Genomic DNA, 57,671 nt, shown 5'->3' with positions numbered 1-57,671 from the left:
CGAGCAGGAGGTGCTTGCCTGCATTCTTCTCGAAGATGACCCTATTGAACAGGTCATCCAGATATTCGGTGATAATGGTGAAGAGGTTTTTTATGAAAAACGTCACCAGATCATCTTCAGGGCGATGATGCAGCTCTACCATAAACGGCAGGCAATTGACATTATCACCGTCAGTGAAGAGCTGCTGAAAATGAACGAACTGGAGCCGGTCGGAGGACGGCACTATCTGGCGGAACTCTCCGGCAAAGTTATCAGCGCCGCCAATATCGAGTACTATGCCCGCCTGGCAAAGGAGAAGTACCTCTACCGGAGGATGATCTCCATATCAGCCAAGATATCCGGGGCAGCCTACAGCTCATCAATGGATATTTTTGATCTGGTTGAACATGCCTCCCAGCAGTTTTTCAATATCTCCCAGGCGGGTATAAAAAAGAAGGCCTCACTGATAAAAGAGCTGGTGAAAAACGGCATTCGGATGCTTGAAACCCTCAGAGCATCACAATCCTCCGTCACCGGCATCGGATCGGGATTCTCTGAACTGGATCAGATGACGGCCGGATTCCAGGGCTCCGACATGATTATCATTGCGGCAAGGCCTTCGGCCGGTAAAACCGCGTTTGCGCTCGCCCTTGCCCGGAATGCAGCGGTCGATTTTGATACACCGGTTCTTTTTTTCAGCCTTGAAATGGCTGAGGTTCAGCTTGCCGTAAGGCTCATGTGCGCCGAAGCCTATGTTGAGTCCCAGCTTGTCAGAACCGGGCGTATAACGCCGGAAATGATGGGCAGGATCATCAACAGCATGGACAAGCTCAATGAAGCGAAACTCTTTATTGACGATACACCGGGGATCTCGATTATGGAGCTTGCCGCCAAAACCCGCCGCATGAAGCAGGAGCACAATATCGGTATGGTTGTAGTCGATTACCTTCAGCTGGTCACTCCTGTACGTGACGGGAAAACAAATCGTGAACAGGAGATTGCGCAGATTTCAAGGTCGCTGAAAGCACTGGCAAAGGAGCTGAACATTCCCGTCATCGCGCTTGCCCAGCTTAACCGCTCGGTTGAACAGCGCTCGGGCGACCGTCGGCCCCAGCTCAGCGATCTCAGGGAGTCGGGCTCTATCGAACAGGATGCAGACGTCGTCATGTTCCTCTCCCGGCCGGAAATGTACGGTAAAACAACCTTCGAGGACGGCTCATCAACCAAGGATGTTGTAGAAATTGTTATAGGCAAGCAGAGAAACGGCCCTATTGGCGACATCCGTCTGCTCTTCCTGAAAAACTACGGGCGGTTTCAGTCAACGGCAAATACCTATATCACCGCCGGCGACGCTGCTGATACATCCCATGAGCCTGAACGCTACGCGCCCTCACTGCCGGAATCCGGTAAATCCAATGCCGGAGTATTCATAAATCAGGATGAAGCACCCTTTTAACCCTCACCTATGTCAGATAATACTCACTCTCCGGTCTCCGGAAAAACAGATGGAGCACCGGAACCGGCGATCAAAAACAGCGACACAGCGGGACAGGAAATGGAGCTGTCCTATGCAGGGATCGGTGCATCCAAAGGGATAGCAATCGGAACATGCTATAGTTTTGTCAAGGAGACCGATCATCATGAGATCCAGGAACTGAAACACGGGGATATCAATGACGAGATTGAACGTTTTCTTGCCGCACTGAACCGTTCCGAGAAAGAACTGAAAAAAATCGAGCGGGTAACAACAAGAAAACTCGGTAAAGGATACTCCAATCTGTTTCAGGCCCAGATCATGATCCTGCATGATCCGGTACTTATTGATACCATCTCATCGAGAATTCTCTCCGAGAGAAAACCGGCACATATGGTCATAGAGGAGGAGTTCAACCTCTATCTTGAAAAATTCAAAACTTCTGAAGAACAGATATTCCGTGAACGGGCTGACGATCTCCTCGATATAAAGGACCGGATCATCAGAAACCTTCATGTACGAAAACTGCACTCATGGATTCCTGAAGGTGTCATTGTCGCATCCTATCATCTCTCTCCTGCCGATGTGATCCTGCTCAGCCGAAGCAATGTAAAGGGATTTATAACCGATTCAGGTGGAACAACCTCCCATATCTCCCTGATATGCAAGTCACTCAATATTCCGATGGTCGTAGGACTCGGAAACCTCTCTCACAAGGTGACAACCGGCATGCCTGTGATCCTTGATGGAACAACGGGAGTCGTAATCACCAATCCCGGTCAGGAGCGAATTGATTGGTATGAAAGGAAAAAAGAGGAGGAGAAAGAGCATGAAGAGAGTGCATCACTGACCGCTACGCTGCCGGCAACAACAAAATGCGGTGTCAGAATCACCTTTTTCGCCAATATCGATTTCAAGGAGGAGCTCCAGAACCTGACGGCTTCGGGTGCGGAAGGTGTAGGGCTTTTCAGAAGCGAGAACCTCTTTACTGACGGAACCAAAGTGCCAAAGGAGTCCGAACAGTACTCCTCTTACCTCGATATGGCTGAAACGATAGCTCCCATGCCACTTGATATTCGACTCTTTGACATCGGAGGCGACAAACTGATCTACTCTCCCGTAAGGGAACCAAATCCTAACCTTGGATGGAGGGGGATCAGAATACTGATTGATATGCCTGAAATACTTGATGACCAGATACGGGCAGTAATCAGGGCTAATGTTCACGGCAACATCGATATTTTGATCCCCATGATCATCTCTCTTGAAGAGATTCACCATGTCCGGAAGGTGATCGACCGACACATCGAGGAGCTATCCAGAGAGATGGAACAACCGATTGACAGGCCGGGAATCGGGGCAATGATTGAGGTCCCGGCAGCGGTGGAGATCATTGATGAAATCACCAGACGTGTAGATTTCATCAGCATCGGGACCAATGACCTTACCCAGTACACCCTCGCTGTGGACAGGAACAACGTTGTTGTGCAGGACCTCTTTGAAAAATTCCATCCGGCAATTATACGCCAGCTGCACCGGGTTATTGCTGCCGCCAACAGAAACCACTGCAGGGCAATGATATGCGGTGACATGGGTTCAGACCCGCTTGCCCTGCCTTTCCTGATTGGATGCGGGCTCAGACGATTCAGTGTTGTAGCCTCGGATATACCGAACCTTAAATCACTGGTATCACACTACACCATTGCCGAAACCGAAGAACTTGCCGGGGAGTGTCTGACACTCGACAGCGCCCAAGCCATCAAAGCCCGCCTGGAAACCTTCCAGGCGGCTCATTGATCCAAATGCGGGGGGTGATCAGGGTCGCAAATCCTCAACTTTTGCGTTTTTGCGAACCGCAGCAAAAAATTCAGCAAACAGTTGCTCCTGTTTTGCCCGAAGCAGCTGTGGTGTTACCGTGACTTTTTCCACTTTGGGATCCAGCCCCTCGGGAAGCGCTCTCTTCGTGAGAAGCACAATCGCATATCCATCGGTAGTTTTCACCGGAGAGGAGAGTTTTCCAACCACCATTCCTGACATGGCTTCAACAAGAGGGCGGTCAACGCCATAACCCGGAATAAGCCCGTCACTCCACTGGATATTCTCCGCTGACACGATAGCCAATCCCTGATTTGCCGCAGCGATCTTTTCAATAGACATTCCGGCTCCCTTCGCCATCGCAGAGAGCTTTTTCTCAAGAGCGGCACCTTTCTTCTCCCTTACCAGCTCTGCCGTAATCCTGCTTTTCATATCCTGATCCAGCAGCCGGTATCCGGTATCATTCTTCTCCGTAAGACGCATAACATAAAACCCTTTTTCAGTCTCAAGCAGATCTGAAAGGTCTCCTTCGGATGCCTTAAAGGCAAAAGCCGTTACCTTATCACTGTATCCGATCTGCGCAACCGCCATATGTTTACCAAACTCTCCGGTCTTGTCAATACGCAATTTCGCGGCAGCCGCAGTCTGGTCGAAACCCTTCTCCTTGGCCGAGGCCTGAAAGGCAAGTGCCTGACGCCTAACACTCTCGACACTCTCCGTGGAGGGGCGGATGTTGCGAACTATCTCCGAGCAGACCACCGCACTCTGGTCAAAACCGGTAACCTTGATAATATGCAGTCCGAACTGTGTCTGAACAGGACCGATAACCGCACCGGGACGGGCATTGAACACTGCTGCAGCAAATTCAGGAACCATACGTTCCCTGCTGAACCATCCGATATCACCGCCATTCAGCGCACTACCGGGATCAGCAGAATATTTACGTGCAAGAGACTCAAAAGGAACACCAGCCTGAAGCTGTTGTGAAATCAGCAGTGAAAGCTCCCTGACTTTCTGCACTTCAGCACGGCTGGCCGGATTAAACCTCAGAAGAATATGTGAGGCCCTTGCCACTGGCTGCCGGGAGGTAGTAACCTGCTTGATTTTTATCATGCGGTACTCACCCCGATCAGCTAAAGGACCGACAATCGTTCCCGGCTTGAGATTTGAAGGATTAAAGAGCGTTGCTCCGGCTGCAGGTGAAAAATCGCTCCGGTTATAGGCTACATTAATCCCTGTTGGACGGTCACTCTGTACCTTCACATAGTCGCTGTCATTAACCGTTGGAGCAGAAAACTCGGCCCTGATCGATTCAAGCTCGGTTCGAACGGCAAGACTGTCTTTTGCTGAGGGAGTAAGAGGGAAAAACACAAAATCGGCTTTTCTTGAAGGTGCCTGCCGGAAAAGCTCCTTGTGATCATCATAATACTTTTTGATCTCCTCTTCCTTTACCGGAAAGTTACTGTCAGCACCGGCAAAGCTTAAGGGAACAGGTATAAAAGAGGCAGAAAACCTTGAGAACTGCCTGTTTATAATATCGTCAACCTCCCTGCCGGTTACATGGTCAAGAGTTTGCAATGCCCTGATCAGCTTGTTGACCTTCAGCTCCTGACGGACAATCTTCTCTATCTGCAGCCACAACTCCTTGTTGCGGGGATCACGACGTGCACTGTCGAGCTTTTTTCGATCAAGTGCTCCGGTAGCCGGATCACTGAAATTCTGACGGATCACCTGGGGCGGAGCAGAACTATCCAGAGCTTCAACCACCTCCTGATCCTGCAGGGAGATGGAGAACTTTTCAAACTGCTGTTCAAGAAGAGTCTGATCTACAACCGTATTCCAGGCCTGCTCACGAAGCGCGAGTTCGGCTTCCGGAGTCAGTTCCGCTCCGGGATTGGCTCTTCGATAATTTGCAGTAAAATTTTTGTACACCTCATCATACTCTGCCATGGAAACCGTCTTTCCATTAATTTTACCCGCCTGATTTGCCTTGGTGGTAAATCCGGTAAAATTCATCCCCCACTCAAACACAATCAGCGCAAGAAATGCCGCCATGAGCGTATAGAGTATAATATGAGTCTTGTCACGCAAGCTGGACATGAGAGCCATAGATCATCCCTTCAATTATGATGTTATTAAATATAAAAATCGTCTGTTACAGGTCATCGCTCCAGCCCTCCCTGCCAATCAGCGGCACAAAGACAAACTGCTGAAACACCTCTTTTCTAAGTTCGTCACCAACTCGCTGCACAACGGTCATCTGCTGTGACACCGTCTCTCCAACGGGTATAACCATGCAACCGTTTTCCGCCAGCTGTCTCAACAATGGCGCAGGTTCTTCCGGAGCACCTGCAGTTACTATGATCCCGTCAAACGGAGCCTCTTCCTTCCAACCCAGAGTGCCGTCATCATAACGACATGCAATAGGTAAACCAAGCCTCGAAAAAAGCCGTTCAGCACGCTGAAACAGCTCATTGATCCTTTCAACCGTATAAACCGAATAACCAAGAGCATCAAGAATTGCCGCCTGATAACCTGATCCGGTTCCAATTTCAAGCACTTTTCCTGATGGACATCGATCAACGAGCAGAGTTGTCATATAAGCAACCGTAAAAGGCTGCGAAATGGTCTGACCGAACCCGATGGGATAAGCTCCATCGTCATAGGCCAACTCCAGGGCATCCTCAGGAAAAAAAAGGTGCCGCTTGACCTCCAGAAAAGCATCAAGCACCCTGCTGTTTGTTATCCCGTAACGTTTCAGCGCCTCAACCATCTCCCAGCGCCTCTGCTCCATATGTTTTTCCGAAACGTTCATCGAAAAAAACATTGCCCCGTTAGCTTCGAAAACCCTTACTTTTCTAACTGCGTTGAAAGCATCCTGATTCACTACCGTATAATAATAATAACGATCACGCTGTAGTGAGTCGCTGCTAATATTGCATCAAAAACAACAAAAAACAATGTCCGTTCGCCAGTTTACCATTTTCGGCAATAAATACCGCATGGGTTCCTATATCCTCCTGATACGGCTATCCTGTTCGGTTAAGCTTGCATTCGGACGGTTTCAGTTTGGCCGCCTGATCACTTTCACCGGGGGAGAGTACCTCTACATCGGCTCAGCTTTGGGAAAAGAGGAGAGCACAGGAAGCCCGCTCGCCCGGAGAGTGATCCGCCATGCATCAAGAAGCGAAGAGAAAAAGCCCCACAAAATCCGTCCCGCCCTGTTGCAGCTCTTTTCCGGAGATGACTTTGCCAGTAACAGCAACCGTGCTCCTTCCACGAAAAAACTCCGGTGGCATATCGATTATCTCCTTGATCTACCCGAGGCGGAAATCACCCATATCGTCATCATGCGAAGCCCGCTGAAACTTGAAGACAAACTTTCGGAACTTCTTGAATCCAGCAATGCGACATCAATAGTAGCTCCTCACCTTGGTGCCGGAGATACCCGAAACAGCACGCATCTTCTAAAGATCACCGATCACAACCAGATTCTTGACCTTCTTCACCACACCATTCCGGAAATGATAACTGTCCGGGACTAATGGCTGGTGCGACCCAGGAGCGCTCCGACAAACTCCGCACGATCAAACAACTGTAAATCATCAATCTTCTCACCCACGCCGATATATTTGACAGGCAGACCAAGTTCACGGGAAATGGTGAGCACTATTCCGCCTTTTGAAGTCCCGTCAAGTTTGGTAACAACAAGTCCGGTTACCTTGACAAACTTTGTAAACTCCCGGGCCTGCTGCACCGCATTCTGACCGGTTGTACCGTCAAGCACCAGCAGCACTTCATGCGGCGCTTCAGGAATTTTCTTTTTGGCCACCCTCATGATCTTGGCCAGCTCCTCCATGAGATGGCTTTTGTTGTGCAGCCGCCCTGCGGTATCGACCAGTACAACATCAGCATTTCGCGCAACCGCAGCGCTGACTGCATCATAGACCACCGAGGCAGGATCGGAACCCTGTCCCTGACCGATCATTGGAACACCTGCCCGGTCCGCCCATATCTGGAGCTGTTCATACGCTGCGGCGCGAAAGGTATCGGCTGCCGCTATAATGACTTTTTTGCCTGCTTTATCATAATTGTGGGCCAGCTTTGCAACACTGGTGGTCTTGCCGGCACCATTCACTCCCACGATTAAAATCACATAGGGTTTTGCCGGCAGAGGTGCATCAAAATCAACCGGGTGATCCACTCCGCTCTCCTGCAGCAACTGCTGAATCTCTTCCATCAGCATGTTGTTGAGCTCCGTTTCCGAGCGGTAGGTCTCCTGTTTTGCACGTTCCGTAATAGCATCAACGATCCCGAGTGTTGTTTCTACACCGACATCAGCCGCGACAAGAATTATTTCAAGCTCTTCGAGAAACTCCTCATCTATCTCCGTTTTCCCCTGTGTGATAACCGAAAGCTTGTCCCGAAGGGTATCGCGGGTTTTTCCGAGCCCTTCCGTCAGTTTTGATAATTTGAACTTGTCAAAAAAACCCATAAAAAGAAGATATTGTCTCTGTTATTGAAAGAGTAGGGAACCGGCCGGGCTGTTGACAACGCGACGATCCCCGGAATGGTTCAGAGTGAACTTTAATTTACGCAAAAATATGCCATATAAAGCCATCCGGGATATCGGGGAGTTCGGTCTGATCGACAAAATTGCCGCCCTCGCAGAACCAACCCTTCAAGCGGTACCTGAACTGCTGAAAGGCATCGGTGATGACTGTGCAATCTATCAACCCTCCGGAAAACTCCTTCAGGTCGCAACAACCGATCTGCTTGTCGAACAGGTACACTTCGATCTTTTGACAACACCGCTTAAACATCTTGGAAGCAAAGCCATAAGCGTCAATGTCTCCGATGTCTGCGCCATGAATGCCTTTCCCCGCTTCGCGCTTGTCTCCATTGCCATCCCTCCCTCATTTTCAACAGAGATGGTTGAGGAGCTTTACAAGGGAATGAGCCATGCGGCAAAAGAGTACGGCCTTGCCATCGCCGGTGGAGACACCTCTTCATCCCGATCTGGGCTGATCATCTCCGTCACGATAATGGGGGAGGTAGAACCGGAAAAGCTCACAAAGAGAAACGGAGCCAAACCCGGAGAGCTGATCTGCGTTACCGGCTCACTCGGGGGTGCCGCTGCCGGTCTCAAGCTCCTCATGCGTGAAAAAGCCATCATGCTTGAACATTTTGAAAACAATGAACCGTATAACAAAAGCGTTATGGCCGACCTGAAGGAGTACAGTGAAGCCATACAGTGCCAGCTGCTCCCCACGGCCCGTCTCGATATCGTAAGATTCCTGCACTCAAGAAACATCCGGCCAACATCGATGATCGATATTTCCGACGGACTCTCCGGGGAACTGCACCACATCTGCAGCCAGTCAAACACCGGAGCGCTGATTCATGAAAGCCGTATACCAATCACACCCTCAACGCGAAGGATTGCCGATGAGCTCCAGGATGATGCCATCACATGGGCACTGACAGGAGGAGAGGAGTATCAGCTGCTCTTTACCATCCCGAAAGAGGAGTACGAACTCATTGATGACTACAAGGAGATATCGGTAATCGGTGAAATGACCGATATAGATACCGGTCTGTTTCTATCGGATATTTACGGCATGAGGATTGATCTTGCCTCGATCAGGGGCTTTGATCATTTCGAAGCCTGAACGGCTGCGTTTCCGCTGCAATAAGTGGCGTGAACGGGGCGATTTATTTTTTTGGGAAACCCTGTGAAGATAGTAAATTACCGGCCTGTCTGGTATCGTTGTACCGAGCAGCCGAAGTGGCGGAACTGGTAGACGCCCGGGACTTAAAATCCCGTGTTCAGCAATGGACGTGCGGGTTCGATTCCCGCCTTCGGCACTCTTGCAGCAGTTCAACTGCCATGTAATACATTCAGGAAACCGTTTCCCGGTTTTATGGTATGACCCTCGCTATCCGTTACACTCACCCTTGCAGTACTACTTCACCCTAAATTCAGAGTAATCATGAGTTCTGAACCCACGAAGATCCTGCTGACTGAAGATGAAATGCCTCGACAGTGGTACAATATTCAGGCAGATCTCCCTTCACCGCTCCCTCCGCCACTTGGTCCTGACGGCACCCCGATAGGACCGGATGCTTTGGCAAAAGTTTTCCCCATGAACCTGATTGAGCAGGAGGTAAGCACTGAACGCTGGATTGACATCCCCGATGAGGTGCAGTCCATTTTGAAACTCTGGCGCCCTTCTCCGCTCTACCGGGCAAAACGGCTTGAAGCGGCACTCGGGACTCCGGCAAAGATCTACTATAAAAACGAAGGGGTCTCTCCGGCGGGAAGCCACAAGCCGAACACGGCTGTAGCCCAGGCATGGTACAACAAACAGTTCGGCATCAAACATCTTATCACGGAAACCGGAGCCGGCCAGTGGGGAAGCGCGCTTGCCATGAGCTGCAAGCTCATCGGTATCGACTGCAAGGTCTTCATGGTCAGAATAAGCTTCGACCAGAAGCCCTTCCGCAAAATCATGATGCGAACCTGGGGCGCCGACTGCATAGCCAGCCCAAGCAACCAGACTGCGATTGGGCGAAAGATACTCTCTGAAATGCCTGATACCCCCGGCAGTCTTGCCATTGCCATCAGCGAGGCAATCGAACAGGCTGTGGAGCGTGACGATACCCGCTATGCTCTCGGCAGTGTGCTGAACCATGTCATGCTGCACCAGACCATTATCGGCCTTGAAGCACGCAAACAGCTTGAGAAGGTGCACCTCTACCCGGATATCGTCATCGGATGTGCCGGTGGTGGATCAAATTTTGCCGGTATCAGCTTCCCCTTTATCTGCGACAAGATCCACGGAAAAGAGGTTCAGATCATTGCTACAGAGCCGGAAGCATGCCCAACACTCACCAGAGGACCCTATATCTATGACTCGGGTGATGTCGCAAAAATGACCCCGTTACTCCCCATGCACAGCCTTGGCCACGGGTTTATTCCTCCTGCCATTCATGCCGGCGGATTGCGATACCACGGCATGGCCCCGCTGGTCAGCCATGTCAAACAGCTCGGACTGATCGATGCCACATCAATCGGCCAGACGGAGTGTTATGAGGCCGCACTGCTCTTCGCCCATACCGAGGGGTTCATCCCTGCACCGGAAACATCACATGCCATCGCGCAGACAATACGCGAAGCCAAAAAGGCAAAAGAGGAGGGAAAAGAGAAGGTGATTCTTATGAACTGGTCAGGCCACGGTCTGATGGACCTCCAGGGATATGAGGCTTTCCTCTCGGGCAAACTCAGCGACTATCCTCTGCCTGAAGAGCTTCTTCAACGCTCTCTTGCCTCGGTCAAAAACCATCCTGCAGCACCGCAGATGTAGCCATAAAAAAACCCCCGGGCTCCGGGGGTTTTTTTATGCATGACAATCAAGCTGTTTATGCTTCTCAGGCCTCTTTTTCACGCTTGGCTTTTTTAGCAGGTGCCGCGCCATCAAGAAACCGCAGTTCATTCTCCTTCTCGTCAAACGAGATCCTGATGGTACTGCCCTCAGTAAACCGCCCTTTAAGCATCTCCTCGGCAAGCGGGTCTTCCACATATTTCTGCAGCGCCCGTTTGAGCGGCCGGGCACCATACTTCTGGTCATAACCCTTGTCAACAAGAAACTCCTTGGCTTTCTCATCAATCTCCACCTCAATACCCATCTCACGAATCCGCTTGAAGAGCTTGCCTGCAGTGATATCGATGATCTTGAAGATATGCTGCTTTTCGAGCGGGTGAAAAACGACAATATCATCAATACGGTTCAGAAACTCGGGATTGAAAACCCGTTTGAGGGCATCCTCAATGGTGGACTTCATCGCCTTGTAACTTCCTGTTGAATCATCAGGCGCAGTAAAGCCCATACCTGCACCGGCGCCAAAACTCTTGATATCCTTGGCTCCGATATTGGAGGTCATGATAATGATGGTGTTGCGGAAATCAACTTTCCGCCCAAGTCCGTCGGTCAGAACACCCTCATCAAGCACCTGAAGCAGGATGTTGAACACATCGGGATGCGCTTTCTCGATTTCATCAATGAGCACCACAGAGTAGGGCTTGCGGCGAACCTTTTCAGTAAGCTGCCCCCCCTCTTCATAACCGACATATCCGGGAGGTGCACCGACAAGCCGGCTGACCGAGAACTTCTCCATGTACTCGCTCATATCAGCCCTGATCATAGCATCCTCGGTATCGAAGATATAGCGGGTCAGTGCCTTGGCAAGCTCGGTCTTGCCGACACCGGTAGGGCCGAGAAAAATAAAGGAGCCGATCGGACGGGAAGGATCTTTCAGTCCGGCACGGGTACGCTGGATAGCCTTGGTGATCTTTTTGATCGCCTCATCCTGCCCTATCACCTCTTTGGTAAGATCTGCCTCCATGGAGAGCAGTTTCTTGGACTCGGATTGAGCTACCCGATCCACAGGAATACCGGTCATCATGGCAATAACGGAGGTGATATCAGCTTCTGTGACATCGTACACGCTTTCTGAAGCCCTCTCCTCCCACTCCTGTTTGGCCCGGTCAAGCGACTCAAGCAGGTTCTTCTCCTTGTCGCGAAGCCGTGCGGCCTCCTCGAAGTTCTGCATCTTCACAACCTGATTTTTTTCGGTCTTGATCTCCTCAATGGATTTCTCAAGCTCAAGAATCTCAACAGGAACGTGAATATTGCTTAAATGAACACGGGCTCCGGCCTCATCCATCACATCAATTGCCTTGTCAGGCAGAAAACGATCGGTGATATAGCGCTCGGAAAGCTTGACCGCCTTCTCAATCGCATCCCCCGAATAGTTTACATGGTGGTGTGACTCATATTTCGACTTGATGTTGTTGAGAATCTGGATGGTCTCATCAACAGAGGTCGGCTCAACCATGATCTTCTGAAACCTCCGGTCAAGCGCGCCGTCTTTTTCGATATACTGACGGTACTCGTCAAGCGTAGTGGCTCCTATACACTGCAATTCACCGCGGGCAAGAGCCGGCTTGAAAATATTGCTTGCATCAAGCGAACCCGATGCACCGCCTGCACCGATAATGGTATGCAGCTCATCAATAAAGAGAATCACATCCCGTGATCGCTCAAGCTCGTTCATAAGTGCCTTCATTCTCTCTTCAAACTGCCCCCTGTATTTCGTGCCGGCAACAAGCGCTGCAAGATCAAGCGCAACAACACGCTTGTCATAGAGAACCCTTGATACCTTGCGCTGCACAATCTTGAGGGCAAGGCCTTCGGCAATTGCCGTCTTGCCGACACCGGGCTCGCCGATCAGCACAGGGTTGTTCTTTTTGCGGCGGCTCAGAACCTGGGCAACACGCTCTATCTCCTTTTCACGGCCGATAATGGGATCCAGCTTGTCATCAAGCGCGAGCCGGGTGATATCACGACCGAAATTGTCGAGAACCGGGGTCTTCGTTCGCTCCCCTTTGCGCTGTTCCGGCTTTTTTTGCTGACGTTCACCGCTTCCTGAAGAGAAGGCGCCCTCCATCGGCGGCTCATCCGAATCGCCCGAGCTGCTTGAGATATTCATAAGCTCATCCTTGACAAGATCATAGGTCACGCCGAACTGTTCAAGAATCTGGGCGGCAATGTTATCATCACCTTTAAGAATGGAGAGAAGCAGATGCTCCGTGCCGATAATATTCGACTTGAATATTTTGGCTTCAAGGTAGGTAATTTTAAGCACCTTCTCTGCCTGCTTGGTCAAAGGCACGTTCCCCATAAGGGTAGCCGGAACTTTCGGATGCGTACTCTCCTCAATTTTCTGCTTGAGGCTGAAAAGATCTATCTTGAGGTTCTTCAGTATTCTGGCCCCTATACCTTCTCCTTCGCGTATGAGACCAAGAAGAAGATGTTCGGTACCGATATAATCATGTCCTAACCGGAGGGCTTCCTCCCGGCTGAGACGGATAACATCCTGAACTCTATTTGAAAAATTTCCTTCCATTATGTATGTATCGGTAAAATTATTATGGGTACCCTCTCTCATCATCTCCCGGCATGGAGAGGGTAAAAATCTGTGTATTAAATAATTATATAAAGATCGCGAGTTAAAACCAATTCCATAAAGAGAGAAAACTCTGACGGCCGGTAAAAGGTTCGCTCAATCCCTGACAAGCCATGAATGTTCAATACATCCTTCTTGACGATAGCAATCCGCAACACCGTGAACTCTCCATCTACCGGACCGGTACCATAAACCGGGTCAGGCTTGAGGATAAAGCCTACAAAGCCTACAGCTCATTGGAGATCGGAGCCCACGACTATGCAGCTTTTTTTCACTACACTGTTGCCGAAGCGCTGAACGCTCTTCCCTTCTTTTCGGAAAGCGGAAACGGGCTTGACAGCTGGGATGAATCCTTTCTGCACAACAGCAGCCTGAACGAAATGAAGCGGATAATCGGGGAGTGCAGAGCAGAAATCAACCCGAAAAAAAATGAAACGATCCTGCTCGGATGGCAGGATCAGCCCATAGGGGTGGCCTATATGAGGAACATTGACGCTGCGAAATTTATTGCCTTTCTCGACACCCTCATGCAGTTTGTCGAAGAGACAGACGCGGAAGGGTGCGATCTTGAATTCATCCTTTGAATTCAGGTACTTAAAGGACTATAGGAACAGCAGGGACAAAAAGTCTGATTAGCAAGCGTTCTTTAGAAAGCAACCAGAAAAAACTCGATACTATTTTACTCATAACTGGAATTCACCGATTCATCTGAATGGGAGATAAATTCTTTAAACACTACCAACTTAAACAGAATCAATCAGAGGAACAACCACTTAGCTGCGGCATCAGAGCAAAGAACTGTTCACATTTTGACTCAACTGCATCAAGAGATTGTGACCGGAAAATTTCGGTATGTAAACGTTCGCAACCTTCCGTAACACATTCAATTGCTGTCTTCTCCCAAAGCCTACGGCAAGGCCATGTTTTGACTATTTGTGTGAAAGGAGCCGAACATCGATGTTGGCGCAAACGGTCAGGGAGGTTACTTGCAAATCCAACCATGAAACGGCATGGATCATGCTCTGGCTCTAAGCACAATAGATAGAAAACACCGACATCATATAAGACGGCATCTGAAAAAAGTCTCTCCCTTCTTTTCCATCTTGGGTGCGACGACTTGATGCAAGCGCTTCAAGTAACCGTTGAGCATCCTCTTCGGTGATATAAGAGATGGTTTGTCCTCTATTTTGTTTACCACCCCGCAACTTTGCAGGTTCAATTTCCAGGCGCTTTATAACCTTAAAAACGGTCTGGCGATATAGGCCTTGTTGATCCGCAAAATCCTTTATAGAAATCAGGTGCTCAGTCATATTACTCGTAACTCAGCCAAATTAATGAGATCGACTAGACTGCATAAAAAAGAGGTGTGTTTATTTGCACGTATAAACTCTTTAAATTACAGCCTCTAAAATCAGGAACAACACTGCACACTATATCATCTGAGACATCAATCAGCCGAGCAACCGGTCATAATCAGCGTGACTCCCGATCCAAAACCATTGAACACCTTCTTGAACCGGAATGCCTAATGCTCTGTATTGCTTACCGATACGTACGCTTCGATAGTGACCGTTTTTTACTTTTTTGAAATGTAAAGAGGGATGAGAGGAATCATGCCGAAGGAGCTTGTAGCTCTCTTTTGCCAACTCCTGTAATGGTTTCGGGAGAGAGTGGTAACAAACCCAAAACCGGCTTGATGCATAGTGTTTCAAATCTCCGTTGACTTCCCCGCATTGTACTCTGCAAGGGCTTCGGCAGCAAAAGCGTCAAGCTTTCCCGCTTGAGCGTCCCGCTCAATCTGGCGATCCCAATCGTTGGCATCCCATTCGAGAAACCACTCGCGAAACTCTTGACGTTCAGTCGGCGTAAGTTGTTTGATTTGCTTTTCAAGATATTGGATTGATGTCATAAGAACACCTGCCTTTACTCTCTGTTGGACACCTGTTTTTACTATCACAAAAGATAAAATAATCAATAACAGAATTATTTTCCGCAATTTTTCACTGCACGCTCACAACATGCATTGAGCTTGTCAACAGGGCTTTTATCCTGTTTATACTGGCAGATCCGGATGAATAAAGTTGTAATTCAGTGCGCTCACGAGCTTGTCACTGTTTACAAGCTTGAATGCTGCGGGCTCATCTGAAGCTCCAAGCGGGGGCTGCGCAACTCCCGCAGCTTCAGCCGCTTTGCTGTAGTACTTATTTCTCGATGGATGAGCCGGACTGCAGGCATTGAACACCTCTCCCCACTGCTGCAGGCGGATGATTTCCGAGATGATCTTCACACAATCGTCCCGATGGATAAGGTTCATCGGCTGATCGGGGTTCGCGATCTCTTTCATGCTGCCGAGATATTTTTCCGGATTGCGGTCATAACCGACAAGTCCGCCAAAACGAACCACCGTGGTCTGAAACCCCCGCTCCTGCATCAGCATCTCCTCAACAAGAAGCAACGCCTCTCCGGCAAGGCTCTCCGGAGTTCCTGCATCCTCTTCGGTAACCTCCCGGTTGAGCGACGCATAGACGGAGGTGGAACTGACAAACAGCACCGAGCGAACCTGCGACTGGCCGAGCGCGTCTATCAGTGAGGAAAACTGCGCTATATGGTACTCAACAATATCATCCCGACGCTCCGGCGGAATATTGATTACGAGAATATCACTCTGCAGAAAATCGGCAATCTCTTCACCATTCACCTCCTGGTCAATCTCCACGAGATAGGGTTCAATACCTGCATCGCGAAGCTGTTCAAGGTTCTCCTCTCTTCTGGTTGACCCCTTGACGGCATAGCCCTCCTTGATGAGCGCTTTGGCAAGCGGCAGACCGAGCCAGCCGCACCCGAGTATGGTAATGGTTTCCTTTTGCATGGCACTGTTTTGCGGTTACTGTTTCAATGACCTAATGTACAGGATCAGGGAGTGCATAGCAACTGAATTCACATCAAGTTTTGTACCCTGCAGCGGACCGGCAATACAGGTGTTGATCTGCCCGGAAAGATTGGGATGTTTCCAGCCTTTTTCGAGCCCCGAACCTTTCGGATGGCAGGAGTTACAGCTTTTACCGGAAGTTGCACCCGCAAGCGTAACGGAATTGAACAACTGCCGTCCTTTTTCAACAGAAGGCCTTTCGGCGGCAAGAACTCCACAGGAAAACGCGGAAACACTCAACATGCCGGCCAGTGTACATGCTATAACTCGCTTCATCACTCTCCTCCCTGGGTTAAACACCATTGCATTGTTTTGTTATAAAATGAAACCTCACGCTACACCAAGCAGAAAAAGGTGCTGAAAGTTTGCATGAATGCACAAAAAGTGCATTAAAGCTTTTCACCCGCTTTCGCTTTCTCTGTCAGCCGGTCAAGACAGTTGCTGCAGACACATGTCTCGTATCGTTCAGCAAGATACTCCCGCACTTCAGACGGAACCTTCCTTGTACTGCACCAGCAGGTAGCGGCACGTGCACAGGTAAAAGAGGTACCGCACATCGGGCAGGTTTCAACTGCCGGGGTACCGCTCTCATGTTCAATTGCATGGGACATATGTAGTCGACGTTAAAGTTTATATCGCCAATATTCCTGAACCTTTACAGAGTCAGAGTCTGTCGCACTGCTCTCTGCCACCCGTTGAGCAGCTGCCATCTCTCCTGAAGTGCCATATCCGGCACATAGGTACGTTCAGCCTTATGCAGCTTCACCAGCTCATCGCCTGAACGCCAAACTCCGCTCTGCAAGCCTGCCAGGTATGCCGCCCCGAGCGACGTTGATTCAGCATTGGAGGGAATCAGAATCGGCACATCAAGCAGATCAGCCTGAAACTGCATCAGAAAACCATTGCTCACCGCCCCGCCATCAACCATTAGCGCTTCCGGAGAAAACCCGCTATCGGCTACCATGGCCCTGAAAACATCATATGATTGATAGGCAATCGACTCAAGAGCCGCACGGACAATATGGTTCCGGTTGGAACCTCTCGTCAGCCCCGCAATTGTTCCCCGCGCCTCCATCTGCCAGTGCGGTGCGCCAAGACCGACAAAGGCAGGGACGATATAGACTCCGCCATTATCCCCGGCATCCCTTGCCATGGCTTCAGACTCCACTGCATCCCGAAGCAGTTTCAACTCATCCCTCAGCCACTGAATCACTGCACCGCCAATAAAAACCGATCCTTCGAGGGCATAACAGGGCTTTCCATCAGCTCCAAGTGCGAGGGTTGTCAAAAGACCGTGCTCTGACCTGATAAAGATATCACCCGTATTCATCACCATAAAACAGCCGGTACCATAGGTGTTTTTAATGGAACCGGGCTGAAAGCAGCACTGACCGAAAAGGGCTGCCTGCTGGTCACCGGCTACTGCGGCAATCGCAATATCATTGAGTTCCTCAAGTGCGGTCACCCTGCCGAAATCATCCATGGAGCTCTTTACCTCCGGCAGAAGTGAGTGAGGAATACCAAAGAGATCGAGCAGCTTCGAGTCCCACTGCTTCTCCGCTATATTGTAGAGCAGTGTTCTGGATGCGTTCGTAAAATCGGTAGCATGCACCCTGCCGCCGGTAAGCTTCCACACCAGCCAGGTATCAACGGTACCGAACAGAAGATCAGCAGGATCAAGGTTCGGGCAGTGATCAAGAATCCAGCGGATTTTGGTTGCACTGAAATAGGCATCAAGCGGCAGGCCGGTTTTGGCGGTAATCATCTCCCGCTCAGCCTCATAATTCCGGCACAGCTCGCTTGTCCTGCGGCACTGCCAGACAATGGCGTTATAGACCGGCCTTCCGGTTACCCTGTCCCATACAATGGTTGTTTCACGCTGGTTGGTTATACCGATGGCCGTAATGGAAACATGAGTACCGGCTTTCAGCTCCCGTACTCCGCTGACCACACTCTGCCAGATCGCCTCCGGATCATGTTCCACCCACCCTTCATGGGGGTAGATCTGAGTGACCTCCCTGTAGGCTCTGGCAACCGGATCACCTTCCTGGTTATAGAGGATACAGGTGGTTCCTGTGGTTCCCTGGTCAATTGCGAGAATGGCCATGGGCTTCTACTGATACGTTATAGGTATTTCAGGTCAATGTTGAGTATTACCTCCCGGCTGTCAAGCGTAAACTTCGCATCGTTGAACGAAGGGGGGCCAAAGCTGCTTTTCGGATTATTCGAGCACCCGACACCCTCTTTGGGTATTCTGATCAGAAAGACCGAATCCACTTTACCGTTGCTGTTTTCATCGTGAAAAACGCTGAGGGCATAGCTACCGTAAGGAACATTCTCGAAAACCACCTCATCTTTAGGATCGTTTGCCGGAATGGTCTTTTTGGCAAACGCCTTGGCGGATTTCACAGGAAACCCCTCTTTTTTATTGAAGAGAGAGACAATCAGATCGCCTTTGGTATTGCGAAGTTTGCTAAAGTGAGCCTTTATGGTTCCGGCAGGCTGAGCAGCATCAACCGGACCCTCTCCGGCAAATGCCGACATGGAAAGGGTTGTCAAAAGGAAAAAGAGCATGAAAAATTTTGTCATCGGGCTGCTTTATATGGTTGCTGAAATAATGGGTCTGCCTTCGGGAGCATTTTCCTGATAAAATACCGATTCATCTCCAATATCGTACTCCCCGAAAAACCGTTTTCTGCCAATAACTTTTCAGGATCATTTTTTTACCTTGAAAAAGTACTTATCAAGGTAAAAAACTATCGATGGCCAACTTTTCTGACATTGCATCCAAATACCGCCAGACATCCCTTGTACAGGCCTCGGCAGGCGGGCGGTTGATGGAACTGCTCGAAATTCCCGGCAATGCCGATATCCTCGATGTCGGCTGCGGTACCGGCAACCTGACCGCAGAACTCTCAAAACAAACTACGGGCAGTGTGACCGGAATCGACCCCTCCGAAGGGATGATCCGCGAAGCCTCGCGTGGATATTCGGATCCACGGATCAGGTTTCTGGTAATGGACAACAGGGAAATGAGTTTCCGGGAAGAGTTTGATAGCATCTTCTGCAACTCCGCATTCCAGTGGTTCAGAACACCTGACCGTTTCCTTGAAAAAGCTTATGCGGCGTTACGTCCGAATGGCAGAATCGGCATACAGGCTCCGGCAAAAAAGAACTACTGTCCGCTCTTCCTGAAGGCAATCGGAGAGTGCTGTACAAACCCTGAAATCGCAAAGGTGTTTTCAGCTTTTCGCCCACCCTGGTTCATGCTTGAATCAGGAGAGGAGTACTCGGCCCTCTTCCGTAAAGCAGGTTTCAGGGTGACACAGTGCTCACTTGAAGAGAGCCGCAACCGCTATACGCCCGAAAAGGTCTTTGATGTATTCAGCTCCGGCGCAAAGGCAGGCTACCTCAACCCTGCATACTATAACACTCCGCTGCCTGAATGGTTTGAAGAAGCCTTTCTGAATGGTCTCAGGGGCTCCTTTGAGCGGCAGGTTGAGCCTGACGGTCTGATCGACCTGCTTTTTTACCGGATATTTCTCATCGCCGAAAAATAAAACCGGCGCTCACGCCAAAGTCTCACCGCTCCCTGCGTTCACCCTGTAATCATGAATATCGAGGTGAATGAGTACCGGTCCGCCGAGAGGCTTCCCGTTCGGCCCCGTCGGGGTTACCCGTCTGACTGAAGGATAGAGAATACCTGCACTGTTTATTGCATGATTGAGCACAACATTGGATGCAGCGGCAAGCGGGCTGATGATCTGGGCGGTATAGTCGTGCTGAATCAGAAGGCCGGTCTTGCGATCAAACCTGAAGCGCTGCACCCGGCTGTGGGTGGGAATCTCATCAGGAAAGCGAGCCTCCAGCAAGCCCGGCTCAACCTCCCGCCAGTTGATATCTTCCCGCATCAGCAGCGCCGGCAGGGTGAAGTAATTCCATGAGGCATAGTTGGCAAAGTAGCTCATATCAAGGTCATCCCAATAAAAGAGCCTCCGGCCGACTTTGAAATAGTCCCGCGCTTTTCTCCGCTCTACAATGACCTCACCCTCTTCATTTTCAAGACGTACATCCGGACCGTCAAGAACACCCGTGACCGCGGGGTCAAGACCAATCGGGATCAAGGTGGCGTAAGGACGATGAACATCGAGCACCATTTTTGCATGGCTGAAAAACGGCCTTCGTTTCAGGGTAAAAGCCAGTCCCCGTGCACTGATCTCAACCTCAAGCTTTCCGGCACTCTGCCAGAGCTCGCGCCCGCCATACGCGGCAATTGCCTTTTCAGCTGTGTCGGAAAGGGTCATATGGGAAAGTGTTGGGTTTCTGAAAACGTTTGTATACGGAAATGAGCTTTGCAACTACTGTTTGCTTCGACGATTTTGCGAACGAATGCGATACAACCGTTCTGTAAAACCACCTTCTGTTTCAAATGAAGTAGCAAGTTCCTTGATCTGGCGATCCAGCAAACTGCAGGCAACAACTATAAGTGTTAAAACTGCATTCGCTGCAAGTTCCGCCATATTGGACGACATGGACGGTGTGGACGAAATCAGAGCATGTTGTCCATGAAGTCCATGTTGTCCACGCTTGTACTCTTCAAGCACCCAAAAAGCCACCTCATCAGCCGAAATACACCTGCGTTCAATCAGTCGTTTCCGGCGAATGTCATCACGCGCCCAGATATGCCACCCTCTCTGGCGCAGATAGTCCTCGTAATCAAGTCGCAGCTCTTCGATACTGGCCCGGGCGACATTGGTAAGTTTGAGTTCGGTTTTTTTTGAAGTTCCTGATGCCTGGCTCCCTTCTGCAATGTTCTGTACTCCGGATCGGGCAGCCTGCACCATTTGATCATGAGTTCTGCTGCGTTTTTCAATATAGCGGTTACAAAAACGAACGGTCACATCGTAAATGAGTTGGGCAATCTGAAAGCTTTTCAGATTACGATAGCCTCCGTGTAGTGGAAGGAGAGGTTCGCTGTTCATGAGCATGTGGCGAACTGTTTGAAATAAAGACTCCTTTTAACATTACTCACTAAACATCAAAAGCAAATTAGCAGTAAATTCAAAGTTTTCCGAACAACTAACACCGTTCACTCCCCCTGCTTCTCGGTGAGATACTTCCAGTACTTCATCGGCATGTTGGATTTCTGGAGACGGGGGTTTTTGCGGTCGGGGATGGCTATGGTTTTAAAGAAGGCCTGCCACATCGCCTGTATCTTTTTTTCATCGTCCGAGAGTGCCGGAGCGGTGAACTGCTCGATGGTACCGAAGCGGAGCGATCCCTGGTTCCAGCTTGCGGCGGTGCGGCGTTTCCGGTCGTAGAGAAACCAGTGCTGAGCCCTGAGCCTGCGGCTGAAGTGGTAGGCGAGAGGCTGGATAATGTTGTGATCAGGCTCCATCTGGGCGAGATAGGCGCCGTCGCGGAGCTTCTCAAAACGAAGCAGCCCCTTCATGCGGTGCAGCTCCCTTGCCGCTTTGCGGGAGACCGTCACGATATCGCGCACCGCCGGATGGGTAAGGTAGCCGTTTACCTTGTCGCCATGCATGAAGGCCTGCTCAATGTAGTGCAGAAGGCTGTTCTCCATCCCCTCCTTTTCGGCAAGCATGAAGAAATAGAGGGTATGCGCAGCATCGGGAGCTCGCTCCTTCAGGCGGGAGAAGAGCGCTTCAGCCCGCACCGGATCGGTTGCAATAAACAACCCCTCTTCAAAGAGAGTATCCTCACGCGCCGAGAGCGTAACCTCTTCAGGTTTCGGCTCCTCCTCAAGAATCGAGGCAACGGCGGAGAGGAGTCCGTCTGAGGTGCCGTCACAGATATATCGTTTCATGACATTAAACATAGAGGCCCGGAAGTACCAGTTGACGAGGAGCTTCACTGCTCTCTCCAAGCAGCAACTGCTGGCGGAGAAGCGCCGGTTGACGCTCTATCTTTTCAAAATGCCGGTCTGAACAGGTGATAAAATATTTGGCCCGCTTCATCACAACCCCGATCTTTTTCATCCCTTCAGGGGTAATGCAGGAAAAGCGTCGGGCGGCAACAATCCGTTTGGCCGACGTAACCCCTATGCCCGGCACGCGAAGCAGGGTGGCGTAGTCGGCACGGTTGATCTCAACCGGAAAAAACTCTGGGTGACGCAGTGCCCATGCGGTCTTTGGATCGAAAGCCTCATCGAGATGGGGCACATCGTCCGAGAGGATCTCTTCGGCGGAAAAGCCGTAGAAACGCAGAAGCCAGTCAGCCTGGTAGAGCCGGTGCTCGCGAAGCAGCGGAGGTGCAGCAACAACGGGAAGGCGGTTGTCGTCGCTGACCGGCACATAGGCCGAGTAGTAGACCCGCTTGAGGTTCATTTTTTTGTAGAGCCCCTGTGAGAGGCGCAGAATCTGGAAATCGGTTTCGGGACTTGCACCGATAATCATCTGGGTACTCTGTCCCGCAGGCGCGAATCGGGGAGCACTCCGGATTTTTTTACGCTCCACAAGGCTCTCCTGAATCTCCCTGCCGATGAGCGACATGGGGGCCAGAATCGCAGCTTTCTCTTTCTGGGGTGCAAGCCGCTGCAAAGAAGCCTGTGAGGGGAGCTCAATGTTCACGCTGATACGGTCGGCATAGAGTCCTGCTTTGCGTACCAGTTCACTGCTGCTTCCTGGAATGATTTTCAGGTGGATATAACCGCCGAACCGCTCTTCAACACGCAGGGTTTCGGCAACCCTGACCATGCGCTCCATCGTCTGGTCGGGGCTCTGCATCACCGCAGAGCTTAAAAAGAGCCCTTCAATATAGTTGCGCCGGTAGAACTCAAGCGTCAGATCCACCACCTCCCTCGCCGTGAAGGAGGCCCGCGGAACCTGATTGGAAACGCGGTTCACGCAGTAGGCGCAGTCGTAGCGGCAATCGTTGGAGAGCAGCAGCTTCAGCAGCGAAATGCAGCGGCCGTCGTCCGACCAGGAGTGGCAGATGCCGCTCTGGGAGGTATTTCCGGTACCGCCTGGCGGCGCTCCCTCGCGCCTGCTCCCGCTTGAAGCGCACGAAGCATCATAACGTGCCGCGCCTGAAAGAATCTGTAGTTTCGCAAGGGTATCCATAATGGAAATATAGTCCATTATGTCCCGTCTTCAACCTCACATCCTGATTTTAGCCGCCTGCCGGGAAACAAGTTCCACGGCCCTGCGTGCTCCGGTGACCACCCCTGGAAGCGACTGGCCGGGAAAAATGGAATCACCGACAAGAAAGAGGTTATCAAACCGGGTTCGTGGTCCTCGCACCCTGAAAAGCGAGGTCTGGGGATATCCCCCTACGCACCCCATTACCCTTCCGGTATAGCGCTCCCAGCTGACCGGTGTTGCCGCACTCATACTCCGGACCGCTTCACGGGCAGCAGGAAACTGTTCCGAAAAGAGATCAAGCACGCGCCGGGTATAGAGACTCTTCATCTCCGTGTAAGCAGCTTCACCGCTCTTTCTGGCCTCAAACCACTGCTCCGGACGGGTGTGGGTGGAGAGTGTTACCGCACAAAGCCCTTCAGGTGCCCGGCCGGGCTCATCCCGTGGCGAGGCTGAAACAAAAATGGAGTCGCCTTCAGCAAGCTCTTCTCCCTCTCCGATGATCTGGATATGATTGGTCGGCAGCGTAGTGAAAAGCTCAGGATCCATACCGAGATAGAGCACGAAGGCACTCCACTCCCGGCTTTCGCTGTTGAGCACCGGCAGATCAATCGCCTCTTCTGAAAGCTTCGAAAGAGATGCCGGAGTGAGGTTTGCCAGCACAACATCCGCAGCAAGGGCACTCCCGTCCGAAGTTTCAAGACCGAACACCTGCCTGCGCACCGAATCGATCCGGTCAACCTTTTTTCCATAGAGCACCGCACCGCCGTTCTTCACAAGAGAAGCGACAAGAAGTTCGGCAACCGTGCCGATACCTCCTTTGAGAGCATAGGCACCGGAAACCGGAAGATCAAGCGCTATGGCGGCGTTGATGGCATTGGCATGCCTTGAGGTAGTCTGCACGGAGATCAGAAGCTGGGAGTCGATGAATCGGACAAAATCAGGATCGGTGTCGAGGCTGTGCGATTTAAGCCAGTCGAAAGCCGTACGTGAAGCATATTTCAGAAGATGCAGTGTCCCCGGAAGTCCGCCGACAGCTTTGGAGGCAAGACGTGCAAAATCACGGGGACCTTTCGGCGGCCAGGAGAGCCCCCCTTTTGCGAGAGTCCAGAGGAGTTTTGAAAGCCCTGCCTGTTCAGCCCAGAAAGCTGCGGAGCGGGGAAAGTGCTCCATTATTTCAAGTCGCTCTCGCCTCAGATCAAGGTGAAGCGCCTTATGGCGGTACTGCCAGGCCACCGGTTCCGGCGATGCAGGCCAGACAATTCCAAGCTCTCTGCCGAGCAGCTCCATCGGTCCGCCTGGATGAAAGCCGCAACCTATTGTAGCACCGGCATCGAACCGGTAGCCGTTGCGGGAAAAGGTTGCAGCGCACCCTCCGGGATACTCCTCTGCTTCAAGCACAGTCACCATGGCACCTTTATCGGCCAGCAGGGCTCCTGCGGCAAGTCCTCCGATTCCGGCGCCAATGACAACAACATTCAGATCGTTCAATTCCATAGCTCTCCCTCCGGTTTATCACTCCTGTCGTAAAGGATAAACCGGAGAACGCCTTATGAAGTTCTAACCTTCTATGTCTATGTATTGTCGGGAGCACCCCTCCTAATCAGCCAGCAGAAGCGATATCTCTGTCTTCAGCAGCTCCTCGGGGGTAACCGCAGGATCGTTGAGATAAACCTCACAGGCGGTACCACCGGGAGTGAGCATGTTGTCGGTACACCATTTCATAAGCGAGTCATAGGCCGGTTCAACCTCGTTATAGGGACCGATATAGAGCGTAGTGACCGCTTTGCCCGAAGGGGTGGATGAAGCGATAATACGGCCTGATCCCTCAAGTGGTGTTTCAACGGGAAATCCGAACTCCACCTCGAGATCATCCATATCCATATTGAAGTAGAGTGCGAAGGGTGGGCCAGCCGGATGCGTGCCGCGTTCTTTGAGGAATCGGGCAATTTCACCATATCCCTCTTTGAAAAGGGGGGCTATGCCGCTCACTTTTGTTCGGGTTTTGATGGTCAGTGCCGGGCGGGAAACGAGATCTTTGATCTCAGGAGAAAACGAGCATTCGAAATCCATAATCATCTCCGGTTATTCGCTGAAAAGAAAAAGGGAGAAATCAAAAATGAATGCGGGTAAGAGAGTCGGCGTAGCGGGATTTGAACCCACGACCCCTTCCACCCCAAGGAAGTGCGCTACCAGGCTGCGCTATACGCCGATGAAGGATAAGGCTGTAATTATAAAAAAATCTGCGGATTAATATAATCTTTTTTTCCGCTTTCTGCCCCTGCTTCAAGTGCCGCAGGGCTCCCGGCAGCACCGGCACCGGATATTGTCCACATTCCTGTAGATAAAAAACAGAAAACCCGGAGTCAGGGCTGTCAGTAAGGAGACATCCCTGTCGATATGGAAAAAAGATATAACTGTAATTCCCGTTTAGATTTAACAGCTCATCATCTCACCGGAACAGCTCTCCTGACCGTCGTGCTCCATGAGACACCGGGCAACCGGCCCACAAGTTATCAACATTCCGTTAACATCCGCGAACCGCTCTTTATTGTCGAGCGTCCATTAATCGCGACTCTTCCGTTTGGCAAACCGGTGCTTCAGATATTCAATAACCGGCGGCAGAATGGAGAGTGCAATGATGGCAAGAATCAGGAGTTTGAAATTCTCCTGAACAAAGGGAAGCTGGCCGAAAAAATAGCCGCTGTAACTGAAGAGACTCACCCAGAGCAGCGCACCTGCAATGTTAAAAAGAATAAACCGGCTGTAGGTCATGGTGCCGATACCGGCAACAAAAGGAGCAAACGTTCTGATAATGGGAATAAAACGGGCAATGATAATCGTCTTGCCTCCGTACCTGTCAAAAAAGTCATTGGTACGGATAAGATGTTCGGGGTTGAAAAAACGGGACCTCTTATAGTTGAACACTTTCGGCCCGAGTTTGTGGCCGATAGCGTAATTCAGCGTATCGCCGAGCACGGCAGCAACAAAAAAGACCAGAAAAAGAAGATGAGGATCAAGCGATGAGCCGGGAATTGCCGCAAGGGACCCGGCAGCAAAGAGCAGCGAGTCACCAGGAAGAAAAGGGGTAACAACAAGTCCTGTTTCACAGAAAATAATGACAAAGAGAATGGCATAGAGCCAGATGCCGTATTGAGCGGCAAGAAGCTTGAGATGCAGATCGATATGCAGGATAAAATCGATGAGGAAAGCAACCGAGCCGCCGAGGGAGTTATCCATATTGATGATGATCTTTGAAAAAAACAGAGCCCGGGTTTCAGGCGGTGTAATGTACTCATTGAGCCTGAAAGTAGCAACCGGGCCGCATGCCGCCATAGAGAGGGAAGAGTGAAGAAAAGGTATTATTGTTATATTAGAGTTTGTTTCGATTAAAAAGCACAATGCGATCCCATGAGTTATTTAGCGTCAGAACGCTGCCGACTTTACTATGAAGACACAGCAGAGTCCGATCCATCAAAACTGGCATATCCTGCCGTGATTTTTGTAAACGGCTGGGCAATCTCCTCCCGCTACTGGAAGCCGCTGGTTGAGCAACTCTCGCCACACTACCGCTGCATCACCTATGACCAAAGCGGCACAGGCAAAACCGTCATCAAAGGCTATCAGCCAACCTTTACCATCGAGGGCTTTACCGATGAGGCTGCCGGACTCATTGAGCATCTCGGGCTGGATAAATCAAGAAACCTTCATATTGTAGGCCACTCAATGGGGGGTATGGTCGCCACAGAACTCTGTATCCGATTCCGTAATGCACTGCTTTCAGCCACCATTATCGCATGCGGTATTTTCGAAGAGACCGCATTTACCTCTCTCGGCCTTTTCTTCCTTGGCGGGCTCATTGATTTCTCCATGAATTTCCGCAACATCTTCCTTGTTGACCCTCTCAGAAGCCTCTTTATCAAACGGGCGGCAACCAAAGCGATAAGCGAGGAGTACCAGAACATCATTATTGAGGATTTCACTCAGTCCGACAAGGAGGCGACCAATGCTGTCGGAAAGTTCTCCATCGACCCCGAAGCACTCAGAGCCTATACCCGCCATGTCCTTGAGATCTCATCACCGGTGCTCTGCTGTGTCGGCATGGCCGACCACACCATTCCTCCGGAAGGCACCCTTACACTCTATGAAAAGCGCAAGGTAGAGTCAGCTGCACCAACCAGACTCTCAAAATTCAGTGACCTCGGTCATCTCCTGATGCTCGAAGAGACCGCTGAATTTGCCACCGAGCTCAAAAAGCATTTTGAATTTGCAGAACAATTTTATAAAAAGAGACCGCAGGAGATGGTTGACTGAAAAAAACAGACTATCCTGCACTGATTGGTATATCAAGAGCACATGATAAACTTAAACGATTAATTGATACTGTGAGTAAAATATTTTCCAAACTCCTTTTTCTCCTCTTTGCCTCCATCATTGCCGTCACCGTGACAACGTCGGAAGTGTCGGCAGCGAGCAAATTTCTCGGCCTGCCAAGCCTTGAAGAGCTTGAAAATCCAAATCCCGAGCTGGCCTCCCTTGTCTATTCTGAAGATGGCGTGCTCCTTCACAAGTTTTTCCTGAAAAACCGCACCTTCATCCCGCTGAAATCCATACCGCGTTCAACACGCTATGCCCTTATTGCCACTGAAGATGTGGAGTTCTACAACCACTGGGGCGTCGATCTGAGGCGACTGGCTCTGGTGATGGGTGAAAACATCATCAAGGGGAGAACCCGCTGGCACGGAGCCAGTACCATTACCCAGCAGCTGGCCAAAAACCTCTATCTGACCCAGGAGCGCACGGTCAGCCGAAAGGTGAAGGAACTGATTACCGCCATCGAACTGGAAAAAACCTATACAAAAGACGAAATTCTTGCGCTCTACCTCAATACGGTCTATTTCGGCTCGGGAGCCTACGGCATCGAGGCGGCGGCCCATACCTATTTCGGCAAACCGGCCTGGCAGCTCACTCTGCCGGAAAGCGCATCACTTATTGCCACCCTGAAAAACCCAACCGCCTATAATCCGGCAAAGGATCCGGTCAGCGCTGTCGGAAGAAGAAATCTCATTCTCTCGCTTATGGAGAAAGAGAAATTCATCACACCCCAGCAGGCTTCCGTTGCCAGAAGGACCCCGCTTGTACTGCACTATACACCGGTAAGTCATTCAGGTCTTGCGCCATACTTTACCGAGTATATCCGTCAGACCATCAAACCGGCCTCGATGCTCGGCAACATCGACCTCTATCGCGACGGGCTCTCCATTCAGACCACCCTCGACAGCCGTATGCAGAACTATGCCCAGCTGGCTGCAGCAGAACACCTTGCTGATCTGCAGGCCTCATTTGACCGTGCATGGAGATGGCCTGAAGCGCTGAAGAACCAGATGATCATGGAGAGCGAGCGCTTCAAAGGCTACAAGGAGGAGGGACTTACCGACCAGCAGGCAATGGCCAGACTCAAAGCCGACACGGTATGGCTCAACGAACTGCTGAGATCCAAAACAAGAATACAGGTGGCCCTGGTGGCTATCGACCCGACCAACGGCCATGTCAAGGCGTGGGTTGGCGGCAACAGGTTCTCTCCCGATGACTACAAATATCAGTTCGACCATGTCTGGCAGGCAAAACGGCAGCCCGGTTCAACCTTCAAGCCTTTTGTTTATACCGCCGCTATCGACAAGGGGCTGCCATCAAACTTCCTGGTGCTCGACCAGCCGCTTGCGCTCAACAGCGGTAACGGCATCTGGTCGCCAAGAAACTCCGACGGATCATCAGGCGGCATGACCTCACTCAGAAGTGCATTGAGCCGCTCACTGAACCAGGTAACCGTCAGACTTGCCTATGAGCATCTGACAACCGCCGAAATCATAAGCTATGCAAGAAGGATGGGCATCACCTCACCAATGCCATCCAACCTCTCCATCGCACTCGGTACTGCCGAGGTCACCCCGCTTGAACTTGCAGGCGCATTCTCGACCTTTGCCAATAACGGCATCTGGAACGAACCGGTTTCAATCCTGAAGGTTGAGGACAAGCATCGCCGTCTCATATCGGAATACGCCCCGAATCACCGGTTTGCCATTGACTCGACAACCAACTTCGTCATGGTCTCGATGCTGAAGGATGTCATCAACAAGGGTACCGGTGTTGCGGTACGCGCCCGTTACGGATTTGAAGCTGAAGCTGCCGGAAAAACCGGTACGACCCAGAGCATGCGGGATGCCTGGTTTGCCGGATTTACACCCCAGCTTGTCGCTGTTGTGTGGACAGGTTTTGACGACGAGCGCATCAAGTTTACCTCCATGGAGTATGGCCAGGGCGCAAGAGCTGCGCTGCCGGTCTGGGCAGGATTTATGAAGCGCTGCTACAGCGACCCGTCACTCAAACTCGAAAACAGGTACTTCCATATTCCTGAAACGGTCATTGCCGTACCGATCTCAAACCAGACCAATACACCGTCCGAGCTTCTCGGCAGCGATGTCTACATTGAATACTACACACCGAAAGGCTTCAAATACTATCAGTCACATCCTGTTCAGCACTCCAGCCCTCCGGTCGTAGCCCCGGCAGAGTCCACCGGCGCACTGGAAGGAGCGGGAAATGCCCTGCCACCCCCGGCTCCAAAAAATCCCGGCCCTGCGCAGGCAGTAAACCCGGCCCCGAAACCGAAACCAAAACCGGCGGGAGCCTTCTGATCTCCCCGTTCACCTAAAACACAACCGTTTTTTTATGCAATCGGTATTAGTACTTGATTTCGGGTCGCAATACACCCAGTTGATCGCCCGTCGCACACGTGAACTGGGTATCTATTCTGAAATTCTCCCCTATAACACAACCCCTGAAACCATCAGGGAGCACAACCCCTCGGCAATCATTCTTTCGGGCGGGCCGACCAGCGTCTATGATGAAAACGCCATACTGCCTCATGACGGCATCTTTTCACTCGGCATCCCCATACTCGGCATCTGCTACGGCTTGCAGGCCATTGCTAAACATTTCGGCGGAAAGGTTGCCAGCTCACTGAAGCAGGAGTTCGGACGGGCCAAAATCCTGGTCAGGCGCGACGATAATCACGAAAGTATGCTCTTTCGCAACATTCCCGATTCCGATGTCTGGATGAGCCATGGCGACAAGGTTGTCAACCTGCCGGAAGGGTTCAGGGTAACAGCAAGCAGCGAAAACTCCGAGATGTGCGCGTTTGAAAGCTCCGGAAGCAAGGGTGCGCTTAAAATCTATGCGTTGCAGTTTCATCCGGAGGTGCAGCACAGCCTCTACGGCAAGCTGCTGCTCTCCAATTTCCTGATTGATATTGCCGGCATCAAGCCGGACTGGTCATCAAAAAGCTTTATCGAACATCAGATTGAGGATATCCGCCAGAAAGCGGGCAAGGAGACCGTCATCTGCGGCATCAGCGGCGGTGTCGATTCAACGGTAGCAGCAGTGCTTGTAAGCCGGGCCATCGGCAAACAGCTCCACTGCGTCTTTGTCGATAACGGCCTGTTGAGAAAAAATGAAGCGGAAAAGGTGATGAGCTTCCTCAAGCCGCTCGGGCTCAGGGTCACCCTGGCCGATGCTTCTGATCTCTTCCTCAATCGCCTGAAAAGTGTCGCCTCTCCGGAAAAGAAGCGCAAAATCATCGGAAGAACCTTTATCCAGGTCTTCGAAGAGCATATGAATCAGGAGAAGTTCCTGGTGCAGGGAACCCTCTATCCTGACGTCATTGAGAGTGTAAGCGTCAAAGGTCCGTCGGAAACCATCAAGTCGCACCACAATGTCGGCGGTCTGCCGAAACGGATGAAACTGAAGCTTATCGAACCGTTGCGCGAGCTCTTCAAGGATGAGGTTCGTGCCGTTGGACGTGAACTCGGCATCGCCGAGGATATCCTGATGCGCCACCCCTTTCCCGGCCCCGGCCTTGCCGTAAGGGTGCTCGGCTCGCTCACCCGTGAGCGGCTCGACATCCTCCGTGAAGCTGACGAGGTATATATCGAGGAGCTGAAATCCAGCGGCCTCTACCAGCAGGTATGGCAGGCATTCTCCGTGCTGCTTCCGGTGCAGTCGGTCGGCGTCATGGGCGACAAGCGCACCTACGAAAATGTTCTGGCACTCCGGGCTGTCGAATCAACGGATGGCATGACTGCCGACTGGGCGCAACTGCCGCATGATTTCCTTGCCCGTGTTTCCAACCGAATCATCAATGAAGTGCGCGGTATCAACCGGGTGGCATACGACATCTCCTCTAAACCCCCTGCAACGATTGAGTGGGAGTGATGGTTATAGAAGTGTTCGGCTCGGGAGTACGTATTTTTTCCCCAACGAAAACAGAAAAACCATGAAAAAGAGAGTTCTCATTGTATCACTTTTGGGTGCTGGTATGCTTTCGGCTACTCCTACAGCATCAGCAGTGACTCCTTACGTCCGGGCTTCCGGTGGCGTTGGACTGATGAACAATGTCGAGTATAGATTTACGGCGCAGGATAAGGTTGAGACCGATAAAATGCATACCGGTGCCGCAGTTGAAGGGGCATTCGGCATCAAAACAGGAAGAATCCGTGTTGAAGCCGCAGCTGGATATCAGTCAAACCAGGTTGACCAGTTCACCCTGAAGGGCACGGGTTACGGCGTAAATAACGGCCTAACCAGCACACCGGAATCCGGCGATGAAAAATGGACCTACTCCATTCAATCATATATGGTTAATGGATTCGCGGATTTCAATGCTGAGAGCAAAATCTCTCCTTTCGTGATGGCGGGTATCGGCATGGCAAATATTCAGAATAAAGAGAAGTATCCTGCTGATGCTACCGGGGTAACGGTAACCGGCACATCCAATGGCGTTTTTGCATGGCAGGTCGGCGCAGGTGTCGGCGTTAAAGCAACTGATAACGTCACGATAGACCTTGAGTACCGCTATTTTGCAGCGTCAAACGCAGAAGGATTTGCGGCTGACCGGGTAGTCGATATTTCAACAAGTAATATCCTGCTCGGGGTACGCTACGGGTTCTAAACGCATGAATGGAATTACCCCGGCCCTGCGAGGGTTGGGGTATCGTAACCGTGGTGACGCCCTGACGGTCAAACAAAAATAACCATGCCGTTCAGCACTATGCCTGGAAAACTATTACAGGGAACGCTTGTCGCTTCGATTCTTTTGCTTTCAATCGTATCGCCTGCCCTGTCGCCTCTTCATGCAGCAGCACCGTCAGCGCTTGCGAAAGAAGAGAGCGGCGAACTCACTCTCGCAGCCACGAAAGCCATTTTTGACACGCATTCGGCATGCTTTGTTGATGCTCGTTCCGAGTATGCATATTACAAATTGCATATAAAAGGAGCCACTTCTCTTTCTTCCAGCAGATTTGACGAGCAGTACCCTGATTTCAGAAAAAAACAGGCCCTTGAAACCCCTATTGTGGTCTATTGCGCTGAGGTCAATTGCGGCAAAGCCCGGCATGTTGCCAAAAAGCTCAGGAAAAACGGTTACAGGAATGTCAGGGTTTTTTCAGGCGGTCTCATCGAATGGTCTCAAGCCCGCTTCCCCGTTGAAGGATAAGCTTCTTTGAAGCAGAACCTTACTGAGGGTAAACAAGGAAACACAAAAACACCTATGGCCAGTATTGGCTTTCCATCCGTATTGATTACAGCCCTGAGGTTGATACTCGGTGCGTTATTCATCCTTTCGGGTGGAGAAAAACTCCTGGACCTGAACTATTTCGCGCTTGTCATAGCGGAATACCAGATTCTCCCTTCACTCCTCATCCCCGCCGCGGCACTCCTCCTCTCACTTTGTGAACTGCTCTGCGGCACCATGCTTCTCCTCGACCTCTTTTCGCGGTTCAGCTCCTCGGTCATGCTCTGCATGATGGCGATCTTCATCGCTGCCATGACTTACAATGTAATGAGGGGACTCGATCATGATTGCGGCTGCTTCGAGTTTCTTTCGCAATGGTACGGACTGAAAGAGGAGATCGGTATTGGTCCGATTGTACGCGACATCTTCTTTTTCATCCTCTTACTGCCAATCGCGCTGCGTGGAAGCAACAGGATTCCATGGAAAATACAGCAGGGATGAAAAGCGTTTAACCATTCCCCCTTCTTCACCCAAACTTGCACGGAAACCAGATAGCGCTGGACCTGCTGGTGCATCTTGAGATAGTTGTCAACCGCCCACATCCTCCCCGCCACAAACATTTGAATTTAAATCATTCACTCACAACTCCATTTATAACTTATTTATTGGAAGGCCTTTCAATAATCACTTTCGGTTTGGTAACATCAACAACCAAAACATTTAAATCAGTTACATTTAAATCCGGTGATAATGTAAATGTATACAGCAAAACAACAGCAGGTTCAGGCCAGTACTTAGTATCAAATGTTGCGCCAACATTTTTTAGTTTCCATTTACGCCTGACTTTACATCGCAACTTATTAACTTGTCTTCTAACATCGGAACACTCACCTCCATTTAGCTGAAATATTTCAATTATTTCATTTTTTGTTTTTCCTAAAAAATAAACACGCGATAAACCAGCTATCTTATCCGTATCAATCATGGATACGCCGACTGATCTCCCAAGAGTTGCATCTCCCCGTTCATACCGACCATACCGTATAAAGTCAGAAAATATATCTTTGCCTAATACAGAAAAGTCGTCCCGCTCAACTGGCAACAACTTCAATTTACAAGAGGATAATAAAGAAACACTAACGAATGCCATCACAACGCACAATATCATCTTAAAAAAAGAAATATGGGTTTTATCTTTCCCTATATCTATAAAACTCAGCAGCATCACTTTATATCCCTTTTCATTAGCCCTATACATCGCCACCAACTCCCTAAAGCAATCAAATTAGCTGCAACAGAACAAACAGCACTGGCAACCCACAACCAGTAGCCGGGACCATAACCAGTAATTTGATATTTTATCGAAGTTTCAATTGATGGCATTGTATTAATCATTAGAACACTGAACACAAACACAACAGATCCTATAGACGCCATGGAGCCTATTGGGAAATTATTAAACAAAAACGAAAGCCAGCTAACCAGCAACAATGGATTGGCAATCCAAGCATAATACCCAATCAATAATCCAATCCAACCAAATAATAACAAGAAAAGTCCTGATGTATTTTGCTGACCACCCTCCAAATAAATGGAATCTTGTGACAATGAAACCGAATACAGAAAAATACTACATACAAAACAAATAAATGGAATTGAAGAGTAAATATATTTTTGTGAATAATATTTTCTCATAATGAAGTTGAAACACCATTATTAATTCCTAACCTGTCATATTCATGAACATAAATACTAACATTTATGATAATCAACTGACTATTTTTACCATCAAGTTTATCAGTAGTACCATCACACAAAACAACCTTAATTAAGATTGGTTATTAAATCAATTATTTTGACGATTTTCATAAATATATAAAAGAATTCAACGCAAAAACTCATTCAAGTAACGTTCAAATCTTAATTCAAGCCTCGCATCACTCTACATAAATTGGCTATAATTGAAAAACCAGCGCTAACAATCCATAACCAGTACCCAAGTCCATATCCAAATATCTTTGAATACGTTGGTGCCTCATTTATCACAATTGATTTATGGAAAAGAAAACTTAACATAATCAACATAGATCCTGTTGCAACGATTAAGCCAATGCGAAATTGTCTCGTTACCGCAAAAATCCAACTTATCAATATAACCGGATTTGCAAGCCATGTGAAATAGCCATAAAAAATACCAAGCCAGCCAATCAATAATAATTCCCAACCATCAAGACCTGACTGAAAGTACTTATTAGTGTAATAACAATCTTGTGTGAGTGAAAACACGAATAAACCGATAGCTAACAACACAAATATTTTCGGAAATCTCATCAAGATACTACCTCTATAATTTCCTAAATCACTTTTATTATCATTGTGCATAATCTCATGTATATCGGTCATTCCTGATTCTCCTTTTTACTTATTGAGCTGAATTCATTCTAAATTATATCACCAGAACTTATGCTTTGAACTACCAGAAAACACTGATATCCGGAATGATCAGGAACTTGCATAGCTGGATAAAGTACAGCTGATACTGCTGATCAACAAAGCCTGCGACAGGATCGATACAAATCAGAATTCAAGGTATTGATGGAGGGAGGGATGATGGCATCATGTGCTTTAAGTTGAAAGGTTACATTCAATCAAACACAGAATAATTTGATGTAATAATTAAGTATAGCAATTATCCATATAATTTTCAATCAAAAAATATGGCTGACATTTTCCAATCCTCTTTCCTGATTTATTTGTTTACTTCATGAGTGAGAAGCGTTAAAATATCAAGTAAAAAAGCTTGCTTAAATTTCAATATGATAAGGCTTTATCTGTTTTTCTGGCTCAGTCGGTGTGTTATTATTTTTTCTTCACCGGCTTACTTGGGTACCGGATAACGATGGAATACTAAACTGCTGTCGCAAGTTTAAATAGTTCTCAATTCTCGTCGGCAGGTGCCGGGTTTAAAGCTCTCCGGATGATCTGGATGCCATAGGGAGCAAATGCGATTGTCAGCAGGAGTGCAGCTGCGAGGTTGACGACTTCAACGCCGTCAGGAGTTCCGATCAGGAGAACTCCGACCAGAAAGAGAAGGCTCTGCCAGCGCGAAAGGGATCTGCTTCGGAGCAGGGCTATGGCCTGAATACCAAACCCGATGGGCAGCAGCATTATTCCCCAGAGCAGGACGAGCCAACCACTTTTGGAAAACATGAGCAGCAGACCCGGCATCATGCTGGCGAACTCGGCATCTGGGAGCTTGTCAAGAGCGCTCATGGTGAGACATAGAGCCCCTTTGTCGGCGGCCAGCGCCACTGAGCCCAATACCGCCAGTACGCCCCCAATAAACCCCGCCCACGCTACGGAGCTGTGATCGAGAAGCTTTATAAAGTGCAGCGCGGCAACTATGAGAAGAGATGTATTGATTGTTACCAGGGCATGAGCAAACTGAAGCAAGCCATCCCCGCGCGCTCTCAGGATAAGTTCCGATGGACCAAGCAGGTGAGGGTGCAGCAAACCCGGATGAACTGAAAAGGCAAAGACGAACACGATCGGAAAAATGATAAAGGAGAGGCCGGTCCCGATTCGCTTGACCACATTCAAACTGTTATTTGCATGCATCATGTTCCTCTGTGGCTTTTATGGGCGCGAAACGAACATTTTCAACTGCGGGCGTAAACCGTCGGCGGCATGCCCTGTGGTTCGTTGGCCAAGATCGCACAATCACGTCTCCGACCGGTGTTTATCCATGGTATTGGCAGGTCCCGTCCTTTCCGAGCAAGACCATGCATGGGCTACCCTCATTTCCATGCCCGACACGGGGTGCCCCACAACGTTTACCACTGCCTGAACCGCCGTTGCCCTGGGCCTGGGAGTTCACCCATGCGCGATACTCGGGGGTACGTTTGCACTCGATAAACGCAGCTTTGTCCTGAGAGGCTGCCTCTCTGGCTTCATCCAAAGCTTTACGAGCGTTGTAGACTGCCTTCGCATATCGTTCGAAGGTCGTCTTTTCCGGACTGGAAAGATTGCCGAGTATGTCCTCGGGCCATTGGCCTATGGTAAGCCTGTTCCTGATCGCGGAGAAATCCCTCGCAGAAACCATCTGTCGCACTGGCTCGCTATTCAGCTGTTGCCATGCAGCAACAAGAGCCTCATCCGCTCTACGTTCCCGCTCCAAACTGTCTGTAGTTGTGCGCTCTTCTGTGGCGCAAGGATTCTGTGTGTTGCGCGTGCCCATAACTGCCTCCTTTCTTAATGAAACGTCAATTCAATCAACGGTAAGGATCAACTATAATTCGCTTTCAACCGCTTAGCTGAAATAAATCACTGTAAAATTATCGATATTTCAGGCAAAAACAAAAGGATGGAAAGAAGGTGGGTCGGGGGTGAAGTCGGTCGGCGGATCAGGGGTGTTCGGGGGGCTGGGATTTGCCGATTTCAATCGGCGCTTTCTCATCGCCCCCGAACCGTTATTTATGGGGTCATCTGTTTCTACCGTCACTAAAGTTGAATACATACTCTTTTGACGACACCTCGTTACCAGAATCTTTCTCTGTCATAGCAACGCGAATCCGCCACGTACCAAACGAAGGATGCGCGCGGTCAGCACTCCGTTCGTAAAAAAGAATCGGCAGGCTGAACACCTGATCCGAATAGCCCTCTTCATTGAAGCCATACTTGGTATTCCACACCTCCGATCCATCTGGCCGGAGCACCTGAACTTTGAAATAGTAATCGAACGTGCCAAATCGGCTAAGATTGCCCTGTCTCTGAACCCGCATCCAGAATTTCACCTCCGGGTTCTGCTGCGGCGGGTTAAACACCCAATTAGTCTGGCTTGTACTCACTCCGGAATCGAGAATGGCCGGAGCGGAAAACGCCGTAGTTGAACGTCCAAAGGCAAACAAAGTAATGAACAAAAACAACATCATGCCCAGACGCTGGAGACCACGGTTCTTCACGTGATTGACTGACATACTTCTACTCCCATTTGTTGTATTAAAAATCCACCAATTCCGGAAAGTTATAATCACCCATGCTGCGGGTTTAAATTACCTCATTTTAAAATAATTTGCTACCAAGAAAGCCTGATACACACTCTGCTTCCGACTGGATCACCCCGCATCCCGTTCAAAGCATAAACCAAATGAAATGAGTACCGTATTCCCCCTCCTCACTGCATGATGGGATTACGATCCGCACCAAACTATACTTCAGGAGAAATAATAAGCCTTTCCTGTCGAACGCATTGCCGTGACCCTACGACTCCAACTCCGTATTCCGGTTTTTCAGCAACACCCCGATCAAACAGGCAATCGCCAGCGGATAGACTGCGAATTGAACAGCGGAAGCCTCTCCTCCCGTAGCGACATTCAAAAACAACGAACTGTCCCAAAGCCCATGAAGAACCATCGGCAAAATCAAAGTTCCGGACATGCGGCGCATGACATAAAAGCCACTTCCCATGATGAAAGTCAGTAGCACCTGAATGGGCATTGACGACATCGGCAATCCGAAGATCACGTTGGGAACATGAAGCGCAGAGAACAGCAAGGTGCTGATGAGCCAAACCCTGCCTTCGCTGAAACGGCTTCTCAATCCCACAATCATGCTTCCCCGTGTGATCATCTCTTCGCCGAACCCGACTCCCACGGCTCCCAACGTCGACCACAAAAGCAGCTCAGGCGAAAGCTTGCCAGACGGCATCCCCAGGAAGTTGTTCAGAATGATGAGGGTCATCGCAACGGGCAGAATCCAGATCCATTGTGGGCCTGACTTCGATTTGTCGAACAGAACAATGCGCCACCAACCCAGTATGCTGATGGCAACCACCAGAAAAGAGCATCCAAACAAGGTAGGAAAAGCATACCACAGCTTCGTCGTTTCTGCATTCTCACCGATACGGTTGTAATCGACTCCATTGATTGCCCATGTGGAGAAGAAAATGGCGAGATAACCAAAATACAGCAACATCCCCAACCATACGGAGGGCTTGCGTTTCAATGAGCTCTGTTCGTTGTTCATTGAGTTCATGGCTGGTTTCATCCTTTAACGGGGAGTCTGCCCCGCGATGAATCACTGTAAAGCTACAGATATTTCCAGCATAAATAAACAAGCAGAATGAACGGGTCGATTGTTCATTCACAGTAAAACATCTTCTTAACCTCAACGTGCAGGGGAACCGGATCGCACTATACAAGTGAACGACCCCTTCTCATGACAGCAAATTCAGAGACTGACATACGGGCGGAAGTATAGTTTGTCATGAACGTTATATAGTGCTTCTCCCCTATACCCTGTAGAGTGAGTTTAACCCCAAGCCTCTCACACAAGATGCACGCATCGAAGATTGCAACTTCAACCGCGCCGCGCCGCCTCGATTACTGCGATGTCGATCTTTTTCATCTCCAACATCGCATCAAACGCGCGCTTGGCGGCGGCGGGGTCGGAATCGGTTACCGCTTTAGTCAGTGCGATCGGCGTAATCTGCCAGGACAAGCCCCATTTATCCTTGCACCACCCGCACACACTCTCTTCGCCGCCATTGCCGACAATTGCGTCCCAGTAACGATCAGTTTCAGCCTGGTCAACGGTTGCAACCTGAAACGAGAATGATTCATTGTGCGTGAATTCGGGTCCACCATTAAGCCCGAGGCAGGGAATTCCCATCACCGTAAACTCGACCGTCAAGACATCTCCTTTTTTTCCGGACGGAAAGTCTCCCGGCGCGAGGTGCACCGCACCAACCGATGAATCCGGAAAGGTCTTTGCATAAAATTCCGCCGCCCCCTCGGCGTCACCTTCATACCAAAGGCAAATCGTATTTTTTGATTGTTTATCCATGTCACATCTCCATTGTGATGAGTGGCAATTTTGCGAGCAACATTGAGAACGATCCTGCAAAAAGCTGGAAAGGATACTACTTCCCGAAACTTTATCGAGGTGTTGAGTATTTCATCGCTATCAGCGACTTGTTGTCATTCATCCTGAGAGCATCGGTTTCCGCGAGTTCCCATTCATAATTCGCAACGCGTACCTTTACATTTCTTTCTTTTCCTGATCAATTAAGTCTATGTAGAGTTCTTCAATTTTTACCCTGGCCCAATTTGTTTTTCGCAAGAATTTCAAGCTTGACTTGATACTTGGATCATTATAAAAACAACGAATTTCTATCATTTTATAGAGCTCATCCCAGCCGTAGTGATTTACAAGATCACATAGTATGTTTTCAAGAGTTACTCCATGCAATGGATTATTTGGGTGATTATTCATATCTCTGTATTCTCCATATACCCTTATGACATAAGATTATTTTACCGAATCTACATTACTCCACACCGCAGCCTCTTGCATCCACTGAATTCACTCATTGGTTGGTGGATTATGATGCTGAACTGCATGAGTAAGTTTACGTAGTTGTGAACATTCCCACATATGGCCAGAAATTAATTACGGAAACGGTAAGGATATCGCCAAGAATGAAACTTGAGGGAGAGATCAATAACCGCCGGATGCAAATTCGGCGACTGAACTGCAGGAAACAAGTAGAGTTTGTCGTCAACATCCCCGAACTATAGGATGTTCCTATTCCCTTTCGACACTGTTTTCATCGATTTGGGATGTCACCCGGATTTCTCCGGCTTTTCAGCATAAGAGAGAATATAGTCCAGGCCGGCGTAGACACTTTCTGCAGAGCGATGAAATGCTGATTTTGCGAGAATCATGGCAACCGGAGGCAGCTTTTTGACAAACGTTTGATCTCTTGACAGATACTCATGAAGAGGCTGATAGACATCGTCGCGTATTGATTTGATGTCGATAGAGACGAAGCCGGCGCTCAAGAGCTTACTGGTGTAGGACGGAATCAGATAGTAGTTTTCCTGTGGAATATTGAATTTGCCGGCTACAAGACTCCATGAAATCCATTGCTCCATCCGCCTGAAAAGATTATCGGAGTTTTTTGTCGGCACAATGTCCGCTGTCACCAACCTTCCTCCTGGTCGCAACACCCGATACGCCTCCTTGAAAAAATCCTCACGGCTCCTGTAGTGAAAAGCACTTTCCAGGGAAACGACCAGATCGATGGATTCATTTGCAATCGGCATCTCTGTTGCAGAACCTTCCCTTAAATCTATCAACCTCCCGAGCCCTGCATCGGCAACATTCATCCGCGCCCGTTCCACCTGAGACCTTGTGATATTCAGCCCGATGATTTTTTCAGGTTTCATGGTCCTTGCCCAGAGGATATCCTGGTCGCCAAAGCCATACCCGCAATCCAGCACTATATCACCTGCAGCCATGCCGCCCCGTTTCGCCACCAGAAGAGCAAGCGCTTCACTGGCCTCATCGATGGTATCCACATCCCGCCAGTAACCAAGATTCAGATACAGCCTGTGCTCGGTAAGAGAAGTGGTACCAATCAGATCATAGACTTCCGTCGTCTCCAATCCATGGAACGGATTGAGAAGCCAGTTCAGATATGCAAAAAAACGACCCGCTGTGTTGTCTGACATGGTTTTTATTCTTTTCCGATGAAGAGGTTGATGTCGCTTGCGATGGTTGGCTATCCCGGCAGTTGTTCGATAAAACGCCTGCGCAACTCATCGGACGGCAACATGCATTCATCTTTTTTCCCGAACAGCTGATATCGGTTCTGCGCTATCAGATCGTACATCACATCCCGCAGGGGTTCGGGAACCGCCTGGAATACGGTGAGCAGATTCCATGGCATGTCGAGTCTGGAGGCGATTTCAATGGCAGCGGCACTTCGGGTAAAGGCGCGTTCACCCCTGACAAGAACGACGGTGTCAAGACGCGAAGAATTGATGCCAAAATGCTTGAGTAACGACGCTCCAAGAGGAGACTGGGCCGGAGTGAAAGAGAAATGCCCGGCGGTATCGTGCTCAAAAATAAAATTCACCGAAAATTCGCACAGATTGCACACACCGTCAAAAATAACAATGTTTTCCGGAAGAGCGGCCAAGGACTTATCCATCTGGTTTCCAGGTAACGTTCACCAATGCATTGAAGAGTTCCTGACTGGGATCCGGATCTATATGGATGGTCTCAACATTTATCCACTCAGTCCATCAAGTCCGGAGTTCCGGATATAAGATGTTCAGATTTTCAGGAAGATCACTGAGTTGAACAACTCGAAAACCGGGAGAGTAGTTCCTGAAGTCGGGATCGTGATGGAGCGATCGACACTGAATTAGGCAGTTAAATGCTGATTGGCTGAGGCAAGTAGAGTTTGTCAGCAACATCTCCGAACCGAGAAAAAGCTGGTATCTTATTTTATAAAATAGAGTTATCGGTATAACAGGGGAAGAGGGGCGAGGAGTTATTATCGTTATTAAACAACGTCCCGGAAGTTGGGCGAGATTCCTTGAAAGTGAGCACCCCGCATCTTTTTTTCGTGCTTTACAATGCACTGGCGGGGCTATTGTATCCCCTCTCCCTTTCAGTTATTCACCGATATCATTCAGCTCCCGCACCATATCAATCAATGAAATTGCCTCTACATCCAATGCCATTCTATATCGTTCGCTTCCAGGATAGACAACATACTTGCGAGAAGGATTGAGATCTGTACAGGCCGAGTGAATCCCTCGCTCCAGCTTTGGCGTCACACTGCGTTTTATTTCAACGGCCCACAAGTTGCCGTTCGGCCAGGAGAGCAACAGGTCAACCTCTCCACCTCCGGCTGTGCGATAAAAATATGCCTGAACATCGTCTGAAACAGATCCAAGGATATTTTCAATTACAAATCCCTCCCAGCTTTGTCCGACAACAGGATGAGACAGAAGCGCTTCCTTGTCTGGTATGGTGAGAAGTGCGTGAAGTAGTCCACTGTCTCTCACATAAACTTTCGGAGCCTTGACCAGGCGCTTGCCAATGTTGCTGTGCCATGGAGTAAGACGACGAACAAGCAGCAGATCAACCAGCAGGTCGATGTAACTGTTAACTGTTTTGACATCAATACCAAGATTCCTGGCAAACTGCGATGAATTCAATAATCCACTCTGGTTATGGGCAAGCATAATCCAGAATCTTCGCAAGGTTTCCGCAGCTATGCGCGGCCCAAACTGGGGAATATCCCGTTCAAGGTAGGTACGAATAAAGTTCTGCCGCCAACGTAGGCTTTCTGCGCTGCTATCGGCAAGCAGACTATCCGGAAATCCACCGCGAACCCACAACTCATCGGAAGGAAATTCAGGCGTTTCCAACACGGTAAACGGGGTAAGTTCCAGATAAGCAATACGACCGGCCAGAGTCTCACCGGACTGTTTGAGCAGATCAAGGGAGGCCGATCCGAGAAGGAGATATTGCCCGTTTTTCCTTCCTGCACGGCGACTACGGTCAATAAGACCCCGAAGAACAGGAAAAAGACCTGGAGCACGATGAACCTCGTCAATGATGACAAGCTTATCCTGATGGTCAGAGAGATAAAACTCGGGCTGCGCCATTTTTGCTCTGTCCTGTTCTGATTCCAGATCAAGATAAAGTGAATTTCGCGAATGGCCGATTTCAAGTGCAAGAGTGGTTTTTCCCACCTGGCGAGGGCCGAGCAGCGCTACTGCCGGAAAATGCTGAAGGGTGTCGACAAGCTTGTCATGTAGATCTCTGGCAATCATCTGCGTAATTTAGGATAGTCATTCCGTGATTTGTAAGGTTAATTTTCATAATACACATTAAAAGCGTAATTATCTACAGAGCAGGAGCCATTTTCAAGCACAATCTCTTACGAAGAGGCAGGTTCGATGGTACGCATGAGTGCCAGATCCAGATACAGCTCGGGCAGAACGCCGAGACCACATTTTCGAGCTCAGGCAAAAAGCGTATTGCGGAAGTTGAAATTGTTGACAGCTTCGACTTGCCCCCATAATGGGAGCCGGATGAGTTGAGAGGTTCATGTCCGGTTCTGCAAGAGGCTGGAGGTGAAACTTCTTCGGCCTACTTACCCCTCGTTGTTGATTAATCCAAAAAACAAACAATAGTCCGCAAAACAGGATATCGCATTATTTCGAGAGAATAGTGATAAGCTGGCAGAGCCTCACACTCAAACACCCTTCCACAACACCTTCACAGCAAATTCTGAGACTGAACTGTGGGAAACAAGTAGAGTTTGTCGTCAACGTCCCCTCGTCGCTGAAAATCGGGTATCGGATTGAATAGAATGAAGTTAACTGGATGATGAGGGGAAGAGGGTCGAGGATTTACTATCGTTATTCAACGACGTCCCGGAAGTTGCGCAAGTCCCCATCCATTCTTCGCCGGGTATTATGGCTCGCTCCATCCATCAACCTTTCCGGATTCTGCGTTGAAATTGACGTTTCCTCCACTGTAATACCAGACGAAGAAGACCTCGGTGGCTATGACCTTTCTCGGGCTGCCCAGCAAGCGCTCCACATCTTGCTCCTTCATCCCCAGTCGCAGTTGCCGCCAATTCTTTATATCTCCCGAGTTTCCGGGCTTGACTGAGGTCGTCCGGGCCCCTTCATCGTCTTGAACTGGCTGGGCCTCCAACGCAGCAATCCGTTGCTGCAAGTTTAGAATGGTGCGCTCAAGCTCGGCAATCCGCGCCTCCGATGCAGGAGCTGAGAAGGCCAGGCTCGGAGCAATGAGAATGATGATACATACCGCGATTTTTATAAGCTTGTTTGTCATCTTCTCTCTCCTCATTGTCAAAATGCTGTAATCGGGGTCGTGACAGGGGGCTATAACTTTCAGTTGAGACTCTTGCATGCTCTGCTCTTTGCCGGTTTTCATAGGGGGTTACAGAATCTCCTGCTTTTCGTTCAAAGCATGAACTGGATGAAATAAATACCTTCCCCGATTCCACTATTTTTTCACAGAATCATTTGTTACGGGACAGTATTGAGGTTGCACCTCATCGTCTGATTCCTGCCTCCCATTTTGCTTATAAAGAAATATAATTTCGTTGATCAAACTTGAAATCTGAGAAACGAGACCACATATCTTTTCGTGTGTTGCCGGATGGAGGCCAGTGATATTATTTATATTATTCTGTATTGCATAATATTTTATAGCTGTATTTTCGTCAGGGATGCCGACACCTGTGGTGCATGCAGATTTTGCCATTTTTCGTGCAATACCCACCCATTCAATCCATTGTTTAACATTTGGCGAAAGTCTTTCATATTTTGACGTATTAAGTATTTTCGAAAATACTTTATCTAACTCTTTCGCGTCATCTAATATGAGTTTGTATAATCTATTTATATCTTTTTTTGTATTTGCTGATATCGGCATAATGAACACTCCTCCTCTTCCGGGTTATTGAGTTTGTTTACTTTTCGATATTGAATAATTATTATCAACCTCAACATCAATTAATGCGTTGAGATAATCAATTACACCCTTTATTATTTCCCGACTCTTTTGATTGATCTGCATGATTCAGAAAAAAAATAAGTTCCTTCTTTCTGTGTAACTCTTTTCCTGAATTACTATAAAAATATTGATATTTCCAGCAGAAACAAAAAGTTCAGGCGACAGGCTACTTGTTCTACCAATATTTCAATCCCGCTTTGCCGGGTGGTTTCTTGGGTAAACGGATAGCGACGGAATGCTGATCGGCGGGAGGATGTAGAGTTTGTCGTCAACTCCCCCTCATCGCTGAAAATCGGGTATCGGATTGAATAGAATGAAGTTAACTGGATGATGAGGGGAAGAGGGTCGAGGAGTTATTATCGCTATTAAACAACGTCCCCTATTTCCCTAGTGTTTGGGTGCGGCTTTATGCGCCAGGTCCCCTGCACCGCCGGGTTGGGCATCACTCTTCGGGCAGCAACTGTGGGTTCCACACGACCTCCCAGAGATGATGATCGGGGTCTTGAAAGTAGCCAGCGTAACCACCCCAAAAAGTATTCTGCGCTGGCTTAACGATAACGGCACCTGCACTCTTCGCCTGCTCCATAACGGCATCGACTTCGGCTATGGACGACACGTTGTGACCGATAGAGAGTTCGGTGGGGCTTGGAATACCTATCGATACTCCTGCATCGTGCGCGAGACTCTTGCGCGGCCAAATTGCGAGTTTCAAGCCCGGCTGTAAATCGAAGAAGGCGACAGCCCCGTACTCAAATTCTTTGCCAATGATGCCTTGCGTTGGAAGTCCGAGACCGTCACGGTAGAAACATACCGCACGATCTAGGTCGTCAACGCAGAGGGTAATAACTGTGATGCGTGGTTTCATGGGATGGCTCTTCGGCTCTGTGAGGTCATGATGGCGCGGTTGAGTGAGGCCCAACAATAATTAGATTGATCCGCCTAAACCGCAGATTTTTGAATTCTATTCCTTTTAAGAGGCTCAGTACAACACGGCCAAGTTAACCACGAACGCAAGTTAAAATAGTAGCCGGAGGTTATGCCTTTCAGGTGAGACTCTTGCATGCTCTACTTTCTACCAGTTTTTATTGGCGCTTACAGGATGCCCCCGACTCCCCCTTTTTGTTGATTCTCCACTTCTCAAGTTCTGTTTTTTGGGGACCTCGTGTCACCCAATAAGCTTTAGCAGTCCCCTCAAGATGGTCATTATTCATTTTCATACAAGCACTCAGATCCATACGACCCAACCAATCATCATGGGTTGACCGACTGTCCCGAATGTCTTTTTCTCCAAGCAGTGTCCAGACCAAGCGATAGTTGTTTTGCTTCAGAAAAGCTGTCATGATTTCTCTATCAACCAAGAGTGCCGATGGGCCAGAACTTCTTACGGAAGGGTCTTGCGCTACGAGTTCACCCTTGGAGTTGAAGAAACAGCCATCTATCCCTTGCCAAGACAGGTTCATTTGATCAGCTATCCACTTTGCAGGAAGATACATTATAATTGTACCCTCAATCGAACAGTCGTAAACTCCTTGCTCCTGCATGTAGATATCTGTAGGTACCAGCACTTCGCAAGGTAGTGAACCCCGATCACCTTGTGTCCATCCGTTCCTACTGTAATATGGATTATTGAAATACTCAAAAGCTGGTGCCCAGAAAAACTCACCAAGAAAAACACGAGTCTGTTCACGAGATTCTGGCATCCATCGACCCATGAAGTGCTGTTCCGATGCCCAATCGAAGAAACGCGATTCATCATCAGATTTCACGAAATAACTCTTGAGCATGTACCAGATACTGCGACGACGGGTATCGAATCTGTCTTGATCCGCAGGCGTAGGCTCTTCCCAATTGTAAGAACACTCAAGCACGAACCACTCTTTGCCCGTTTTCGGACAAGTCACTATTGGTAATGGTGATATTTCGGGTAACAGATCACGACGTTTGAGCCATTGAGTATCATCCGCGGCAACAGACCAGTCTTCAAACGACACAGGCGCCCACCACGCTGTATTATTCGGCTCCCATTTTATACGTTGTGTCGATCTTAAAAGGCAAGAAGGGTCAATATTTCGTAGCCATAATTGCCAAGGCCCTACATACTCACCCGGCTGCTGAGACCAAGTATCTTCCCTGAATTCCAGATTATCTGCTAAATGCGCGAGAAATTCATAGTACGCCAACCACTGATATTTCTTCCCTATTCGCTCAACCTTGTCAGCATCACGCCCACTATTTGAAAAAACATCAGTTTCCCTGTCGAATTCTCCAAATCGATCAACTGTCCATCCGAGATCCATTACTCGCTTGAGAATCCAGCGCTGGGCAGTGCTAACGGGAAGTGTAAATTCATCCTTCTCGGACAGCGAAGCATCCAGATATGGCAGAATGATTTCATGAAACAGAGACTTCTTGTTGTCATCCAAGCTCTGCAAAAAATCTTGCACAGACTGATCAACGGCTACTTGCTGCTCCTCATCTGTTAGATCAATATCAGAAGTTTTCTGACTGGACTTTTCGTTTAATAAAACCAAAAAATCAAAACTGTCTCTGGTACTTAAATACTTCTCCCAAGCTGTTCTCTGGGAATGATTTAATGACTCTCTAAACGCATCGTACTTTTCCTTTTTTGATAAAATGTGAGGCTCATTTATACGACGATTTGACCAGTTAAGATCTACATGATCTGATCCAAGAATGTATCGAGCAAATTCACCATCGCTCATTACAGAATTATAAATTGAATGAAGCGCCCATTGTTCATCCGGCATATCTTTAGACCATTCACCGTATTTCTCTATATCTGCTTCCGAAGGTATATCCAGTGGCCAGTCACTCCGATACGGAGGTCTGATTTTATCCAGTTCAAGACCTTTTACAGCAAGGCCATCATGAAAAGCAACTTCAATTACACCTCGAGCATAGTCACGCAGCAAAATGTGACAAGGCGGCGTTCCGCTTTCAAACACCAACTTATAAACTGTCTCGGCAAGCTGACGCTTCGACGTATTATCATTACTTCGAAGAGCACACCCATAAGCAACTGCATATAAACGCTCGGAGACGTAAGGATCATTGATCTCGGTAAATTCTGGCAATAACTGGCATAGAACGCCAATGCGATTGGTGAAAAGCGCCACTAACGCCTTGGTCGCTCGGTCCCGTAAAAAACGATGCGAAGTTGTTAAAAACCATACAAGAACCTTCCCTGTGAGACGTATTGATTCTTCAGATATGTGACCTTTTTCGCTTTCAGACCATGCCCAGTCAACCAGGCGATCAACAGAACTTTTCTGTCCATATTCATGGGACAGATAGACAGACCACCACGCATCTCTCTCCGCCAACTCGCGCCGCATCAAATTACGATGCAAAAAATCCGCATTGAAAGGATGTTCCGGATAAGGAGCTATCGTCAGAAGCACATCCAGTAGTTGGCGTTCAAGATGCTTATCAACAATAATGTATTGGTTTACATACGATAAGCATTGATCAGATATAGAATCAGGGTTACGCCAAAGCAGACTTTTGATAAACGCTTCAAGAATTGGGGTAGTCCCTTTGACGTCTGGGAGCAGTTCAAATATTTCCACACCCCATGTCTCAGGCCCCTGAATGGCCAGTGCTTCTACAAGGCCACGATTTTGCCAACAAGCAGAAGCATCAGCAAATAATTTGTTTAAAGGCTTTTCAGCGAGAAAAGCATCTGCTGGATTCTCAGCATCAACTTGCCGTACAATAAGCTCTTGCATAATCAGGTGGTCAGCAAGACGCTCGTAGGAAAACATAATCACTTCATTGTATTGGCCGCTCTCATCATATTGAATACTCTCAGCAAGAACACCTTCTGATAATAAGTGGCGAAAAAGAGACTCTTGATAAGAGCGTCCGGGAAGAAGTCGACTACAAATATCTCTGGCTTCATCACGAGGAATCAATAAGGAACTTATCTTCGAAGCCGATAAAGCAATTTCATGAGTAGCTTTCGATACCAGGTTAGATTTTGGATCAAAATCCAGAGCATCAGGCAATGCAAGCTTTTCGTTAACGGAATCAAGGAAAAAGTCAAACACAGATGTTATTCCACGAATACCTGTTGGAATCTTTGTAAAGCGTCGATTCTTTAGTACTGTACAAAAGAGTTTGAGAAATAACGGATTCTGGAACTCAGGAGTCAGAATTGGTACGGCAGGGAGTTCAATTCCGTAGTAATCGAAAAATGCTTTTGCCGCCTCGTATTCCTGATCAGCAAAACCATCGTGAACGACACGAGTCGTCTGGTCAGGTAAGAGATCGTCAGGCACAATGAGTTTCTCATATGAACTACGCACACTAACTGCCAGAGCCACCCAAGAATAACGCCGAATAACTGTCAGCATGGATGAAAGATACTTTCTCCACAATGAGCGGCCTACGCCTTCGTTAAGGGCATCAACATAGATAACTGTACGCTGGCCAGCAAGCTGCGCAGCTGCTTCAAGAGCACCCAGAAACTCGTCGCGGGTACAAGACAGACCAAGCATGTGTAAAATCTGAGTCCATGGCTCTTCGTCACGAAATTGGCCACCAATAAGCAAAATAGCCGGTGCTCCGGCATTTACACTTTTACTTGCCGCATCACTAAACAAATGCGTTTTTCCTGTACCTGCATCGCCAACCAGCAAAAGCGATTGCATATTAGCAAGTTTAGCAACACGTGATTCGGCAAAATAAAGCAGTCCGTAGAGCTGTTCTTCGATACGTTGTATACTGTATCGAGCATAACTAAAAGGCTCTTGCCCTTGGTAACTTGCACCCTCTCTGGCTAAAGAAGAACCATCTTCACTCTTTTTCTTTGACAAATCATAGACGTGTAATTGAATATCAGAAAGGCGTGAAAGAGCCTCCTTTGATTTCAACTGGATTGTTGCCCAGTCAATCGGTTCGACACCAGAAATACAAGACCTCTTCGACAGTTCGATAATTTCAGAGATGTGTCGAGAAAGCTCTTCAATTTGTTGAGGCAGCTCAATCTCAAGATTACGAAGCGAAGCTTTATGCCATGACTTTCCTACATCACCATAAACTTGTTCAAACTTCTGTAAAAATGCAGGCCCACGGGAAAGGGCATCAAAAACTTTTGAAATAGAAAGATGAATATTCAGTTGAGGAGTATAACGAGGTCCTACTGCAGAAATAGACTCCTCCAAACGATCATTAAACCATGCTGGTGAAAGCACCTCTTCTTGAAACCAGAAAAAATGGCGCCCTCGATGTTCTTTCCTGGAAAGTCGTACAGCAATCTCATGGGTACCCCAGAAATCGAAGGCGACGGTCATGCCTTTTTCAGAAGCCCAGTGTTCCCACTTTTCAACATGAGTATTCCAATGGTCGAGGCATGACGTATGCCCTTCAAGCCTGGAATCAGAACGATCAATCGCCATTGCTATCGTATATCGCCTCAAACTTGGATGCTTTTCAAGAGCGGTCTTAACTGACGAATCAATCTGCCCCCACTGAGATGACGAGGGTGGCGATTCAAAGAATTTGGCCTGCCATCCATGTTCATCGCCTGATGGAAAAACCCAATAGCATTCAACGCCAGCATCCGGAACGCCCTTTCTAATGAAACGACTATTTATCGGTACTGACTCACAAAATGCTAATTGACAAACCATCTCTTCGAATGCCGAAGCTTGCGATCCGTTCCAAGTTCGAAGTCTGTTCCATTCAACCGACATACTGAATTTTATTTACTCTCGTCATAATAATTAGGTGGCAAGGGACGAGCCCCCTTCTACGAGGCCAACATTCTATGGGGAAAATCGTTTTTCTTAACCTTTAAATTTTTCTGATGTCACGGTGTCAACTTCCCTTTAAGCAAAATTCTTGCAGTCTCTGCTCTTTGCCGGTTTTCATCGGTGCTTACAGGATATCCCACATTCCACTCAAAGCATGAACTGAATGAAATGAATACCGTATTCCCACTATTCCCACATCGGGACTTAGAGGATAACCCTTATTCCCAGACTTTCATGTTATTCATTTTTGAAAGAGCAACACGTTTAAAACGAGATGAAAGACGACGCAATCTTTTATACATGAACAAAGAGTATATGAAGCTTATCAAGCAACCCAAAAAAATGGTTTTTTTTAAGTCGCTTGGAGCGTAGAGCAATGTTGTAATTGCTCCTGCAAATGAATTGAATGCCACCCCACGAGCAATTCTATCGCGACTAACATATGCATCCATTGTTCTAACTATGTCAGGAATTGAATGTGAAAGTATTTCTGCACTTCGCTCGTAAGAATCTCCTTTTGGTTTTCCTGCGATAAAATTATAAACCCGGATGCAACAGCACCGAAAGCATGCATATGATTTAAATGAGGTAATCGCTATAACATCAATTTCCTTACATCTTCTTACTAAGAAAGATGTTGTCGCATCAACGTATATGCCCAATATGTATGCGATTGGGAAATATACTATCACAAATATTTCCTTGTATTCTTTTATATCGGAAAAAAGGAATGGAATGTAGTTTACTACTATCACTATAAACCACACTGACGCAATAATTCCAGATATCAAATACTCTACAAGAGCTACAGCAAATTGCATTCTTACTCCTTTTTAGATACAGAATTTCCTTCAATTCATGATAGGTACAAGCTTATGGAAAATATCATGTTGCTAAACTCAAATCCTCAGGGAACAAGCTTGTCGCAATGAACTCTCTTATAATTCTTCTGCCACAGTCCGACAACCGGATAGTGCATAATAATTGAAATACTGACACAAGGCGAAATAGTCGTTTGGACCTCAAACCATTACAAAATAGAGTATTATAAATCCGTAAGCATTACGCATTCAAGACCGTCTTTTTCAGATACTTCGGCTTTGACTCTATCGAAATAGTCACTATCAGGAGTGATCTGAATTAGCTTTACCAGTTCTCTCCCTACGACTGATAATGGATATCCATTTAAATGAAAATCTGTATCCTTGGATGCAATTATCTTAAAGGACAAATGACCATGCTTAAAAACAAGATTGCAGTTAGGGCTGGAACGGAAATTTACACCGAAAATACCTGGAGTGAACAGACCTATTTCTCGCATTAAGACATAATCATTCCATCCATCACCCGTTCCATTGTATATCGTGTGGTCGTGAAAAATATACCTGTAGTTATCAACGCAAAACACAAATTGAACCATCTTCCTGAATATTTCAGCTTCTTGCCTGGATATTGTACGTAAAACCTCCAAGCTTCTGAGAGAAAATGATCCGGGATTAGATATTTCCCGAGCAAGAATTTTCCCCCATACTTCTTGCATTTGATCACTCGAAACATCTTGAGAAACATTAATAAATTGATTTAACCAATCCCTGTCTATCTTTTCATTTGAGGTCTCCGAAATCCTAGCCGCCTCAAGAAGACCGTAAATAGTTATTTTGTCGATATTTTTTTGTCTCTGTTCTTCAATAACGTTCAATCGACTTTCTATGCGTTGAAGTCGCGGATTTATAACAAGTTCATCTTTCTTCGTAGGAGTAATTTGAAAATTTTCCGCTTCATATTTTACTTCATAATTATCCCCAATTATTTGCACAGTCTTATCAATCGACTCTGCAATCTTGAACATTTCTTGGCCTCTTGCCTCAGCCATTTTTCTTAATAGATAAGGGGCTGAAAGGTTTCCGATAGCAGCAGCGACAACGTCGATAAATTTTTCTATTGTTGACGACTTAAAATCTATATTTAATGGAATCATATTTCCTGTTTCTGTTCTGACACTTTAAACTGATCTCCCTGATTCGGAAAAGGCAAACATCTCTTTGCTGCGTAACGCGCTTTCTTTAATTACTGTAATATTATAGGTATTTCCCGCCAAAACAAAAAGTTCAGGATAAGAAGGGCATTTGCCACCGCCCCGACCCTGTTTTTGAAGGTTCGGAAAACAACACTATCTTGACTGATGTTTTTGCTGAATGTCGGGCAGGAGTATCAACGCATTACGATATAATGTTTTGTTGATACCGCGACCGGTGCGAATAACCTTACCAGGCTACAATGAGCGAGCTTCTCTTGATCAATATTACAGGCCAGGACAAGCCGGGTCTGACCTCGAAAATCACCTCGATCCTCTCCGGCTACAAGGTGCCGGTGCTTGATATCGGCCAGGCGGTTATCCATAACCACCTCTCGCTCGGCATGCTTGTTGAAGTACCCAAGGAGTCCGCATCCTCTCCGGTGCTGAAGGATCTGCTCTTCTGCGCCCATACCCTCGGCATACAGATCACCTTTACGCCGGTTACCGACACCGAATACAACGACTGGGTGCATGAACAGGGCAAGCCGCGCCACCTGCTCTCGCTGCTCGCCAGACGCATTACCGCTGAGCACCTTGAGCGGGTGTCATCCATCATCGCCTCCCACGGCCTCAATATCGACACCATCAACCGCCTCTCGGGGCGTATTCCCCTTGAAGCCAACCGCCACACCAAGGCGTGCGTGGAGTTCTCCATGCGTGGCACCCTTGAGAACGAGAACCGCTTCCGTGAGCAGATGCTGGCCATTACCGACAGCCTCGGAATCGACATCGCCTTCCAGGAGGATAACATCTTCCGCCGGAACCGCCGCCTTGTGGTGTTTGATATGGATTCGACCCTCATCACCTCCGAAGTGATTGATGAGCTCGCCATAGAGGCGGGAGTAGGAGCAGAGGTTGCCGCCATTACCGAGCAGGCGATGCGCGGGGAGATCGACTTTACCGGCAGCCTCCAGCGGAGGGTATCGCTGCTGAACGGGCTCGACGAGCATGTGCTTGAGACCATTGCCAAACGGCTCCAGCTCACCGAAGGGGCGGAAACGCTCTTTCACAACCTGCACAACCTGGGGTTCAAAACCGCCATTCTCTCCGGCGGATTCTCCTATTTCGGCCACTACCTCCAGAAAAAACTCAATATCGATTACGTCTATGCCAACACCCTTGAGATCATCGAGGGCAAACTGACGGGGAAGGTGCTCGGGCAGGTGGTTGACGGCAAGCGGAAGGCAGATCTGCTTGAACTGATTGCGCAGAAGGAGAACATTCGATTGGAGCAGACTATTGCGGTCGGTGACGGCGCCAATGATCTGCCGATGCTTGGAAAAGCGGGGCTCGGCATCGCCTTCAGGGCAAAACCGATTGTGCGGGAGAGCGCAAAGCAGGCGATATCAACCCTCGGGCTTGACGCCATACTCTATCTGATGGGGTTCCGGGATCGCGACGACCTCTCGGTCACGCTTCCACATACTCCACAAACTGCTCAAACTCCCCGGCAGGCGGGAGCGTAATAGCGCCGGAAGTGCAACGAGGCGCACACCGTTCACAGAGCACAACACAGTTGTAGGGGCTGGAGACGGTCATCTTTGGCCGCTTCGGGCCGATCTTCTCTCCGGGCGCAAAGACACCGGGCTTGCAGAAGGTCTCACAATCTCCGCAGCCATTGCAGGCCGCCTCATCAATCACCGGAAACCACGCAATCTCCTCCCTCGGAGCCAGCAACCTGCGCTTTTTTGGTTTATTCACGTTCTCTTCCTGTCTACCAACATTGCGCCCCTCCGGGGCTGAATTCAAAATCAACAAACTATTTCGGCACAGCTATAAATCGTCATGAGCGGTTCGAGAGTGAGGCGGACGGAACGGAGAAACCGGAGTGTACACAAGGTACATGAGGATTTCGAGCAGCGCCCAACAAAACAATCGAATCGCGTAATAGATTTAAAGCGTGCCTAATCAATATACTCCACAAATTGTTCGAACTCCTCCTTCGGGGGGAGAATAATGGCGCCGGAGGTGCAGATGGGGACGCACCGGTTGCAGAGGACGAGGCAGTTGTAGGGGTGGGCAACAATCAGTTTCGGGCGGTGAATTCCTGCGGGGTCGGGCTCGCCGAGTTCGAAGACGCCGGGCTTGCAGAGCACCTTGCAGTCGCCGCAGCCGTTGCAGAGCTCCGGCTTGATGATGGGAAACCACGCAATCTCCTCCCTCGGAGCAAGCAGCCGTTTCCGCTTTTTCGGAGCCGTATGTTTCTCTGGTGTTGGCCTGACGGTGGGGGTTACCAGTTCAGAGCGCTCCCAACTGCCGACCGGAGCGTCGGCGGTCTCATCACTTTTCTTGATCGCACGCGACTTGAGCGCCAGGCGAAGCGAACGGACAGGCCGGAAGATGCAGCCGTCACACGAAGGCCGGGTGCAGCTACCTGAGAGACAATCAAGAACGCGCATAGGTTTATCCCTTCAGCGCGGTTTTCACAGCATCCTTAAAGGCTTCAAGCGCTTTGTCAACACCGGCGGGATTCTTTCCTCCGGCAGTGGCGAACTCGGGTTTGCCGCCGCCGCCGCCCTGCACATGCTGGGCAGCTTCGCGAACCAGTTTGCCTGCGTCAATACCAAGCTCCTTTACTGCCTTGTCGGAAGCAAAACCAACCAGCGACACCTTGCCATCCTGCACGCAAGAGAGGAGTCCCACGGCAAAGGGCTGCTGTTCACGAAGGGCAAGGCCTGCACTGCGAAGCGCGTCACCATCCGTCCCCTCAACAACTTTGGCGAGTACCCTGCATCCCGAAATCTCGGGGGCAGCCTGAAGCTCAACCGAGAGCGTCTGGAGGAGGGAGCCGATGCGGATCTCATGCAGCTCCTTTTCAAGCTCTTTTTTGGCATCCATCAACTCAACAATTCTCACGGCTACCGGCTCGTCACCTTTCGCTTTGAGGAGCTGGCGAACCTGCTGCAGCTCACTGTACTCCTGCCAGAGCAGCTTTTCGGCACTCTTGCCGGTCAACGCCTCGATACGGCGCACACCCGAAGCAACCGAAGATTCACTCACAATCTTGAAAAGTCCGATACGACCAATATTATCCACATGGGTTCCACCGCAGAGCTCAACCGAGATGCCGGGAACTTCAACCACCCTGACGAGATCAGCATACTTGTCGCCGAAAAAGGCGAGGGCACCCTTGGCAATTGCATCGTCATAAGGGATATCGGCATGCTTCTGAACCTCTTCAGCCCGCCGGATCTCTTCGTTCACCGAAGCCTCAACCCTGGCAATTTCAGCATCGCTCATTTTGGAGAAGTGACTGAAGTCAAAACGGAGCCGTTCCGGATTGACGAATGATCCCTTCTGCTGAACATGCTGGCCGAGGATGCGGCGCAACGCCCCATGCAACAGATGGGTGGCAGTATGGTTCCGCTCGGTATCCTGGCGAATATGGTGGTCAACCGAGGCCTCCGCACTGAGCTGCCCCTCGTCAATCGTGAGATCAGCAGGGTTGACTGCGCTGTCAAGAATCTTGTCAAAAGCGGCGGTAACAACATGCACAATAGCGTCGCCATCCTTGACAGTATCGGTTACCTGCAGGCGGTAGCTCGTTGTCTCGATCCAGCCCCGGTCACCAACCTGCCCGCCACTCTCGGCGTAGAAGGGTGTTTTGTCGAGCAGCACCAGCAGCTTCTCTTTGGCATGCTTGGAGGCGATAATACGGACCGGCAGCTCAAGCTGCTCATAACCGACAAAGGTGGAGGTGTGCTGGTCGCTGAACCAGAGCCACTGTGAGCCGTCATCCTCAACCTGATGCTTCTCCTTGCGGTCGGCCCGTGCACGGGTCTTCTGCTCCTGCATGGAGTGCTCAAACCCTTCGCCGTCAACCTGCAACCCTTCGTCCGAAGCCATCAGGCGGGTAAGATCAAAGGGGAAACCGTAGGTATCATAGAGCTTGAAGGCATCGGTGCCCTTGATGGTTGTGCCCTTTTCAGCGCGGACTTTCGCAACAACATCGTTGAAAATCTCTATGCCGCGATCGAGCGTAACAATAAAGCTCTCCTCTTCCGAGCGGATGATTTTGCTCACCGTATCGCGCTGCTTCTGCAGCTCAGGGAAAACGTCACCCATCAAATCGGCAAGCGTGCCGACAAGCTGGTGGAGAATCGGTTCGTTATAGCCGAGATTTTTGGAGTAGCGAAGCGCCCGGCGGAGAATACGGCGGAGCACATAGCCGCGCCCCTCGTTTGAAGGCATCGCGCCGTCAGAGAGCGCAAAGGTGAGGGTACGGGCGTGGTCGGCAATGACCCGCATGGCTATATCGTGTGGCTCATCCATCGATGCGCCGTAACGGACACCGGTAATTTCTGTGATCCGGTCAAAAAGCGGCTTGAAGACGTCGGTGTCGTAGTTGGATGATTTCCCCTGCATGACCGCGGCAACGCGCTCAAAACCCATGCCGGTATCAACATGTTTATTCGGTAGCGGCTCAAGGCGGCCGTCACTCTGACGGTTGTACTGGATGAAGACAAGGTTCCAGAGCTCGATCACCCGGTAGTCGCCAACGTTCACAAGGCTTTTGCCTGAAGCGTCTTCAGTAAGATCAATATGAATTTCGGAGCAGGGACCACAGGG

The 57,671-nt window shown here is 49.1% G+C and carries 53 protein-coding genes and 2 tRNA genes (2 of these 55 running past the window's edge); 15 read left to right on the top strand and 40 right to left on the bottom strand.

Annotation, left to right across the window (positions count from 1 at the left end):
- A protein-coding gene (gene dnaB / locus G9409_RS04660) for a replicative DNA helicase (RefSeq protein ID WP_166807658.1) crosses the window boundary here: on the top strand, positions 1 to 1,435 show its 3' portion. 92 nt of this gene lie to the left of the window's left edge; 1,435 of the gene's 1,527 nt are visible here — the last part of the coding sequence; its start codon lies beyond the left edge, outside the window; it ends in the stop codon at positions 1,433 to 1,435.
- Between the two features lie 9 nt (positions 1,436 to 1,444).
- The gene (gene ptsP, locus G9409_RS04655) at positions 1,445 to 3,250 is read left to right on the top strand and encodes a phosphoenolpyruvate--protein phosphotransferase (protein ID WP_166807657.1); all 1,806 of its coding nucleotides are present in this window, start codon (positions 1,445 to 1,447) and stop codon (positions 3,248 to 3,250) included.
- A gap of 18 nt (positions 3,251 to 3,268) precedes the next feature.
- Here ptsP and G9409_RS04650 read toward each other — a convergent pair whose 3' ends face one another.
- Both G9409_RS04650 and G9409_RS04645 read right to left on the bottom strand, forming a co-directional pair.
- Positions 3,269 to 5,377, bottom strand: coding sequence for a peptidylprolyl isomerase (locus G9409_RS04650; protein ID WP_166807656.1), 2,109 nt, complete (start codon positions 5,375 to 5,377; stop codon positions 3,269 to 3,271).
- A gap of 46 nt (positions 5,378 to 5,423) precedes the next feature.
- A complete protein-coding gene (locus G9409_RS04645; protein ID WP_166807655.1) occupies positions 5,424 to 6,083 on the bottom strand; it encodes a protein-L-isoaspartate(D-aspartate) O-methyltransferase in 660 nt (219 codons plus the stop codon).
- Between the two features lie 145 nt (positions 6,084 to 6,228).
- Here G9409_RS04645 and G9409_RS04640 point away from each other — a divergent pair, with 145 nt between their 5' ends.
- Positions 6,229 to 6,813: a GIY-YIG nuclease family protein gene (locus G9409_RS04640; protein WP_166807654.1), complete on the top strand. Its 585-nt coding sequence runs from the start codon at positions 6,229 to 6,231 to the stop codon at positions 6,811 to 6,813.
- Here the strand turns inward: G9409_RS04640 and ftsY are convergent.
- Complete coding sequence (gene ftsY, locus G9409_RS04635) at positions 6,810 to 7,763, bottom strand: signal recognition particle-docking protein FtsY (protein WP_166807653.1); 954 nt, start codon at positions 7,761 to 7,763, stop codon at positions 6,810 to 6,812. The genes G9409_RS04640 and ftsY overlap by 4 nt on opposite strands.
- A 109-nt stretch (positions 7,764 to 7,872) precedes the next feature.
- On the opposite strand from ftsY, the gene thiL reads away from it, so the two are divergent.
- The 3 genes from thiL (at position 7,873) to G9409_RS04620 (ending at position 10,635) form a co-directional block, all read left to right on the top strand.
- Complete coding sequence (gene thiL, locus G9409_RS04630) at positions 7,873 to 8,940, top strand: thiamine-phosphate kinase (protein WP_166807652.1); 1,068 nt, start codon at positions 7,873 to 7,875, stop codon at positions 8,938 to 8,940.
- A gap of 110 nt (positions 8,941 to 9,050) precedes the next feature.
- Positions 9,051 to 9,136 (top strand) — tRNA-Leu (locus G9409_RS04625).
- Positions 9,137 to 9,261: 125 nt separating this feature from the next.
- A complete protein-coding gene (locus tag G9409_RS04620; RefSeq protein WP_166807651.1) occupies positions 9,262 to 10,635 on the top strand; it encodes a TrpB-like pyridoxal phosphate-dependent enzyme in 1,374 nt (457 codons plus the stop codon).
- 64 nt (positions 10,636 to 10,699) lie between these two features.
- On the opposite strand, the gene G9409_RS04615 is transcribed toward G9409_RS04620, so the two are convergent.
- Positions 10,700 to 13,237, bottom strand: coding sequence for an ATP-dependent Clp protease ATP-binding subunit (locus G9409_RS04615; RefSeq protein WP_040433213.1), 2,538 nt, complete (start codon positions 13,235 to 13,237; stop codon positions 10,700 to 10,702).
- Positions 13,238 to 13,410: 173 nt separating this feature from the next.
- On the opposite strand from G9409_RS04615, the gene G9409_RS04610 reads away from it, so the two are divergent.
- Positions 13,411 to 13,881, top strand: coding sequence for a hypothetical protein (locus G9409_RS04610; RefSeq protein ID WP_166807650.1), 471 nt, complete (start codon positions 13,411 to 13,413; stop codon positions 13,879 to 13,881).
- Between the two features lie 444 nt (positions 13,882 to 14,325).
- Here G9409_RS04610 and G9409_RS04605 read toward each other — a convergent pair whose 3' ends face one another.
- From G9409_RS04605 to G9409_RS04570, 8 genes are all read right to left on the bottom strand, one after another.
- Positions 14,326 to 14,607 carry a hypothetical protein gene (locus G9409_RS04605; protein WP_166807649.1) on the bottom strand — a complete coding sequence of 94 codons (282 nt, stop codon included), beginning with the start codon at positions 14,605 to 14,607 and terminating at the stop codon, positions 14,326 to 14,328.
- 141 nt (positions 14,608 to 14,748) lie between these two features.
- Positions 14,749 to 14,943, bottom strand: coding sequence for a ParE family toxin-like protein (locus G9409_RS04600; RefSeq protein ID WP_208019664.1), 195 nt, complete (start codon positions 14,941 to 14,943; stop codon positions 14,749 to 14,751).
- Positions 14,944 to 15,005: 62 nt separating this feature from the next.
- Complete coding sequence (locus tag G9409_RS04595) at positions 15,006 to 15,206, bottom strand: hypothetical protein (RefSeq protein ID WP_166807647.1); 201 nt, start codon at positions 15,204 to 15,206, stop codon at positions 15,006 to 15,008.
- 144 nt (positions 15,207 to 15,350) lie between these two features.
- Entirely contained in the window at positions 15,351 to 16,166 is an 816-nt protein-coding gene (locus G9409_RS04590) for an SDR family oxidoreductase (protein WP_166807646.1), read from the bottom strand.
- A gap of 15 nt (positions 16,167 to 16,181) precedes the next feature.
- Positions 16,182 to 16,502 (bottom strand): cytochrome C, encoded by a 321-nt coding sequence (locus tag G9409_RS04585; RefSeq protein ID WP_235923234.1) that lies wholly within the window; start codon positions 16,500 to 16,502, stop codon positions 16,182 to 16,184.
- Positions 16,503 to 16,615: 113 nt separating this feature from the next.
- On the bottom strand, positions 16,616 to 16,837 hold the full coding sequence (locus G9409_RS04580; RefSeq protein WP_166807644.1) for a cysteine-rich CWC family protein: 222 nt from the start codon (positions 16,835 to 16,837) through the stop codon (positions 16,616 to 16,618).
- A gap of 44 nt (positions 16,838 to 16,881) precedes the next feature.
- Positions 16,882 to 18,333, bottom strand: a complete 1,452-nt coding sequence (gene glpK / locus G9409_RS04575) for a glycerol kinase GlpK (protein WP_166807643.1) — start codon at positions 18,331 to 18,333, stop codon at positions 16,882 to 16,884.
- Between the two features lie 17 nt (positions 18,334 to 18,350).
- Positions 18,351 to 18,815: a DUF2141 domain-containing protein gene (locus G9409_RS04570; protein WP_166807642.1), complete on the bottom strand. Its 465-nt coding sequence runs from the start codon at positions 18,813 to 18,815 to the stop codon at positions 18,351 to 18,353.
- A gap of 173 nt (positions 18,816 to 18,988) precedes the next feature.
- On the opposite strand from G9409_RS04570, the gene G9409_RS04565 reads away from it, so the two are divergent.
- A complete protein-coding gene (locus G9409_RS04565; protein WP_166807641.1) occupies positions 18,989 to 19,786 on the top strand; it encodes a class I SAM-dependent methyltransferase in 798 nt (265 codons plus the stop codon).
- Between the two features lie 9 nt (positions 19,787 to 19,795).
- Here the strand turns inward: G9409_RS04565 and G9409_RS04560 are convergent, their stop codons facing one another.
- The 8 genes from G9409_RS04560 to G9409_RS04525 form a co-directional block, all read right to left on the bottom strand.
- Entirely contained in the window at positions 19,796 to 20,530 is a 735-nt protein-coding gene (locus tag G9409_RS04560; RefSeq protein WP_166807640.1) for a hypothetical protein, read from the bottom strand.
- A gap of 54 nt (positions 20,531 to 20,584) precedes the next feature.
- Complete coding sequence (locus G9409_RS04555) at positions 20,585 to 21,208, bottom strand: four helix bundle suffix domain-containing protein (protein WP_166807639.1); 624 nt, start codon at positions 21,206 to 21,208, stop codon at positions 20,585 to 20,587.
- 107 nt (positions 21,209 to 21,315) lie between these two features.
- Positions 21,316 to 22,053 carry a TIGR03915 family putative DNA repair protein gene (locus tag G9409_RS04550; RefSeq protein ID WP_166807638.1) on the bottom strand — a complete coding sequence of 246 codons (738 nt, stop codon included), beginning with the start codon at positions 22,051 to 22,053 and terminating at the stop codon, positions 21,316 to 21,318.
- A 4-nt stretch (positions 22,054 to 22,057) separates the two neighbouring features.
- On the bottom strand, positions 22,058 to 23,308 hold the full coding sequence (locus G9409_RS04545; RefSeq protein ID WP_166808028.1) for a putative DNA modification/repair radical SAM protein: 1,251 nt from the start codon (positions 23,306 to 23,308) through the stop codon (positions 22,058 to 22,060).
- Between the two features lie 36 nt (positions 23,309 to 23,344).
- Positions 23,345 to 24,823: a phytoene desaturase family protein gene (locus G9409_RS04540; RefSeq protein ID WP_166807637.1), complete on the bottom strand. Its 1,479-nt coding sequence runs from the start codon at positions 24,821 to 24,823 to the stop codon at positions 23,345 to 23,347.
- 102 nt (positions 24,824 to 24,925) lie between these two features.
- The gene (locus G9409_RS04535) at positions 24,926 to 25,399 is read right to left on the bottom strand and encodes a GyrI-like domain-containing protein (RefSeq protein ID WP_166807636.1); all 474 of its coding nucleotides are present in this window, start codon (positions 25,397 to 25,399) and stop codon (positions 24,926 to 24,928) included.
- Between the two features lie 65 nt (positions 25,400 to 25,464).
- Positions 25,465 to 25,538: transfer RNA gene (locus G9409_RS04530), tRNA-Pro, on the bottom strand.
- A 353-nt stretch (positions 25,539 to 25,891) separates the two neighbouring features.
- Positions 25,892 to 26,566 (bottom strand): DedA family protein, encoded by a 675-nt coding sequence (locus G9409_RS04525; protein WP_166808027.1) that lies wholly within the window; start codon positions 26,564 to 26,566, stop codon positions 25,892 to 25,894.
- Positions 26,567 to 26,737: 171 nt separating this feature from the next.
- On the opposite strand from G9409_RS04525, the gene G9409_RS04520 reads away from it, so the two are divergent.
- From G9409_RS04520 to G9409_RS04495, 6 genes are all read left to right on the top strand, one after another.
- A complete protein-coding gene (locus G9409_RS04520; protein WP_166807635.1) occupies positions 26,738 to 27,640 on the top strand; it encodes an alpha/beta fold hydrolase in 903 nt (300 codons plus the stop codon).
- Between the two features lie 71 nt (positions 27,641 to 27,711).
- Positions 27,712 to 30,021, top strand: a complete 2,310-nt coding sequence (locus tag G9409_RS04515) for a penicillin-binding protein 1A (RefSeq protein WP_166807634.1) — start codon at positions 27,712 to 27,714, stop codon at positions 30,019 to 30,021.
- Positions 30,022 to 30,055: 34 nt separating this feature from the next.
- On the top strand, positions 30,056 to 31,597 hold the full coding sequence (gene guaA, locus G9409_RS04510) for a glutamine-hydrolyzing GMP synthase (protein WP_166807633.1): 1,542 nt from the start codon (positions 30,056 to 30,058) through the stop codon (positions 31,595 to 31,597).
- Between the two features lie 61 nt (positions 31,598 to 31,658).
- Positions 31,659 to 32,333, top strand: a complete 675-nt coding sequence (locus G9409_RS04505) for an outer membrane protein (protein WP_166807632.1) — start codon at positions 31,659 to 31,661, stop codon at positions 32,331 to 32,333.
- A gap of 99 nt (positions 32,334 to 32,432) precedes the next feature.
- Positions 32,433 to 32,876, top strand: coding sequence for a rhodanese-like domain-containing protein (locus G9409_RS04500; protein ID WP_166807631.1), 444 nt, complete (start codon positions 32,433 to 32,435; stop codon positions 32,874 to 32,876).
- Between the two features lie 54 nt (positions 32,877 to 32,930).
- Positions 32,931 to 33,395, top strand: coding sequence for a MauE/DoxX family redox-associated membrane protein (locus tag G9409_RS04495; protein WP_166807630.1), 465 nt, complete (start codon positions 32,931 to 32,933; stop codon positions 33,393 to 33,395).
- A 157-nt stretch (positions 33,396 to 33,552) separates the two neighbouring features.
- Here the strand turns inward: G9409_RS04495 and G9409_RS04490 are convergent, their stop codons facing one another.
- The 17 genes from G9409_RS04490 to G9409_RS04410 all read right to left on the bottom strand — a co-directional run bounded on the left by G9409_RS04490 (position 33,553) and on the right by G9409_RS04410 (position 53,003).
- Entirely contained in the window at positions 33,553 to 34,158 is a 606-nt protein-coding gene (locus tag G9409_RS04490; protein WP_166807629.1) for a hypothetical protein, read from the bottom strand.
- Complete coding sequence (locus G9409_RS04485) at positions 34,119 to 34,589, bottom strand: hypothetical protein (protein WP_166807628.1); 471 nt, start codon at positions 34,587 to 34,589, stop codon at positions 34,119 to 34,121. The genes G9409_RS04490 and G9409_RS04485 overlap by 40 nt, the downstream gene beginning before the upstream one ends.
- Before the next feature lie 225 nt (positions 34,590 to 34,814).
- Positions 34,815 to 35,297, bottom strand: a complete 483-nt coding sequence (locus tag G9409_RS04480; protein WP_166807627.1) for a hypothetical protein — start codon at positions 35,295 to 35,297, stop codon at positions 34,815 to 34,817.
- A 534-nt stretch (positions 35,298 to 35,831) separates the two neighbouring features.
- On the bottom strand, positions 35,832 to 36,515 hold the full coding sequence (locus G9409_RS04475) for a hypothetical protein (protein WP_166807626.1): 684 nt from the start codon (positions 36,513 to 36,515) through the stop codon (positions 35,832 to 35,834).
- A gap of 860 nt (positions 36,516 to 37,375) precedes the next feature.
- On the bottom strand, positions 37,376 to 37,870 hold the full coding sequence (locus tag G9409_RS04470) for a hypothetical protein (protein WP_166807625.1): 495 nt from the start codon (positions 37,868 to 37,870) through the stop codon (positions 37,376 to 37,378).
- A 283-nt stretch (positions 37,871 to 38,153) separates the two neighbouring features.
- A complete protein-coding gene (locus G9409_RS04465; RefSeq protein ID WP_166807624.1) occupies positions 38,154 to 38,918 on the bottom strand; it encodes a CPBP family intramembrane glutamic endopeptidase in 765 nt (254 codons plus the stop codon).
- 333 nt (positions 38,919 to 39,251) lie between these two features.
- A complete protein-coding gene (locus tag G9409_RS04460; RefSeq protein WP_166807623.1) occupies positions 39,252 to 39,737 on the bottom strand; it encodes a VOC family protein in 486 nt (161 codons plus the stop codon).
- A gap of 195 nt (positions 39,738 to 39,932) precedes the next feature.
- Positions 39,933 to 40,166: a VF530 family protein gene (locus G9409_RS04455; RefSeq protein ID WP_166807622.1), complete on the bottom strand. Its 234-nt coding sequence runs from the start codon at positions 40,164 to 40,166 to the stop codon at positions 39,933 to 39,935.
- Positions 40,167 to 40,516: 350 nt separating this feature from the next.
- Positions 40,517 to 41,407, bottom strand: coding sequence for a class I SAM-dependent methyltransferase (locus G9409_RS04450; RefSeq protein ID WP_166807621.1), 891 nt, complete (start codon positions 41,405 to 41,407; stop codon positions 40,517 to 40,519).
- A gap of 50 nt (positions 41,408 to 41,457) precedes the next feature.
- Positions 41,458 to 41,889: a thiol-disulfide oxidoreductase DCC family protein gene (locus G9409_RS04445; RefSeq protein WP_166807620.1), complete on the bottom strand. Its 432-nt coding sequence runs from the start codon at positions 41,887 to 41,889 to the stop codon at positions 41,458 to 41,460.
- 469 nt (positions 41,890 to 42,358) lie between these two features.
- Positions 42,359 to 43,528 (bottom strand): ATP-binding protein, encoded by a 1,170-nt coding sequence (locus G9409_RS04440; protein WP_166807619.1) that lies wholly within the window; start codon positions 43,526 to 43,528, stop codon positions 42,359 to 42,361.
- Positions 43,529 to 44,174: 646 nt separating this feature from the next.
- Complete coding sequence (locus tag G9409_RS04435; RefSeq protein WP_166807618.1) at positions 44,175 to 44,663, bottom strand: outer membrane protein assembly factor BamE; 489 nt, start codon at positions 44,661 to 44,663, stop codon at positions 44,175 to 44,177.
- Between the two features lie 72 nt (positions 44,664 to 44,735).
- On the bottom strand, positions 44,736 to 45,167 hold the full coding sequence (locus tag G9409_RS04430; protein WP_166807617.1) for a hypothetical protein: 432 nt from the start codon (positions 45,165 to 45,167) through the stop codon (positions 44,736 to 44,738).
- Between the two features lie 523 nt (positions 45,168 to 45,690).
- Entirely contained in the window at positions 45,691 to 46,113 is a 423-nt protein-coding gene (locus G9409_RS04425; protein ID WP_166807616.1) for a VOC family protein, read from the bottom strand.
- 217 nt (positions 46,114 to 46,330) lie between these two features.
- A complete protein-coding gene (avs2, locus tag G9409_RS04420; RefSeq protein WP_166807615.1) occupies positions 46,331 to 50,965 on the bottom strand; it encodes an AVAST type 2 anti-phage system protein Avs2 in 4,635 nt (1,544 codons plus the stop codon).
- 278 nt (positions 50,966 to 51,243) lie between these two features.
- On the bottom strand, positions 51,244 to 51,846 hold the full coding sequence (locus tag G9409_RS04415) for a hypothetical protein (protein WP_166807614.1): 603 nt from the start codon (positions 51,844 to 51,846) through the stop codon (positions 51,244 to 51,246).
- A 224-nt stretch (positions 51,847 to 52,070) separates the two neighbouring features.
- The gene (locus G9409_RS04410) at positions 52,071 to 53,003 is read right to left on the bottom strand and encodes a DUF2806 domain-containing protein (RefSeq protein WP_166807613.1); all 933 of its coding nucleotides are present in this window, start codon (positions 53,001 to 53,003) and stop codon (positions 52,071 to 52,073) included.
- Between the two features lie 299 nt (positions 53,004 to 53,302).
- Between G9409_RS04410 and serB the strand changes: the two genes are divergently transcribed.
- Positions 53,303 to 54,568 carry a phosphoserine phosphatase SerB gene (gene serB / locus G9409_RS04405; protein ID WP_166807612.1) on the top strand — a complete coding sequence of 422 codons (1,266 nt, stop codon included), beginning with the start codon at positions 53,303 to 53,305 and terminating at the stop codon, positions 54,566 to 54,568.
- Here the strand turns inward: serB and G9409_RS04400 are convergent.
- From G9409_RS04400 to alaS, 3 genes are all read right to left on the bottom strand, one after another.
- Positions 54,513 to 54,803 carry a 4Fe-4S dicluster domain-containing protein gene (locus tag G9409_RS04400; RefSeq protein ID WP_166807611.1) on the bottom strand — a complete coding sequence of 97 codons (291 nt, stop codon included), beginning with the start codon at positions 54,801 to 54,803 and terminating at the stop codon, positions 54,513 to 54,515. The two genes, serB and G9409_RS04400, sit on opposite strands and share 56 nt — an antisense overlap.
- 203 nt (positions 54,804 to 55,006) lie before the next feature.
- Positions 55,007 to 55,501: a 4Fe-4S dicluster domain-containing protein gene (locus G9409_RS04395; RefSeq protein ID WP_166807610.1), complete on the bottom strand. Its 495-nt coding sequence runs from the start codon at positions 55,499 to 55,501 to the stop codon at positions 55,007 to 55,009.
- A gap of 4 nt (positions 55,502 to 55,505) precedes the next feature.
- Positions 55,506 to 57,671: the 3' portion of an alanine--tRNA ligase gene (gene alaS / locus G9409_RS04390; RefSeq protein WP_166807609.1), read on the bottom strand. The gene runs 498 nt beyond the window's last position; only the last 2,166 of its 2,664 coding nucleotides appear in the window; its start codon lies off the right edge, out of view; it ends in the stop codon at positions 55,506 to 55,508.

This window comes from Candidatus Chlorobium masyuteum (assembly GCF_011601315.1).
GTDB lineage: Bacteria > Bacteroidota > Chlorobiia > Chlorobiales > Chlorobiaceae > Chlorobium > Chlorobium masyuteum.
The sequence above is the reverse complement of the archived record's forward strand: the minus strand, read 5'-3'. Positions and strand labels throughout refer to the sequence as shown.

What these genes read in the sequence shown, in the direction of transcription:
- ptsP (WP_166807657.1), top strand. Translation starts at nt 1,445, where the DNA reads ATGTCAGATAATACTCACTCTCCGGTCTCCGGAAAAACAGATGGAGCA.
- G9409_RS04650 (WP_166807656.1), bottom strand. Translation starts at nt 5,377, where the DNA reads ATGGCTCTCATGTCCAGCTTGCGTGACAAGACTCATATTATACTCTAT.
- G9409_RS04645 (WP_166807655.1), bottom strand. Translation starts at nt 6,083, where the DNA reads ATGAACGTTTCGGAAAAACATATGGAGCAGAGGCGCTGGGAGATGGTT.
- G9409_RS04640 (WP_166807654.1), top strand. Translation starts at nt 6,229, where the DNA reads ATGTCCGTTCGCCAGTTTACCATTTTCGGCAATAAATACCGCATGGGT.
- ftsY (WP_166807653.1), bottom strand. Translation starts at nt 7,763, where the DNA reads ATGGGTTTTTTTGACAAGTTCAAATTATCAAAACTGACGGAAGGGCTC.
- thiL (WP_166807652.1), top strand. Translation starts at nt 7,873, where the DNA reads ATGCCATATAAAGCCATCCGGGATATCGGGGAGTTCGGTCTGATCGAC.
- G9409_RS04620 (WP_166807651.1), top strand. Translation starts at nt 9,262, where the DNA reads ATGAGTTCTGAACCCACGAAGATCCTGCTGACTGAAGATGAAATGCCT.
- G9409_RS04615 (WP_040433213.1), bottom strand. Translation starts at nt 13,237, where the DNA reads ATGGAAGGAAATTTTTCAAATAGAGTTCAGGATGTTATCCGTCTCAGC.
- G9409_RS04610 (WP_166807650.1), top strand. Translation starts at nt 13,411, where the DNA reads ATGAATGTTCAATACATCCTTCTTGACGATAGCAATCCGCAACACCGT.
- G9409_RS04605 (WP_166807649.1), bottom strand. Translation starts at nt 14,607, where the DNA reads ATGACTGAGCACCTGATTTCTATAAAGGATTTTGCGGATCAACAAGGC.
- G9409_RS04595 (WP_166807647.1), bottom strand. Translation starts at nt 15,206, where the DNA reads ATGACATCAATCCAATATCTTGAAAAGCAAATCAAACAACTTACGCCG.
- G9409_RS04590 (WP_166807646.1), bottom strand. Translation starts at nt 16,166, where the DNA reads ATGCAAAAGGAAACCATTACCATACTCGGGTGCGGCTGGCTCGGTCTG.
- G9409_RS04585 (WP_235923234.1), bottom strand. Translation starts at nt 16,502, where the DNA reads ATGAAGCGAGTTATAGCATGTACACTGGCCGGCATGTTGAGTGTTTCC.
- G9409_RS04580 (WP_166807644.1), bottom strand. Translation starts at nt 16,837, where the DNA reads ATGTCCCATGCAATTGAACATGAGAGCGGTACCCCGGCAGTTGAAACC.
- glpK (WP_166807643.1), bottom strand. Translation starts at nt 18,333, where the DNA reads ATGGCCATTCTCGCAATTGACCAGGGAACCACAGGAACCACCTGTATC.
- G9409_RS04570 (WP_166807642.1), bottom strand. Translation starts at nt 18,815, where the DNA reads ATGACAAAATTTTTCATGCTCTTTTTCCTTTTGACAACCCTTTCCATG.
- G9409_RS04565 (WP_166807641.1), top strand. Translation starts at nt 18,989, where the DNA reads ATGGCCAACTTTTCTGACATTGCATCCAAATACCGCCAGACATCCCTT.
- G9409_RS04560 (WP_166807640.1), bottom strand. Translation starts at nt 20,530, where the DNA reads ATGACCCTTTCCGACACAGCTGAAAAGGCAATTGCCGCGTATGGCGGG.
- G9409_RS04555 (WP_166807639.1), bottom strand. Translation starts at nt 21,208, where the DNA reads ATGAACAGCGAACCTCTCCTTCCACTACACGGAGGCTATCGTAATCTG.
- G9409_RS04550 (WP_166807638.1), bottom strand. Translation starts at nt 22,053, where the DNA reads ATGAAACGATATATCTGTGACGGCACCTCAGACGGACTCCTCTCCGCC.
- G9409_RS04545 (WP_166808028.1), bottom strand. Translation starts at nt 23,308, where the DNA reads ATGGATACCCTTGCGAAACTACAGATTCTTTCAGGCGCGGCACGTTAT.
- G9409_RS04540 (WP_166807637.1), bottom strand. Translation starts at nt 24,823, where the DNA reads ATGGAATTGAACGATCTGAATGTTGTTGTCATTGGCGCCGGAATCGGA.
- G9409_RS04535 (WP_166807636.1), bottom strand. Translation starts at nt 25,399, where the DNA reads ATGGATTTCGAATGCTCGTTTTCTCCTGAGATCAAAGATCTCGTTTCC.
- G9409_RS04525 (WP_166808027.1), bottom strand. Translation starts at nt 26,566, where the DNA reads ATGGATAACTCCCTCGGCGGCTCGGTTGCTTTCCTCATCGATTTTATC.
- G9409_RS04520 (WP_166807635.1), top strand. Translation starts at nt 26,738, where the DNA reads ATGAGTTATTTAGCGTCAGAACGCTGCCGACTTTACTATGAAGACACA.
- guaA (WP_166807633.1), top strand. Translation starts at nt 30,056, where the DNA reads ATGCAATCGGTATTAGTACTTGATTTCGGGTCGCAATACACCCAGTTG.
- G9409_RS04505 (WP_166807632.1), top strand. Translation starts at nt 31,659, where the DNA reads ATGAAAAAGAGAGTTCTCATTGTATCACTTTTGGGTGCTGGTATGCTT.
- G9409_RS04500 (WP_166807631.1), top strand. Translation starts at nt 32,433, where the DNA reads ATGCCTGGAAAACTATTACAGGGAACGCTTGTCGCTTCGATTCTTTTG.
- G9409_RS04495 (WP_166807630.1), top strand. Translation starts at nt 32,931, where the DNA reads ATGGCCAGTATTGGCTTTCCATCCGTATTGATTACAGCCCTGAGGTTG.
- G9409_RS04485 (WP_166807628.1), bottom strand. Translation starts at nt 34,589, where the DNA reads ATGAGAAAATATTATTCACAAAAATATATTTACTCTTCAATTCCATTT.
- G9409_RS04480 (WP_166807627.1), bottom strand. Translation starts at nt 35,297, where the DNA reads ATGACCGATATACATGAGATTATGCACAATGATAATAAAAGTGATTTA.
- G9409_RS04475 (WP_166807626.1), bottom strand. Translation starts at nt 36,515, where the DNA reads ATGATGCATGCAAATAACAGTTTGAATGTGGTCAAGCGAATCGGGACC.
- G9409_RS04470 (WP_166807625.1), bottom strand. Translation starts at nt 37,870, where the DNA reads ATGTCAGTCAATCACGTGAAGAACCGTGGTCTCCAGCGTCTGGGCATG.
- G9409_RS04465 (WP_166807624.1), bottom strand. Translation starts at nt 38,918, where the DNA reads ATGAACAACGAACAGAGCTCATTGAAACGCAAGCCCTCCGTATGGTTG.
- G9409_RS04460 (WP_166807623.1), bottom strand. Translation starts at nt 39,737, where the DNA reads ATGGATAAACAATCAAAAAATACGATTTGCCTTTGGTATGAAGGTGAC.
- G9409_RS04455 (WP_166807622.1), bottom strand. Translation starts at nt 40,166, where the DNA reads ATGAATAATCACCCAAATAATCCATTGCATGGAGTAACTCTTGAAAAC.
- G9409_RS04450 (WP_166807621.1), bottom strand. Translation starts at nt 41,407, where the DNA reads ATGTCAGACAACACAGCGGGTCGTTTTTTTGCATATCTGAACTGGCTT.
- G9409_RS04445 (WP_166807620.1), bottom strand. Translation starts at nt 41,889, where the DNA reads ATGGATAAGTCCTTGGCCGCTCTTCCGGAAAACATTGTTATTTTTGAC.
- G9409_RS04440 (WP_166807619.1), bottom strand. Translation starts at nt 43,528, where the DNA reads ATGATTGCCAGAGATCTACATGACAAGCTTGTCGACACCCTTCAGCAT.
- G9409_RS04435 (WP_166807618.1), bottom strand. Translation starts at nt 44,663, where the DNA reads ATGAAAACCGGCAAAGAGCAGAGCATGCAAGAGTCTCAACTGAAAGTT.
- G9409_RS04430 (WP_166807617.1), bottom strand. Translation starts at nt 45,167, where the DNA reads ATGCCGATATCAGCAAATACAAAAAAAGATATAAATAGATTATACAAA.
- G9409_RS04425 (WP_166807616.1), bottom strand. Translation starts at nt 46,113, where the DNA reads ATGAAACCACGCATCACAGTTATTACCCTCTGCGTTGACGACCTAGAT.
- avs2 (WP_166807615.1), bottom strand. Translation starts at nt 50,965, where the DNA reads ATGTCGGTTGAATGGAACAGACTTCGAACTTGGAACGGATCGCAAGCT.
- G9409_RS04415 (WP_166807614.1), bottom strand. Translation starts at nt 51,846, where the DNA reads ATGCAATTTGCTGTAGCTCTTGTAGAGTATTTGATATCTGGAATTATT.
- G9409_RS04410 (WP_166807613.1), bottom strand. Translation starts at nt 53,003, where the DNA reads ATGATTCCATTAAATATAGATTTTAAGTCGTCAACAATAGAAAAATTT.
- serB (WP_166807612.1), top strand. Translation starts at nt 53,303, where the DNA reads ATGAGCGAGCTTCTCTTGATCAATATTACAGGCCAGGACAAGCCGGGT.
- G9409_RS04395 (WP_166807610.1), bottom strand. Translation starts at nt 55,501, where the DNA reads ATGCGCGTTCTTGATTGTCTCTCAGGTAGCTGCACCCGGCCTTCGTGT.